A 57,671-nucleotide genomic window follows, 5' to 3' on the forward strand; every position below is an offset into this window, starting at 1 on the left:
ATGCCATACAATTCAAACACGCGGATAGAAATTGATGCTCTCGTAAATGTGGCATCAGAGGCATTGGCTGAGAAAAAAGATTTCGGTGCCAATCTTTCTGATGACAAGAAAGCGGCGATAGCTGAGATTGTGCGTCTCGGAACGTCAGCCGGAGGTCAGCGGGCAAAAGCAATCATTGCTTATAATAAAAACACGGGAGAAGTTCGGTCCGGCCAGGTTGACGCTCCCGCAGGATTTGATTATTACCTGATAAAACTTGATGGAGTGACGGCGGAAGCCGGTTTCCGTGAAACTCAGAATTTCGGACGACTCGAATACTCATTTTACAAATTGGTAAAAGAGTGTGGCATAGAGATGTCGGAATGCTCATTGATTGAAGAGAACGGTCGTGCCCATTTCCTTACCAAGCGCTTTGATCGCGTCAATGGGGAAAAAGTACACATGCAGACCCTATGTGCTGTGGCTCATTATGACTATCGTTTGCTCAGGGCATATTCCTACGAGCAGGCACTCAATGTGATGCGCACACTCAGGTTGCCATACTCCCAAGCACAAGAGATGTTCCGAAGGATTGTGTTCAATGTGGTGGTCCGCAATCAGGATGACCATACCAAGAACATATCATTCCTGATGGATAAGAATGGAAAATGGAGATTGTCGCCGGCATACGATATGGGATTTTCATATAATCCGGATGGTGGGTGGACATCGCAACATCAAATGTCAATAAACGGCAAGTTCGACGGTATCACCCGTAGTGACCTATTGGAGATTGCCAAAAGAAACAACATCAAGGAAGCCGCAGAAATAATCGACCAAGTCAGCACAGTTGCCTCCGGCTGGGGAAGCATAGCCAGTGAGTGTGGGGTACCGGACAAAATGCTTGACGCAATAATGGCGCAATTCCAGTTCATGCACTGACTTTGAGTAAATATTGCAAAATACCTTCCTTTCGGGATGCGATCAGTGAGGGTAGAATGTGAATCAGGCACTCTTGTCGCAGGGAATGCCGACAGGAGTGCCTGATTCTGTACTTTTTTCAATATTTAATGGTTGTGATTATTCGTCATTTAATGGTTGTGGTTATTCGTCGAATGTCATTTCGTCGAAACCGGCGGCGTCAAATTCGTCCTCGTTGAATTCGGTTGTACCATAGAAGTCGTCGTCGAGGTCGGTTGAGGCTGCGGTCTGGGCTGCTTTAGCGTCGATTTTCGCATCGAAATCGTCGAGATCCACGAATTGTGCTGGAGCTTCGCCCATAGAGATGGTACACAGCGGGTCGCGGAGGCTCTTTCCGGGGATTGATTTTTTCATCTCAAGGAAGAATGAGCGGTCGGTCATGTAGTCAAAGACCCATACGAGGCGCTGTCCGTCATCTTCAATGAAATCGCTAAGGGGGGTGTCGTCCATCAGGTAGACATCTTCGGAGGAGTCGGAGCCCATGTCTTCGAGACAGATTTCCTGATTGCGTTCCCATCCGTCGTCGCAGAGGAAGAATGAACTGAATTGGCTTTTGTCGTAACCTACTGAATCACAGATTGCATTGCGCAGGTCGAGGAAAGTTGCGTCAGCATCTATCTGGATTTCACGCTTGAAGTTGTCAACTTCGTCAGAAACAATGCGAAAATTAAATATCATATCGGAAGAATATTGTTTTTCAATTAGAATTTCATTTGTCGAGGGGCCGTTCTCTGTACGGCCGTGAATCTATACTGCGAAAGTAATAACTTTTTTTTAAATCGGAAAAAGTTTGATGGAAAAATATGCGTTGACTTAACGGATAGCCGGTCGCGGAGGGATATTTTTTGACCCGGTTTGCATTATCGCACCATTTCGGGCCGTGGCGGGTATAACTTTGCAGTAAAAAAAGCTATGGAAAACAATCCGACACCAAAAGAATGCAGGACAGGGACAGCCAAGTCGCCTTCGTCAAAAATAAAGTGGGACAAACCGGTCTCACGGGCCTTTTATGAAAAATTGAGACTGAAGATTGATAAAATCTATAAAGATTTGAAATATAGTCCGAGTTGGGTAGCAGAGATTATGGAATATGTGGACCTCTATTTGCGCACCGGGGAATACCCGAACCGCACATGGAGGTGTGAGGAGCCTGTTTTGGCAATATTTTTCTGCCTGAAGTTTGATATTGACGTGGCCATCAAGCGTTCGGCTGATTGCCGGCGCCGTGCGGCTGAACGCCGTGCGCGCAAGGAGGCGGAGCGTATTGCGGCAGCCGGGGAACAGTCTGGGGAAGCGGCAGGAAATGAAAATGTCCCCCGCCGTGAGGAAAATTCCTGGGCGGAGGACAGAGATGGTGATGTTTCAATCGGGGTTACGTCCGCTGAACCTTTAGATTGTCAATCCCATTTGACGTTGAGATCGCGGATGAGGGTCGCGGAGGCGCCGACTGACCCGGTGTGCTGTATGGCAAAGGAGGGGAAGTAGAGCGGGCTTACCTTGGCGGTCAGGAATACTTCTGACTTTACAGCAGGGTCAGCCGATGTCGCAGCCGGAGCTTCGGAGCGTGCGCTTGCCGTCAATTGTCCGTTGCTTATCTCGACAGAGATGTGACATGGATTGCGGAAGCAGTTTGTGGCCACAGGTTCGCTGACGGGTGTGACTTCGCCGTCGATGTAGCGGATGAGTCGGAAGGTGACAGCCTTGTCGTAGTCGGGAGTGCGTTCGATGCGCAGACCGTAGCCTGTCCGGGTTGCCGCGTTGAAGCTGATGCAGATGTCCATGTATTGTCCGGTTGCGCTACCGAATCCCTGACCGGGGCCCTTGCTCGGTTCGGCCACAAGGGAGAGGTGCATTCCCTTGCATCCGGGACGCATCGGGGTGTAGGAGAGGCGCGCTCCACGGGTTGCCTGGACAAGTCCGAGTCCGGTTGCAGCATCGACACCGCGTCCGTAATACCAGCTCAGGTTCTCGTCGGGAGTCCAGTCGTGGAGGTTGGTGTCGGCGGGCTTGTATGAATCGAAATGCCAGAAACCGGGACGGCCTGGCTTTCCTTTGCGGATGGGGATTTCTGCGAAGGAGGTGTAGAGTGTCCGTTCCTTGTTCGGATTGCTCTTTGACATTTTGGGTAGTATCTCGCTGTTGAAGGCCACGGTCTTACCTTCGCCCGCACGGCTGTCGGAATGTTTGGGTGTGATTGTCGCTGAGATGAAACAACCGTGGTCGGCACTTGTCAGGGGATAGCTTGCGGCGGAGAGTCCGTGTCCGTGGCGGACGGCAACGGAGTCGGCAAGGTCTGGGCGCGAGGAGCGATACCAGACGATGTAACTGTCATCCGTGCCATCGCCGGTGAGGGTATAGCCCGCTTTAAGTGAGGTTTTGTCAAGAACAATGCCGGGTGTCGAAGCGAATCCGGGTGCATCTTTAAGGAAGGGGCTGATTTTAACGGCAGTCGCGCCTACCAGACCGTTGGCAGTCGAGGCGGTCACGATGCTTTCGACTGCACGGGGAAATTTGTTGGCGCTCGTGGCGGTCGCACGTCCGGCCACTGATTGGAGTTTCAGTGTTGTGGGCCCGGCCCATTTGATGCTAAGGATGGGATTGGGGACATCATAGTCGCCCCAAAGGCGGAGCGAGGGGGTGAGGTTGATGGTATCGCCCTGCGCTTCGAGTTCCTTTCCGGAAGATAGGAGACGGAGTGCGACGGGAAGGGATGTGAGGGAGGTCGACATCGCCTCTTCCGCTTTGTGGATTTCGGGAAGAACGCCGAGCGGATCCCAACCATCATTGCCACCGAAGAGATTGGGGGTGTTGTAGATGGTTTTTCCATCAACAGTCACCTTGTAGGCTTTGAGCAGCGGCGAGGATGTCAGGTCGGCGCTGAGTTCGGGGCGGTTGGCGTCGATGGTGACGGGTGTTCCGTTAAGTGTGACGTTGCTCTGGTAGCAGCGTATCGGCGAGGCATCGCGGGTCCATTGGAGAGTGACGGGATTGTCGGACGTGAAGCGGGTGTCAATCATGCTCACCATGCCGGGGGCTTTCGTCAGATACTGGGTGCCGTTGACCAGAGAGTGGATGTCGCAGTTGAGGAAGACGGCTCCGGTCGAGGCTGTGGAGTAGAAGGGCTTTCCGCTGAAAAAGGTGAAACGGCAATCGAGATAGACAGCAGAACCGGCCAAGGCATCGTCGGTGCATTCGAAATAGCAATCCTTGAAGAGCGAACGGTGTGCACCGACGAAGGGACAGAGGTTCAGACGGCTCAGAAAACGGCAGTTGCGGGCAAAGAGTCGGTCAGTCCCTTCGCAGATGCCAAGTTGGGCCTGCACGATGGCTTCGCGGCGTTTGGGGCGGTTGAGTTTGGGATCGCGGGGATAGACGAGGTCAAGGTTGCAGTAATTGCCGAAAGTGATGTTCTCGGTGCGCAAACTTTTGCCGAAGAAATGAAACATGGTGAAGTTACCGAGCGCGCCCTGTGTCTGCCCTCTGTTCACGGCAAAGACCACATCCTCGGGATTTTCCGCAAGTCCGAGAATCGACAGATTGTCACACCGGATTTCTGCGGCGTAGGGGATGCTTCCCGAATTCTTGGGATTGCGGCGGATGGCGGGGTCGTCAGGGTCATCGAGCCAGTAGACACCGGGAGCCACGAGGAGGGTGACGTTTGATTCCTTTGCATTGTTGACGGCCTCGATGGCTTTCAGCGCATCCTTGAAGGCGTAGGGCGAATCGGGAGCGTCGGGCGCAAGCAGAAAAGTCCCTGCCCCGAGCTTATAATTGCAGTCCGCTGCGGTGACGGTGCCGGTGGTCTTGTTGAAGGTATAATCCGCGGCTGAGGCGACCGGGGAAAGAAAGAGCAGCGCGGAGAATATGATTGGTTTAAACATGCTGTGACGATTGTGCGAAAATCAAAAGCGAATGATAAAACAGGCACAAAAGGACAAAAGATCAGAAGAAACAAAAGATAGAATTACTATATTTCATAGTAAAAATTTTTGTTTCTTCTGACCTTTTGTCCTTTTGTGTCTGTTTACGATATTTTAAACAGCAACTGTAGAATTACACTTCGAGGTTGAGGTTGAATTCCTCATTCCAGGGAAGACCGTCCTTGGCGAGTTCGGCGAGGAAGGGATCGGGATCGAATTCCTCAACGTTGTTCACGCCCGGTTTAACCCACTTGCCGGTGAGGAACATCATTGCGCCGACCATCGCGGGCACACCGGTTGTGTAGCTGACAGCCTGCATACCTGTCTCGCGGTAGGCAGCCTCGTGTGAGCAGTTGTTCCAGATGTAGTAGGTGAGATGCTTGCCTTCCTTGTCGAGACCCTCGATGCGGCAGCCGATTGAAGTCTCGCCGTGGTAGTTCTCGCCGAGGTCCTGGGGGTTGGGGAGAACTGCCTTGAGGAACTGGAGGGGAACGATTTTCTGACCGTTGAACTCGACTTCGTCGATGCGGGCCATACCGATGTTCTGGATTACACGGAGGTGTGTGAGGTATTCCTGACCGAATGTCATCCAGAAGCGGGCGCGCTTGATAGAGGGATAGTTCTTCACGAGTGATTCGAGCTCTTCGTGATAGAGGAGATAGCTCTCGCGCTCACCGATGTTGGGATAAGTGAGGGTCTTGTGGATTTCAAGAGGGCCGGTAGTCACCCATTTGCCATCCTCATAGAAGCGGCCGTTCTGAGTGATTTCGCGGATGTTGATTTCGGGGTTGAAGTTGGTGGCGAAAGCCTTGCCGTGGTCACCGCCGTTGCAGTCGACGATGTCGAGATACTGCATGTCGGAGAAATAGTGTTTTGCAGCGTAAGCTGTGAACACGCCGGATACACCCGGGTCGAAGCCGCAACCGAGGATGGCTGTCAGACCAGCGTCCTCGAAACGCTGCTTGTAGGCCCACTGCCATGAGTATTCGAAGTGAGCAACGTCCTTCGGCTCATAGTTTGCGGTGTCGAGGTAGTTGACTCCGCAGATGAGGCAGGCATCCATGATGGTGAGGTCCTGATAAGGGAGCGCCACGTTGATGACGAGTTCGGGTTTGTGGCGGTTGAAGAGCTCGACAAGCTGGGGAACGCTGTCGGCATCAACCACATCAGAACTTACATTGGGCTTGCCGATGGCTTCAACGATGGCATCGCATTTGCTGCGTGTACGCGAGGCAATGACGATTTCGGTGAATACTTCGGGGTGCTGGGCACACTTGTGAGCCACAACGGTACCAACGCCGCCGGCTCCGATAATTACGACTTTTGCCATTTCCTTATTATTGGTATTAAGGTTTTATTAGATGATTATTTTTGCGAAATTATATTGTAGGGTACCACGGGGGAGAATACGCATGTCGGCCATTCTCTCCCGTGGTTGTCAGTCCTTATCAGTCACGCTGATTTCCGAAGAAGCGGAGGAGATAGAGGAAGAGGTTGATGAAGTCAAGATAGAGGGTGAGCGCACCGATTGTGGCGAGGTGGCCAGCGTATGATGCGGGTGTCACGAGCGCCATCTGCTTGATTTTCTGGGTGTCCCATGCGGTGAGGCCGATAAAGATGAGGACACCGGCAATCGAGATGATCCAGTCGAGGGTCGAGCTCTTGGTGAACATGTTGACCAGCGAGGCGATGATGAGGCCGAAGAGGGCATAGAGGAGGAAGGTGCCCCACTTGGTGAGGTCCTGGGTGGTGAAATAGCCGTAGACACTCATCGCACCGAAGGTTCCGGCACAGATGAAGAAGGTCTTGGCGATTGAAGTGGCAGTGTAGATGAGGAAGATAGGCGCGAGGGCGAGACCATTGATTCCCGCGAACGCGAAGAACATCAGTGTGGCTGACATCGACGACATTCTGGTGAGACGTGCGGAGAGCATTATCACGATGGCGATTTCAGCGATGAGGAGTCCCCAGTAGAACCAACTGTTGGTCAGCATGAAGGTCATGTAGGACGCGGAGTTGGCGCAGAAGAGTGAGACGAAAGCGGTGACGAGAAGTCCGAGGAACATCTTGAAGTAGACGCGCTTCATCACAGCAGTTGTGGTCTGCTCCACCTGTGAGGATGAAGCACGATATCCGTTGTAGGGGTCTCCGCCACCGTAGTAGGGGGGAGGGGTTTGATTGTTGTAGTTCATTTCTGTGTTAGTGATGTGTTTTTGTTTGTCCTGTTATTATATTACTCATTGTTTATTTGACGTTTGAAAAGCCAAATAGTTTAAGCGGGGACAGGAGGATTACATGCGCTCGGGGACTTCGATGCCGAGGAGTGCCATTCCGGTCTTGACGACGCGGGCTGTCTGGCGGCTGAGTTCAAGACGGAATGAGCGCACAGCCTCGTCGCTTTCCTTGAGGATTGAGCAGTCGTGATAGAACTGGTTGTAGGTCTTCACGAGGTCATAGATATAGTTTGCGATGAGTGCGGGGCTGTAGCTCTGACCTGCGGCCTGGACGGTTGCAGGGAAGTCGGCGAGTGACTGGATGAGGGTAATTTCACGCTCTCCGGGTGTCACGTCGGCATAGTTGCCAATCTTCATGCCTTCCTCCTCGGCCTTGCGGAGAACCGAGCAGATGCGGGCGTAAGTGTATTGGATGAAGGGGCCTGTGTTGCCGTTGAAGTCGATTGATTCCTTGGGGTTGAAGGTGATGTTCTTGCGGGGATCGACTTTGAGGAGGAAATATTTGAGAGCGCCGAGTCCGACCATTTCGGAAATGCGTGCCACTTCCTCGTCGGTGAGGCCGTCGAGTTTGCCAAGTTCGGCTGAGACGCTGCGTGCTGTCGAAACCATGTCGTCCATGAGGTCATCGGCATCAACGACTGTTCCTTCGCGTGACTTCATCTTGCCTTCGGGAAGCTCGACCATGCCGTAGGAGAAGTGGACAAGGTCCTTGCCCCACTTGAATCCGAGACGGTCGAGGAGGATTGAAAGCACCTGGAAATGATAGTTCTGCTCGTTGCCGACGACATAAATCATCTTGTCGATGGGGAAGTCCTGGAAACGGAGCTTTGCGGTGCCGATGTCCTGAGTCATGTAGACCGAAGTGCCGTCGCTGCGGAGAAGGAGCTTGTGGTCAAGGCCTTCGCCTGTGAGGTCGGCCCATACTGAGCCATCCTCCTTACGATACATCTTGCCTGCTTCAAGGCCCTCAAGCACTTTGTCCTTGCCTTCGAGGTAGGTTTCGCTCTCGTAGTAAATCTTGTCGAAATCGACACCCATGCGCTTGTAGGTCTCGTCGAAACCGGCATATACCCAAGAGTTCATCATCTCCCAGAGCGAACGGATCTCGGGGTCCTTCTGTTCCCATTTCACAAGCATGGTGCGGGCTTCCTTCATGAGAGGTGAAGCTGCCTCGGCTTCTTCCTTGGTCATGCCCTGTTCTTCGAGAGCCTTGACCTCGGCCTTGTAATGCTTGTCAAAGAGTACATAGAAGTCGCCGATGAGGTGGTCGCCCTTCTTGCCGGATGATTCGGGAGTCACGCCCTCACCCCACTTCTGCCATGCAAGCATCGACTTGCAGATGTGGATGCCACGGTCGTTGACGATGTTGGTCTTCACGACGCGGTTACCGCAGGCCTTGAGGATTTCAGAAAGGCTGAAACCGAGAAGGTTGTTGCGGATGTGACCGAGGTGGAGGGGTTTGTTGGTGTTGGGCGAGGAATATTCCACCATCACGAGCGGTGAGTTTCCGTCGGCTTCTTTCAGACCGTAGTTATCGGTGTCTGCTATATGGCTGAGGACTGAGTTCCAGAATTTCGGGGCAACGGTGATGTTGAGGAAGCCTTTGACTACGTTGAATTTTTCCACAGCTTCTTCATTTGCTTCGAGCCAAGCGCCGATTTCCTGAGCAACTGCGTCGGGAGCTTTGCGGGCTGCCTTGACCCAGGGGAACACTACGACTGTGAGGTTGCCCTCGAATTCCTTGCGGGTTGCCTGAGGAACGATGTTTTCTGCGGGAGTGTCGATACCATAGAGGTCCTTGACGGCCTTCGAGACGGCTTGGGCGATGATGCTATCAATAGACATTTTTACTGTTGCGAATTGGTTTTTTGATTAAAAAATAATTCTGATGTTTACAAACTGAAGATAAAGAGGCTTGCAGCGTGGACAGATTGCCGGAGGTTCCCGGCAGCCGAAGTGCCTATGCTTCAAAAGCGAACCGCTTCATCTTCAATTTACAAAATTACAATAAAAATGTGAATTTCCGAAATATTTGCTAACCTTTGTCCCACATAGAGCCGCGCCGTGGGTATTTGGCTCCGAAAAGGAGCAGACGCAGGGCGGTGTTGTAGCTGAAATAGGCCCATATCCAGTTGATGAGCACACTCAGTTTGCTGCGCATACCAAGCAATGAAATCAGATGGATGAACATCCATGCCATCCATGCGAGAAATCCGTTGAGGTGGATTTTGTTGATGTCGGCGACCGCACGGTTTCGGCCGATTGTGGCCATAGAGCCTTTGTCCTTATATCTGAAGGGTTTGTCCCAACGGTTGTGGTTGAAATTTTCGGCGAGGAACTTTCCCTGCTGGATGGCCACTTGGGCAAGTTGCGGCAGTCCGCGAGGAAACTTCTCGCTTTCGAGGAAATTGATGTCGCCGATGGCATAGATGTTGTCAAGTCCTTTGACCCGGCAGTAATCGTCGGTCGGGTAGCGTGCTCCACGCCCCGGTTTATAGTCTGAGCCGATGAATTCTATCGGGGTTCCAGTTACGCCTGCGGTCCAGATGACCATTTCGCTGTAGAGGGTCGAGCCATCATCGAGGGTGACGATGTTGTCCTTGTATGTTTTCATCAGCCGTCCGAGTTTGACGTTGACCATCAGTTGTCTGAGGTCGCGGAGGGCTGTGGCTGATGCTTCGGTGCTCATTGCGCCGAGCAGACGGTCGGTTCCCTCAATGATGGTGATGCTCAGGTCGTCGATGGGGATTTCGGGATAGTCGCGTTTGAGGATATAGCGTTTCAGCTCACCGATTGCGCCCGCGATCTCGACACCGGCAGGACCGCCGCCGATGACAATGAAACTCAACATGCGGCGGCGTTTCTCTTGGTCCGGTTCGACGGCGGCGCGTTCGCAGCGGAAAAGGATTTCGTTGCGGATGCGGATAGCCTCATCGGTCGATTTGAGGGTGTAGACTTCGTTGATGAGGTCGGGATTGCCGAAGAAGTTGTTTGTCGTGCCGAGTGCGATGACCAGTTTGTCGTAGGGGATGCTCTCGTAGTTCGTGATGACTTGTTTGTTGGCAACGTCAATAGCTTTTACATCTCCGATGTGGAAACGGACACCTTTTCCCCGGCGTTTTCCGAACTCGCGGCGGAGGGGGAAGCAGATGCTTGTCGGGTCGAGTTCGGAGGATGCCACCTGATAGAAGAGGGGTGGAAATGCGTGATAGTTGTGTCTGTCGACGAGTGCGACATCATATTTCTCCTTGTCAAGTTTCTTGACAAGATTAAGCCCGGCGAAACCTCCGCCGAGCACTAATATTTTTTCTTTAGTTGTCATAAGCAGAAGGGACGAACAGCGTTTGAGGTTCTGTAAAGACAACGCTTCGTCCCTTCGGATAGTTCTTGCCGGTCTCTCCCGGAATCTGTATGTCAGATGGGTTTCTAAGCAATCGTGCGGTTCTCGCATGTCAGCACCCTGGCAGGGAACTGCTCGACGAGCGCGAGGTTGTGGGTGGCCATTATGACTGCAGTGCCTTGGCTCGCGATATTGTGAAGGCGGCTCACGATGGCTTCGCCGGTCGCCGGATCGAGATTTCCGGTAGGCTCGTCAGCGAGGATGATGCGCGGGCTGTTGAGGAGCGCGCGGGCAATCACGATGCGTTGCTGCTCACCTCCGGACAGTTCGTGGGGGTTCTTGTAGCTTTTGTTGACCATCCCGACCTCCTTGAGCACTTCCTCGATGCGCTTGTCGATTTCGGCCTTGTCGCGCCATCCGGTGGCTTCGAGGACGAAGCGGAGGTTGGCGTAGGCGCTGCGGTCGGTCAGGAGCTGGAAGTCCTGAAACACGATGCCGATCTCACGTCGCAGATAGGGAATCTGCTTGTTGCGGATGGTGGTTAGGTCGTAGTCAAGCACCCGCGCGTCGCCCGAGGCTATGGGGATGTCGGCATAGATGGATTTGAGCAGACTTGACTTGCCGCTGCCGACCTTGCCGATGAGGTAGACGAATTCGCCCTCCTCAACGGAGAGGTTGACGTGTTTGAGCGCAATCAGGTCCTGACGGTGCAGCTCAACGTCCTTGTATTCAATGACCTTTCCCATAACTTCGAGTCGCGGTGGAGTGTTGTTGGTATGATAGTGTGACTTACTGCATCAATTGCCCATCTCGGAGAGGAACTTGATGCGCATGAGGCGGATTTCGTCCTCGGTGAAGTCCTCGCCAAGTTCGCGGTAGGCTTCGTTGAGGTCGTCGGTCTGACATTCACGGAAGAAGTCAAAGATTTCCTCCTGTGAGTCCTCGTCGATGATTTCGTCGATATAGTAATTGATGTTGATTTTTGTGCCGGAATAGACAATGGCTTCGATGTCATCGATGAGTTCGCTGAATTCGAGGCCTTTTGCCTTTGCAATCTCGGGCAGAGGAATCTTGCGGTCGACAGCCTGGATGATGAAATATTTGGTGGAATTACGGCTGGGAACGCTGCGCACGCGGAAGTTCTCGGGACGTTCGATTTCGTTGTCCTCGACGTGGCGCTTGATGACTTTCACGAAATCCTCACCATAGCGTTTTGCCTTGCCTGCGCCCACACCGGGGATGTTCTGGAGCTCCTCAAGCGAGATGGGATAGGTTGTGGCCATCGCTTCGAGGGAGGGGTCCTGGAATATGACGTAGGGGGGAAGGCCGAGTTTCTTGGCTATTTTCTTGCGAAGGTCCTTGAGGATGCTGAACAGTTCGTCGTCAGCGGCACACGAACCGGTGCTCTTCATCATTTCCGGTTCCGGCTCCTCGCTGAAATCGGAGTCGGCCATGACTTTGAAGGATTCGGGCTTCGAAAGGAACTTCTTTCCCTTTGATGTGATTTTGAGGAGACCGTAGTTTTCGATGTCTTTTTCAAGATAGCCTGCGAGGATGGCCTGACGGATCACAGCGCTGATGACGCGTTCGTCGGCACCCTGCTCGCATCCGAACACTTCGAGCTGGTCATGTTCGTAGGATCTGACATCGGAGGTAGCCCGGCCGAGCAATACGTCAGTGACATGATCGGCCTTGAATTTCTCTTTCAGGGCGATGACTGTTTCCAGCACCGCACATAAATCATCTTTAGCTTCCACTTTTTTCTTAGGGTTATTACAATTGTCACAGTTCTGACAGTTGCCGAGCGTGTATTCCTCTCCGAAATAGAAGAGCAATGAGCGTCGGCGGCAACTGCTTGCCTCTGCGTAGCTCTGTGTCTCCATGAGGAGCTGACGGCCTATTTCCTGCTCGGCAAGAGGCTTGCCTTGCATGAATTTCTCCATTTTCTGGAGGTCCTTGGCGGAATAGAAGGTGATGCACTGTCCTTCACCTCCGTCACGTCCGGCACGTCCTGTCTCCTGATAGTAGCCCTCGAGCGACTTGGGCATATCATAATGTATAACAAATCTGACATCCGGTTTGTCAATTCCCATTCCAAAAGCTATCGTAGCGACTATGACATCGACTTTTTCCATAAGGAAAGCATCCTGGTTGGCGCTGCGGGTCGCACCGTCCATTCCGGCGTGGTAAGGGAGAGCCTTGATGTCGTTGACAACGAGCATTTCAGCCAATTCCTCGACCTTCTTACGGCTCAGGCAGTAGATGATGCCTGATTTGCCGGGATTGCTTTTGATATATTTGATGATTTCCTTGTCGATATTGAGTGTCTTGGGACGCACCTCGTAGTAAAGGTTCTCGCGGTTGAACGAGGACTTGAAAACCTTGGCACTTGTCATGCCGAGATTCTTCTGTATGTCATGCTGCACCTTGGGAGTGGCCGTGGCGGTCAGCGCAATCATCGGGCGGACATTTATCTCGTTGATGATCGGACGGATGCGACGGTATTCAGGGCGGAAGTCATGGCCCCACTCGGAGATGCAGTGGGCCTCGTCGACAGCATAGAATGAAATCGAGATGGTCTTCAGAAACTCGATGTTCTCCTCCTTGGTCAGCGACTCCGGGGCCACATAGAGCAGTTTGGTGCGCCCTGCCGAGATGTCGGCTTTCACCTGGTCTATGGCGGCGCGGTTGAGCGATGAGTTCAGAAAATGGGCCACATGGTCGGCCTCGCTGAAGTGGCGCATCGCGTCGACCTGATTTTTCATCAGGGCTATCAGCGGGGAGATGACAATGGCCGTCCCTTCCATCATGAGGGCGGGGAGTTGGTAGCAGAGAGATTTTCCTCCGCCCGTTGGCATTAGGACGAAAACGTCGTTACCTTCGAGGAGGCTACTCATGATGGCTTCCTGATTACCTTTGAAGGTCTCAAAGCCAAAATGCTCTTTAAGTGCGGCGTGAAGTCGTTGATTCATGGGATATGCTTCAGGTTGGTGGAGGAGATTGAAATGTGAGATTGGCAGCCGGGATTATCGGAGGAATCTACGCTCAGCCTATGTAGGCTTTGCGTATCTTCTCCTCGGCAAAGGCGCGGTCGATGACCAGCTCCTTGATGTCGGTCGACGGGGTCTCGTACATCGGCTCTATCATGATTGTTTCGACGATGGTGCGCAGACCTCGTGCGCCGAGCTTATATTCGATTGCTTTGTCGACTATGAATTCGAGAGTGTCCTGAGTGAACACAAGTTTCACGCCGTCCATTGCGAAGAGTTTCTCATACTGCTTCGTGATTGCGTTCTTGGGTTCGGTCAGTACTCTCAGCAGGGCTTCGCGGTCAAGCGGGTCGAGGTGGACAAGCACCGGCAGACGGCCGATGATTTCCGGGATGAGTCCGAACGACTTGAGGTCCTGCGGGGCTATGTATTTCAGATAATTGTCGGAATCGACCTTCGAGCGGACGGCAGAGCCTGTGAAGCCAACGACGTGGGTGTTGAGGCGATGGGCAATCTTACGCTCGATACCGTCAAAGGCTCCTCCGCAGATGAAGAGGATGTTTTTGGTGTCGACGGCAATCATTTTCTGCTCCGGGTGCTTGCGGCCACCGTTCGGCGGAACGTTGACAACCGAGCCTTCGAGAAGTTTCAGGAGGCCCTGCTGCACACCCTCGCCCGAAACGTCGCGGGTGATGGAGGGGTTGTCGCCTTTGCGCGCGATTTTGTCAATCTCGTCGATGAAGACGATGCCACGCTCGGCTTTCGCCACATCGTAGTCAGCGGCCTGGAGCAGACGGACGAGGAGGCTTTCGATGTCTTCGCCGACATATCCGGCTTCGGTCAGCACCGTTGCGTCGACTATGGCGAAGGGCACGTCGAGCTGACGGGCTATTGTCTTCGCAAGAAGGGTCTTGCCTGTGCCTGTCGGTCCGACCATGATGATGTTGCTCTTCTCGATGTCGACATCATCCTTGTCCTGTGCGAGTCGCTTGTAGTGGTTGTAGACGGCTACCGAGAGATATTTCTTGGCATCCTCCTGGCCAATCACATATTGGTCGAGAAATTCGCGGATCTGGACCGGAGTCGGGAGCGACTTAGGCTCTTCGGCTGTGGCGGGGGCGCTCTTCTTGCCCTTTGCGGCAGGGCGGAGCGAAGGATTCTCCTGATAGTAGTCTTTCAGGAGTCCTTCAATCTGGTCGACACACTCGCTGCAGATATAGGTGTCGCCGAGGGGACTCGGGACGAGTATGTCGGTGTAGGATGGTTCCTTGCCGCAAAATGAGCATTTGATTCCTTGATTCGAATTGGATTTTTTTGCCATTTCGTGTCTTGATGGTTCTATATATCAGAACGTGTCAGCAATCAATCGGACACGCGGTTCTTTCGTTGTTCTTCTTATTTCTTTTCGGGAAGGAGCACCTTGTCGATCATGCCGTATTCCTTGGCTTCGTCGGCAGTCATCCAGTAGTCGCGGTCTGCGTCAGCTTCGATGCGTTCGAGCGACATTCCGGAGTGGTCGGCGATAATCTTATAGAGCTCGGCCTTGTATTTGAGGATTTCACGGGCTGTAATCTCGATGTCGGAAGCCTGACCCTGCACACCGCCGAGTGGCTGGTGTATCATCACTCGCGAGTGGGGTAGAGCCATGCGCTTGCCCTGAGCACCTGCGACGAGGAGGACTGCTGCCATAGAGGCTGCCATACCGATACAGATGGTGGATACGTCGCTCTTGATATGCTGCATGGTGTCGTAAAGACCGAGACCTGCGATGACAGAGCCGCCGGGGGAGTTGAGATAGATGGAGATGTCCTTTCCGGGGTCTACTGAGTCAAGGTAGAGGAGCTGGCCTTGAACGACAGTGGCGGTGTAGTCATTGACGTCGGTGCTGAGGAAGATGATGCGGTCCATCATGAGGCGTGAGAACACGTCCATCTGGGCTACATTGAGCTGGCGCTCCTCGATGATGGTGGGGGAGATATAGGAAGAGGTGATTTGCTGTGCCGATGCGGCGGTGTATTGGTCGAGTGCGAGGCCATTCATGCCGAGATGGTGCACTGCAAAATTTCTAAAATCTTTATTCATATATGTGTGTATACTTGTTTCGCTAATTTCGTAATGTAAAGTTACAAAAAAATCTTGTTCGGGCAAAAAATAATTTGCAAAATAGGATGCCAGTCGGAGCCTTATCTGTCATTGCTGACGAGAGGCACCACTACAGACAACATCATTCCGGCATCAGATGTTCGAAGAAGTGCCAGATGGCTATTCCTCCGGAAACCGAGACGTTGAGGGAGTGCTTCGTACCGCGTTGGGGGATTTCGAGGCAGACGTCGCACTGGTTGACCACTTCCTGTGCCACTCCTTCGACTTCATGGCCGAGTATGAGTGCGTAGCGGCGTCCTGCCTGCGGGGCGAATTCCTGAAGCTCGATGCTTCCCTTGACCTGCTCCAGGCAGCAGAGGGTGTAGCCTTGGCGCTGAAGGTCGGAAATGCATTCATCGGTTGTCGGGAAATACTGCCAATTGACCGAGTCCTCGGCTCCAAGTGCTGTCTTGTGGATTTCGGGGGATGGCGGACAAGCGCTGATTCCGCAGAGTATCAGCCGCTCCACTGCAAAAGCGTCGCATGTGCGGAAAATCGCACCTATGTTATTGAGGCTGCGCACGTTGTCGAGGACTACGGTGAGCGACATTTTCGGTTGACGCTTGAAGTGCTCGATGTCCGTGCGGTGGAGGTCGCGGATTGTTTTCTTTTCCATGAGTCGGTTCTGTAAGCTTCGTGTATGATGGTGAATGGACGCGGAGTCCGCGGTTGAACAAAGTTAACTATAAATTTTCATTCATCATGCACGTTGGACTTATAAATTTGACCGGCTCGCACCGTAATTAGGGGCATTAAATTCGCAAATGTCTGAGAAGGGCACAGAAAGACAGAGGGCCAGAAGATACAAAAAGATTGGTTTCAAGTAGATTGGCACAAACTGTAATTATGGTGCATTAGATTCGTCAATGTTGAATAGGGCACAAAAAGACAGAGGGGCAGAAGATACAAAAGGATTAAATTCAGTAATTTTTTTTGACAATTCCACAGAAAAACGGATTGTCCCTGAATTGCACTTTTGTCGCTTTTGTTTATTGTGTTCTTTTGTGTCTCTTTTCGTCTTAGATGGATATGATTTTTTTTTGGATTGGAGCGTCTGGCCTCTTGTGCGGGTTGCCGATTGCATGAAACAAGCGCAGGGGAGCAAGCTGTTTTGCTTGCTCCCCTGCGGGATTAGTGTCTTTTCTTGTCTGGTCCGCAAGGGCGGACGAGGAGGCTTTGATTATGCCTCGGCAGGCTGAACGTTGATGAACTTGCGGCCTTCTTTGCCTTCAGTGAAGACAACAACACCGTCGATGAGGGCGAAGAGAGTGTGGTCCTTGCCCATGCCAACGTTGAGACCGGGATGGTGAACGGTGCCACGCTGACGCTTGATGATGTTACCGGCTTTGCAGTACTGACCACCGAAAATCTTCACACCGAGTCGTTTGCTTTCTGACTCACGGCCGTTCTTAGAACTACCAACACCTTTTTTATGTGCCATTTCTTTTAACGATTTTAGGGGGTTAAGCTACAACTTCTTTGATTAACACTTTGGTGAAGAACTGACGGTGACCGTTCTTGCGACGATAGCCTTTGCGGCGTTTCTTCTTGAAGACGATAACCTTCTCGCCCTTTACAAGGGGAGTGAGGACTTCACATACAACCTTTGCGCCTTCCACTGTGGGAGCGCCAACTTTAACTGTTTCGTCGGCTTCAGCGAGGAGAACACGGTCGAATTCGATCTTGTCGCCTTCTTTGACAGCATCGCCGAGATAGTGAACATACAGGAACTTTTCAGGCTCTGCCTTGAACTGCTGTCCCTGGATTTCTACGATAGCGTACATTTGTTATTAATTGGTTTTCAGGTTATTCCGTCGGGCGAGCGCTTCGGGTTGTGACCTCTGCGACTGCTTTTCGAAGCCCGGTGCGGCTAAATCGGATGCAAAGTTAGTGATTTATCGCTGATTTACACAATAAAAATGCGATAAATTTTAATTAAAAATCAATAAAATTTTGAAGCGAGATTCCGGTGAAAGAATCTCGCTTCAAAAAGCTTAACTAAGTCGGGGTGACTAGACTCGAACTAGCGACCTCACGCCCCCCAGACGCGTACTCTAACCAACTGAGCTACACCCCGATTAGGATTTTAAGCATTGCTTTGTTTTTCAAAAGCGATGCAAAGGTAGGCACTTATTTTGAAACCGCCAAATTTTTCGGCGAAAATTTTTGGAGAAAAATTAAGGCCATGTCGCGGTTGAAGAGTCCGGATGGTGGTTAATGGATTGTGAAGCAGTGAGTTTTTTTTATATTATCGGTGGTGTTGCAGAACCTCGATTTTACCAATAGTCACTAAAAGATAGCGCTTGCGAATCAATGTATTGCAAAAGTAAATTTCTCGAATTTGTGAGTTCTGCAACACCCTCGTCATTAAAGAGTCCACGTTGACCCCATGCCTCGCGACAACGGAAAAATTCCGGCCTTCGGCCTTCATTTTCCATTGTCGCTCGTGATGGCGCTACCACCATACCGCTGCTCCGCGGCTTCTTGGTTGCCATCCGGGAGGGGGTAAACGAACAAAAGCGACAAAAGCAGCCGAGATACTGGCCGTCTTCCGGTTTTTGACAATCCCACGGAAAAACAGACAGCCTCCTTCTTCGTTGGTCGCTCAACAAACGCCTTCGCGGAGTCTTTCAACGCAAAAGTCAAGGCTTGCCGATCGTAGTTTCATGGCGTGACAGACATCCCATTCTTCCTGTATCGTCTGTCTAAACTTTGCGCCTGATTTTTAACAATTCCACGGAAAAACAGGCTGCCCCGAGATGCTGGCTGTCTTCTGGATTTTGACAATTCTACGGAAAAATAGACGGCCCCGAATTTTTTTACCATGCGCCTGAAATTGATCTTTTGTGTCTTCTGAACTTCTGTCTTTATGTGCCCTTTCAGATATTTTCAAGGTTCGTGCGTGGATCGGCTATGGTGGTGGCGGTGTGGTGTGGGGGTAAAAGAAGAAGCGAGATTCCGGTGAAAGAATCTCGCTTCGAAAGCTTAACTAAGTCGGGGTGACTAGACTCGAACTAGCGACCTCACGCCCCCCAGACGCGTACTCTAACCAACTGAGCTACACCCCGATTAGAATTTTAAGCGTTGCCTTGTTTTTCAAAAGCGATGCAAAGGTAGAGAGTTTTTTGATATATACCAAATGTCGGGGCTTAATTTAACTTGCATTAACGCAAAATTTGTAAAAACACGTTGAATTGTTAACAAATTTCACTATTCTATGGCTCCTGCGCGGTTTCGCGCACGTTTGCGTTTCTCGTTAGGGAGGATGAAATATTCATCGTAATATGCCAGCAGGAGGGTTGTGAGGGGGATTGCGATGATGAGTCCGATGAATCCAAGGAGAGTACCCCAGATTGAAAGAGAGAGGAAAATCAATGCCGGATTGAGGCTCATGGCTTTTCCGATGATTTTGGGCGTGAGTACAAAATCCTGAATGAGCTGAACGATACAGTAGACGGCTATCATTTCCCAGAAGAGTGTCCAGAAACTTGCCTGACCGCCCACCGACACCACTATACATATAAGGGTGGCCGGTATGAGGGAAATCAACTGGAGATAGGGGACCATGTTGAGCAGGCCGATAAACATGCCGAGCACAATGGCCATGGGGAGGCCTATGATGAGGAAACCGATGCTGAAAAGAATGCCGACGCAGAGCGCCACGAGGGCTTGTCCGCGGAAATATTGGTTCATCGAGTGCTTCACGTCGCGTCCAATCTTGAAGACAATACGGCGGTATTTCGGCATGACCATGCGGCGGAATCCGCGCGAGATCTTATCGTAGTCAATCATGATGAACACCACATAGAGGAAGACAATCACCCAACTGAAAAGGCTCATTATCAGTCCAATCGAACTGCTGATGACTTGCCATGAGGCACTTACGCCCTCTTCAAGCATCTTCATCCATTCCTCGTGGGACAACTTGCGTGCAATCAATTCAAAGTCGACGTTGTTGCGGAGGAATTCATGCAGCTCGTTGGGAAGGAAGGGGATGGAGAAGTCTGTCCGCGTATAGTTCTTCAGAAGAGTCGCCATTTGGGTGGACTCATGTATTATCATCGGGACGATGAAATAACAGGCGGCAACGAAGAAGAATGTCATTTCAAAAAGTGTCACGAACGTGGCGATCACGCGGCCTTTGAGGTTGAGCAGTTGGCGGTTGAAGCGGACAAACGGCTCGAAGAGATAGGCTATGAGACAGCCTACGCAAAACGGAAGGAGCACACCTTTGAGTATGTTTACGAGCCAGATGACACCGACGAAAATCACACAGTTGATGACCAGGCGAACGGTGCGGTCAAGATCGTAGCGTTGACGGACAAGCATGGGTTCTATTATTATATTAATGTATAGAGTCGAAATATTGACCACGAAATTACACATTATATTCCAATATCTCCATTATTTCAGGCGTTTTTGAACATCTCTGTATCATAAAAAAGTTTTGCCGCCGTTTTTAACCGGTCTACAGAATGAAAAATGACGGCTTGACTTAACTTTAAAGTTAATATATTTGTTTTTAATAAAAGGAAAATCTATCTTTGCCATAGATTAACCGGAAAGTTAAGAGTATGTTTACTTTTAACTTTATGAAGTCTTTATAAACCCTTCCGGTCTGTTTTTAGATTTAATTCAGTTATTATGAAACCCTATAACTCCATAATTAAATCAAAAAACATACTCGAAAGGTCAATATAAATCTTAACATAAGTCAAAAGTAAACATACTCTAAGAATGACGAAACATTACACCATAGATCTTGTTGAGGAGCATGAGGCAGTCAATTTCTATAACATCCATCTTGATGCAGAAGAACTGTCGGAATTGGAACGTTTTTTCGAAAAATTTCCGGCAGGGTCGCCATACGATGAGGATATTGACACCATCATTGCATGGCTTGACAGGATTGGTGAAAAGGGCGCGCTCGAACGGTATTTCCGTTATGAGGGCCGGTATGGTGATGGCGTCAGTGCCATCCCGATTGAGACAAGCAGGCTGAGATTGTATTGTCTTAGGTTGTCGGAGAAGATACTTATTTTCGGAAACGGCGATGTGAAGACCACGGATTCGTGGCAGAACAGCTCGACTTTATCGGAATATGTTGAAATGCTGATAACAACAAGCAAATACATCGCATCGCGTGTGAATAGAGGAACAATAATTGTTTGTGATAAAGAGATTATAGGAAATCTTAAATTTACGACAGATGAAAAGAAGTAGTATAATAGAGAATCGTAGAAAAAGTGTTGCACCGGAGGTCAGACGTCGAGTTGATTTGTCGTTCATGATTGTGGACAGGATTTCTGAGGTGTTGCATGACCGCGGCCTTAGGCAGAAGGACTTTGCATCCATGCTCGGGAAGAAAGAATCGGAAATCAGCAAATGGATGAGAGGTACGCATAACTTCACCCTTGATACAATCACTCATATCGAGAATGTACTGGGGGTGGAAATCCTTCAGGTTGCCGGTTCCGGTAAGGAAGCATAGAGCACTCCCCTTCATAAAGGTGCTAATCGTACTCAAAAAACGGATATGGGACTTTAAAATCCATAAATAGCTTTAGTGTGGAGTGTAATTACGGATATTTTGAGTAATTTTGTCAAGATTAAGGCAAGATGTGCCAAAAAACAGGAAAATCAATTAAAATCAATAACAGATAAATGGAAAAAGTAAGTCAAAGTTTCGTCGAGTCGGGACGGCAGTTGCTGTCCGATAAGGCTTGGGCGAGGTGGACGGCTCTGGCGCTTGTCGCGTCGATGATGCTGTTTGCCTACATGTTTGTGGACGTGATGTCGCCACTTCAGTCGTTGATTCAGACACAGCGCGGATGGTCGCCCGACGCGTTCGGTTATTACGCCGGTGCCGAATATATCCTGAATGTGTTCGGTTTCCTCATACTCGCAGGTATCATCCTCGACAAGATGGGTGTGCGTTTCACCGGTACTCTTTCGGCATCGCTTATGGTGCTTGGCGCGGTGATTAAACTCTATGCTATCAGTGATGCTTTTCAGGGCACAGGTCTCAATGAGTGGCTCAGCTCATGGTGGACAGTCATGCCCGGCAGTGCGAAGCTCGCCGCTCTCGGCTTCATGATTTTCGGATGCGGCTGCGAAATGGCCGGTATCACAGTCTCGAAGACACTTGCGAAGTGGTTTGAAGGCAAGGAAATGGCTCTCGCGATGGGGCTTGAAATGGCTATCGCCCGTATCGGTGTGTTCTTCATCTTCACGATTTCGCCCCGTCTGGCCGACAGTGTTGTTCCTGCATCTGTAGTGGTCCCTGTGGCATTCTGCACCGCACTGCTTTGCATCGGCCTTCTCGCGTTTATTGTATTCACCTTCATGGATGCCAAACTCGACCGCGAGATGGGTGCAACCAAGGTGGCTGAGGCTGAATCGGACGAAGAGTTCAAACTATCGGACGTTGGTGCTATCTTCGGCAGCAAGCTTTTCTGGATCATCGCTCTTCTCTGCGTGCTCTACTATTCAGCTATCTTCCCCTTCCAGCGCTATGCAGCCAACATGCTCCAGTGTAACCTCGGTATTTCGGAGACTCAGGCTTCCGACATCTTCCGTTGGTTCCCTGTTGGTGCTGCTATCCTCACTCCCTTCCTTGGCTATTTCCTTGACCGCAAGGGTAAAGGCGCAAGTATGCTAATTCTCGGTGCGATATTGATGATCGTGTGTCACCTCACATTCGCATTCGTTGTTCCCGCCACACAGAGCGAGCTTATCACCTATTCGGCAATTGTCGTTCTTGGCGTTTCGTTCTCGCTGGTTCCGGCCGCTCTCTGGCCTTCTGTCCCCAAGATTATGGACAAGCGCTTCCTCGGCAGTGCATATTCACTGATTTTCTGGGTTCAGAATATTGGTCTTGCTTTTGTGCCCATCATTATCGGTAAGGTCATCACCTGGTCGAATCCCGGTGTCACTGACCCCTTGCAGTATGACTACACAATGCCTATGTGCTGCTTCGCAGCCCTCGGAGTTCTCGCACTGATTTTCGGTATCATCCTGAAGTCGATGAATGCCGTTTATCATTATGGACTTGAAGAGCCGAATATCAAGGCAGATTTTGAAGATGTCCGCATTGATGGTGAGGCATAATTGAAAAAAATTACAGGATAATAAATTTGAATCCCTGCTTCAGAGTGAACTGAGGCAGGGATTTTTGATTTGGGCGGAGGATGATGGGGATTAGGGGCTAATAGCCAAATAGGGCTAATAAGGCTAATAGGTCAAATAGGGCTAATACGAGAGAGGGATAGGCGGTGGTCAGAATGATCTTTCTCTTCTTGATGCGTCGATGCGGAGGAGGATGAAGAGGAGGAAGGTGAAGCCCCAGAGGGAGGAGCCGCCGTAGCTGAAGAAGGGGAGTGGGATGCCTATGACGGGGCATAGGCCTATGACCATGCCGATATTAATGCAGATATGGAATATCAGGTAGCTTGCGACACAGTAGGCATAGACGCGTCCGAATACGGTCGGCTGGCGTTCGGCAATGGCGATAATGCGGAGTATGAGTATGAGGAACAGCAGGATTACGCTCATTGAGCCGATGAGGCCCTCCTCCTCGCCGACGGTACAGAAGATGAAGTCGGTGTGCTGTTCGGGGACATATTTGAGTTTTGTCTGTGTGCCGTTCAGGAAGCCTTTACCGAAAACACCACCTGAGCCGATGGCAATTTTTGACTGGTTGACGTTGTAGCCCGCACCACGAAGGTCTTCTTCCATGCCGAGTGCAACCTTGATACGCATCTGCTGGTGGGGTTGGAGGATTGAGGTGAAGGCATAGTTTACGGAGAAGAGGAATACAATTGAGGCCAAGGCGGCTGCTACGGTGATGACGAGTTTGCGGGCCGTGGTCTTGAACATCAGGAGGACACAGTAGGCAAGAGCTGCCATGATAGCGGTAAGGAAGAAGATTGTGCCGGGCACGGCGATTCCACATATCTCGAGAACCGTCACGATAGCCCCTGTGCCTACAAACCAGAGGAAAACGTTGCGCGCAGCTAAAATCTCCTTGCAATAGATGGCAAGCATGGCAACAATCATGACCATTATCATGATGAACACGGCAGCTTGTCCGACCGGGATTCCGAGTAGAAGAGTGCCGGTGAATTTCACTGCCACTACAAAAAATGTGACCGCGCAGACGGCTGCGAGGAGTACAAGTCCGCTCATGCCCTCACGGTAGAGGACAAAGAAGAGCGAAAGGTAGACGAGTGCAGAACCTGTTTCGTTCTGAGCAAGAATAAGAATGACCGGGAGGAAGATAATCATCAGCGCAAGCATGTAGTTCTTGCGTGATGCGTTCAGTACGAAATTATAGCTTGAAAACAGTTTCGCAAGACACAGCGCCGTGGCGAATTTGCCGAACTCGGCAGGCTGGAGGCTCATCGGTCCTATTATGAGCCAAGAATGGGAGCCTTTGGTATCGGGGGCTATGAATATCGTAATCAGCAACAGAAGAAGAACGCCGCCATAAATGACGTAGGCATAATTCTCGTAGACTCTGACATCAATCAGCAGGAGCACGAGGCCGAGGACAAGCGAAAGACCTATCCAACGGAATTGCTTGCCTGAGAATTCGGTGAAACTTAGCATGTTGGCATGGTCAAAATCATAGCTTGCCGCGTAGATGCTCACCATTCCCGCCATGACGAGAATGATGTAGAGGACGACTGTGAACCAATCGACATATTTGAAGACCGAACCGCTGTTTTCCTGTTGCACTTTCTATCGGGAGTTTATAGTGAGTGATGTTTTGAATGTTGGGGGGGGAGGAGACTAATGCTTCTTTGTTCCGGCAAACTGGATGGTGTTGGACTGGAGCATACGTTCCTCAAGATATTTTCTCTCCGGCGGGATGTAGCCACGGAGATAGCGCTCCATGACGAGAGATCCGATAGGCACACCGAAGGTGGCACCGAAACCGGCGTTCTCGACATAGACGGCGATTGCAATCTTGGGGTCGTGGTAGGGGGCGAAGCCCATGAAGGCAGAGTGGTCGCGTCCGTGGGGGTTCTGAGCAGTACCGGTTTTGCCACAGACTTCAATGTCGGTGAGATTGGCCAGACGGCATGTACCGCCGGTGACAGCCATGCGCATACCCTCGGCAATGTCATTGTACCAATGGGAGGCGATGGTGGGGACATGTTTTTCAAGATATTCAGCAGGAACAACGGTGTCCTGAATCTCTTTAACAACATGAGGTGTGATGTAGTGGCCGCGGTTGGCAATCGTGGCACACAGATTTGCAATCTGAAGAGGGGTCGCGAGGATTTCTCCCTGACCGATAGATACTGAAATAATGGTGTTGGCGCTCCAGTGGCCTGCACCGTACCATTTATTATAGAAATCGACGTTGGGGATGAAGCCGCGGTATTCACCCGGAAGGTCGACACCGAGCTTATAGCCGTAGCCCATCGAGACCATGTGTTTTTTCCAGATGTCGAAAGCGTTGGCTGATGAGCCGTATTTACCGCGCTTGTCAATCATAGCCTTGAAGCCCCAGCAGAAATATGCGTTGCATGAAGTTTGCAACGCCGGTTTCAGCGGAAGCGGAGAGCCGTGGCCGTGGCAACCTACACGCAGACCTCCGGAAATGAAGCCGTGTGCGCAGGGAAACATTGTTCCGGTCGTGATGATGCCCTCTTCAAGAAGGATTAGGCCCTGAGTAGGTTTGAATGTCGAGCCGGGAGGGTAGGTTGCCTGAATGGCGCGGTTGAAGAGCGGTTTGTCGGGGTCGGCCATCATCTTGTTGTAGTTGCCGCCACGTTCGCGACCGACGAGAAGGCTCGGGTCGTAGGAAGGAGCAGAGACGAGACAGAGGATCTCACCGGTCGAGGGTTCGATTGCCACGACTGCACCTTTCTTGTTCATCATGAGGGATTCGGCATATTGCTGAAGCTCGATGTTGAGGGAGAGTTTTATGTTTTTTCCTGCCACGGCATCGCGGTCAAGCGCGCCGTCCTCATAGCGCCCCTGGATGCGGCCGAGTGCGTCGCGCATGAGGACTTCCGCACCCTTGGTGCCTCGCAGATGCTCCTCGTAGGTGTGTTCGATACCGATGTCACCGATATAGTCACCTGCCATGTAATATGGATCCTTGTCAATATCTTTCTGCGACACTTCACGGACGTTGCCAAGGACATTGGCAGCGCTTTTGTAGTTATATTCGCGCAGGATACGTTTCTGTATGTAGAAGCCGGGGAAGCGGTAGAGCTTCTCCTGCAGACGTCCATACTCCTCGGCTGTGAGGTGTGTGATGAGCTTTTGGGGTGAATAGGACGAATAGCCGGGATTGCGGCGCTTGTCCTTCATATCGACAAATCGCTTGCGGAGATCGTCGGGAGTGATGTTGAGCGCACGGCAGAAATCAAGGGTGTCGAACTCCTTGACGTCGCGCGGAATCATCATCACATCGTAGGCTGGTTGATTGTAGACCACAAGACGACCGTCGCGGTCATAGATAATGCCGCGGGAAGGATAGACAGCCTTGCGTAGAAAGGCATTCGAGTCGGCGAATTCTTTGTATTTAGAGTCGAAAACCTGAAGACTGACAAGACGGAATGAATATATCAGCGCAATGATAATGATAAAACCGCTGATGACATAGCGTCGTTTCTCGAGATTATAATCTTTTCTCACTTCGTGGTGTCATGAAACTGTCAATACCCACCATCAGGGCCATCGAGAGGATGGTGCTGAAAACTATGCGTAACAATAGACGGACGGGATTGAAAAATGTGAATGCTTCGATTAAGAATATAAGGGTGCAGTAGAGCAACGTCATCGTGAGAAGATATTTCAGATACGTTGCTGTTCCGAGAGAGTACATTGAGGGTTCGGGACGTGTGAGATCCTCCTCGCGCGGGACATAGAGCCGGAGGATGGGACGGCGGCACATGGCGAGCACGGTACAGGCAAGGGTGTTCATGCCGTAGGTGTCGGAGAAAATATCCACCGTCAGTCCGAGGAAAAAGCTGATGGTCAGCAGCCAGTTGAGCGAGAGCGTGATGGGCAGACGCAGAATGAGATAGATGAACACCAGCGGAACGGCGACATTGAAGAGGCAGATGTGGTTGAAAACAACTACCTGCGCCAGCACGAGGATGACACCCAGAAGTATGAATTTAAGTGCTGTCTTGCTCATCGTATCAATTTATGTTTTTTACTTCAAGCTCTTTCTCGACTTCGGTCAGCTCACCTTTCATATTGTCGCGGATGACGCGTACGGTCGAGAGGGTTGAGAAGTCGGTGAAGAGTTTGATGCGCAAAGTGTAGAAATTGTCCTCGCGGTCACGACTGCCGGAAAGGATGGTGCCGACAGGCACACCTTCGGGGAAGACAGACGAGAAGCCGCTTGTCACAACAGTGTCACCTTTGACGAACTTCGCGTGTTTAGGCAGCTCTTCGAGGATCGCTTCTCCGGGATCACGGCCATCCCATACGAGTGAACCGACCTGATCCTCTCCCTTGACTTTGCAGGAGAGACGCAGATAGGGGTTCAGTACTGAAATCAAGCGGGCCGTGTGGTCGCCGACAACGTTGACAATACCGACAATACCGTTCTGGTCCATTACGCCCATCTCAGGTTCGATGCCGTCGAGGCGGCCTTTCTCTATTGTGATGTAGTTGTGGGAACGGTTGATGGAATTGTTGATGACGTGGGCGATAAGGAAGTGATAGCGGGTCAGGGCAGAGTCGACTGTCATGGTGTCGGCGTAGAGCTGCTGCTGATAGTCGCGCACCACGCTTTTAAGCCTGTAAATTTCCAGTTCGAGGTCGGAGTTGCGGCGTTGCAGGTCCTCGTTGATATCACGCAGTGAAAAGTATGAGGTCACGTTGTTCGTGGTCTTGTAGACTCCGGAGGCGACCACGTTTGCCGATGAGAGGAAGACATGGTGCTGGAAAGGATTGCGCGAGAAAAGGAGCGCAAACCCTGCTACAAGATACAACGCGAACAGGAACCAAGAACTGTATTTTACGAAAAACTTTAAAAGCTCGCTCAATTTGAAGATGATTTTTAGCAGGATGACAGAAACGGACACAGCAATGGAACTACCATATCCGCATCGTCAAAATCCGGCTGAGTTGGAATGACCGTTGACGACAACGCATAAGGGGACGCTTTGAAAAAGCGTCCGTGACTTACGCGATACCGATTTTTTCGAAATTTATTGTCCGGCTTCGGCCTTCGTTCCGTATGCCCGCAGGCTTAACGGATGAGGAAGGAGAAGGTCTCAATGTTTTTGAGCGCGACACCCGTACCCTTTGCCACTGCGAGAAGGGGATCCTCTGCGATGTGGAACTGGATGCCGATTTTGTCGGTCAGACGTTTGTCGAGACCGCGGAGCATGGCACCGCCACCTGCGAGGAAGATGCCGTTCATCACGATGTCGGAATAGAGTTCCGGAGGGGTCTCGTCGAGTGCCTGAAGCACGGCTGCCTCAATGCGCGAGATGGATTTCTCGATGCAGTGGGAGATTTCCTGATAGCTGACAGGTACTTCCATGGGGAGGGCTGTCATCTTGTTGGGACCGTGGACGATGAAGTCTTCCGGGGGATTCTCCAATTCGGTGAGGGCAGAACCGACATGAATCTTGATCTGCTCGGCTGTGCGCTCACCGACCTTGACGTTGTGGACGCGGCTCATGTGTTCCATGATGTCGTCGGTGAGGTCGTCACCGGCAACCTGGATGCTCTTGTTGGACACGATGCCTCCGAGGGAGATGACGGCAATCTCAGTGGTACCGCCACCTATGTCGACAATCATGTTGCCCTGAGGAGCAAGCACGTCGATACCGATACCGAGGGCAGCAGCCATAGGCTCGTAAATCATATAGACGTCGCGGCCACCGGCGTGTTCCGAAGAGTCGCGGACCGCACGGATCTCAACTTCAGTAGAGCCGGAAGGGATGCCTACTACCATCTTCATGGAGGGAGAGAACCAGTTACTCTTTGAGCTGGCCTTCTTGATGAGGCCACGTATCATCATCTCAGCTGCGTTGAAGTTGGCGATGACACCTTTGCGGAGGGGACGGATGGTCTCGATACCATCGTTCTCCTTGCCCTGCATGAGTTTTGCCTCGCGGCCGACAGCGATGAGTTTGCCGGTGCGCTTTTCAAGAGCTACAATAGAGGGCTCGTCAATGACGATTTTGTCATTGTGTATGATAATCGTGTTGGCCGTACCGAGGTCAATCGCGATTTCCTTGGTGAATGAAAATAATCCCATTTGTAGATATAGAGGTTTGTATTTGGTATCCCCGACGGAACCGTGGCGGCATTGAAGCCGCTTTCAGTTCCCGTCGGGGAAAAATCGGGAGATTAGTGCTTGAAGTGACGGAATCCGGTTGTCACCATCGCCATGTCGTGAGCATTGCAGAAGTCAACGCTTTCGTTGTCACGGATGGAACCTCCGGGGTGGATTACAGCAGTCACGCCTGCCTCGTGGGCAATTTCCACACAGTCGGGGAAGGGGAAGAATGCATCGGAAGCCATCACCGCGCCGTGGAGGTCGAAACCGAATGAATGAGCTTTCTCGATTGCCTGTTTGAGAGCGTCGACGCGTGAAGTCTGGCCGACACCGCTTGCGAGGAGCATACCCCCCTTGGCAAGAACAATCGCATTGCTCTTTGAGTTCTTGACAATCTTGTTGGCGAAGAGAAGGTCGGCAGCCTGTTCGGGAGTTACGGCCTTTTCAGTCACTTGCTTGAGGTCGTCGACAGTCTCGATCTTGAGGTCGCGGTCCTGAACGAGCGCACCGTTGAGGATGGAGCGGAACTGACGCTTGGTGTCGAGGGCTTTCTTGATGACGAGGATGATGCGGTTTTTCTTCTGTTTGAGGATTTCAAGAGCACCGTCGGTGTAGGAGGGAGCGATGATGACCTCGAAGAAAATCTTGTTGATTTCCTCTGCTGCGGCTTCGTCGACTGTGCCGTTGGTGATGAGAACGCCACCGAAAGCGCTGACGGGGTCACCTGCGAGCGCATCCTTCCAGGCTTCAGCGATAGTAGGACGAGTGGCGAGGCCACATGCGTTGTTGTGTTTGAGCACTGCAAATGTCGGATCCTTGAACTCGGAGATGAGGCAGACAGCAGCGTCAATATCGAGCAGGTTGTTGTAGCTGATTTCCTTTCCGTGGAGCTGGCTGAACATTTCATCGAAGTCACCGAAGAAGGTGCCGTTCTGATGGGGATTCTCGCCGTAGCGCATTTTCTTGGAGTCGTCGAATGCAATGCGGAGAGCATCGCGCTCCTCGATGGGGCAGGGAACGGCTGTCGATGCAAAGTAGTTGAAGATGTCAGTGTCGTAGCCCGATGATACGGCGAATGCCTGAGAAGCGAACCAGCGGCGCTCCTCGATGGAGGTCTCCGCACCATTGCGCTTGAGGGTTTCGGCGAGGGGCTTGTATTGGGCTTTTGATGCCACGATGACGACATCTTTATAGTTTTTGGCGGCTGCGCGGATGAGCGAGATGCCACCTATATCTATCTTTTCGATAATATCGGCTTCGGGTGCGCCTGATGCGACTGTCGCGCTGAAGGGATAGAGGTCAACAATCACCAGGTCGATTTCGGGAATTTCATATTGAGCGATCTGAGCGCGGTCGCCTTCGTTCTCGCGACGGTTGAGGATTCCTCCGAACACTTTAGGGTGGAGGGTCTTCACGCGGCCTCCGAGGATGGAGGGATAGCCGGTGAGATCTTCGACGGCATCACATTCGTAGCCTAAACTTTCAATGAAGGAACGGGTGCCCCCGGTTGAGAGAAATTTAACACCGTCGGCATTGAGCAACGACAAAATTTCTTCCAGTCCGTCTTTGTAAAAGACTGAAATAAGCGCGGTCTTGATTCGTTTGTTGTCAGACATCGTTTATAAAATTCTGAACTTAGTTTGGAAACTGTGATTTTTGAAAGTGCAAAGTTAGTGAAAAATACTCAAAAATCTAAGATTATTTTCAATGTATTAAATTTAAATTTTGATAAAAATTTCCCGTAGCGTTGTCTTGGATGATTTTTCCGGACTTAGGCAGTGATTAGGTGCGTTAAATTCGTCAACTTCTGAAAAGGGCACAGAAAGACAGAAGGTCAGAAGATACAAAAGGATTAATTTCAGCGAATTATACTTCTGTTTCTTTTGTTTGTTCTGTTCTTTTGTATCTCCTTTCATCACGCATGAGCCGGATTTTAGGGCGATTTTTCCGCCGGGTTGGGATGCTGCAAAAAAAAAGAATCAGGCCCGACTCCGGGAGTCAGGCCTGATTTTGTAATCTTCAAGTAAGATTTCCGTTGAAATGCGGAAATGATTACTTTCTGATACCGAGTTCCTTCTGGGCGATGATGGCACGGTAGCGGTTGATGTCCTTGCGGATGAGGTAATCCAGAAGGCGACGACGCTTACCTACCAAGGCCTTAAGAGCTCGAGCTGTCGTATAATCTTTGTGATTTGACTTGAGGTGTTCAGTCAAATGAGCGATACGGACTGAGAATAATGCAATCTGTGCTTCAGGTGAGCCAGTGTCAGTCTTGCCCTTACCGTACTTCTCAAAGATTTCTACTTTTTCATCAGAGTTCAAGTGCATTGATACAGATGTTTAAAAAGTGATTAATGATGATATAATTATAGTGTTTGCTCTAAAGAGCGCACAAAGGTAGGAATTATATTTAACAATTCCAAATCCTGCGGCGCACTTTGTGCAAAATTTAGTCCATGTTGAGGTGATCCTTTGAAGGATTGCGGAAGTGGATCTTGTGGTCGAGGTATTCCTGTGTAGCGATGAGGGTGGGTTTGGGGAGGCGTTCGTAGAAACGTGAGATTTCAATCTGCTCACGGTTCTCCGAGATTTCCTCAAGGTTGTCGCTAAGCGACGCGAATTCCTGAAGTTTCTTTTCGAGGTCGTGTTTCATCTCGCCGGCGATCTGGTTTGAACGCTTCGCGATGATGCATACGGTTTCATAAACGTTGCCTGTGTCCTCGCTCATCTTGATGAGGTCGCGGGTCTGGGTGTTGAGAGGTGCGTTGGTCTTCTTGTAGTCCATTATATCTCTGTGGTTAACGTAGTTTTTTATCGTTGTGTGCGATTTGAGCGCCAATCAGTCCTTCACATATCGCTGGGCGATCTTGAAGATGTTGTCGGCTTCCTCGCGGTTGGGGGTGTCAGGGTAGTTGTTGATATACGAATAATATTCGTCAATCACTTCTCGGAAACGGTCGGCCTTCTTCTCGTCGATACTCTCGCGGGCTTCCTGATAGCGGGCTTTGAGGACGAGGAGCTCAAGGTCTTCCTTATATTTTGAATAGGGGTAGTCCTTGATGGCGTTCTTGGCGACAATGACGGCGCTCTCATAGTTGTTACCCATGTAGGTGCCGAGGTTGTAATAGAGCTGGGCGTTCTCAAGCTGTTTGAGGGTCAGTTTGTCCTGAAGCTCGAAAATTGCATTCTGGGCAATCGAGACCTTGTCGCTCTTGGGGTAGTAGTCGAGGAATGACTGGAGTTCCTCTATAGCCTTTATTGTGCCTGACTGGTCAAGCTGAGGCTCGGGCGAATCAAGATAGTAGCCGTAGCCTGTATAGAATCGGGCGAGTTCGGTGTACTTGCCTTTCGGGAATCGGGCATAGTATGTCTTGAAATATTCGCCTGAAGTCTGGTAATCCTTGTTTTCGTAGTTGGAGAGAGCGAGGAGATAGAGGGCGTCCTCGGCCTTTTCAGAGCCTTTGAACTGAGTCACTATATCCTCAAGGACCGTAGAGGCCTGGGTGTATTTTTTTTCCTCGAAAGCGCGCTTTGCGTAGTCGAGGCGATAGTTGGCGTCAGTGCTCTTCAGCGCACGTTGGTACTCTCCACATGAAGTGAGGAGTGCGGCAGTGGCGAGCATGACTAAGTACTTTCGCATGTTATTGATCACTGTTTGTTGAGGTGGTCTACTTGAGAGAATTGGTTTTTCAACTTGCAAATTTAAGTCTTTTTTGGGGATTAAGCGCAAAGGCACCCTAATATTTTTGCGAAAAATAACATAAATCGGGTCATACGGAGGATTTTTACAATTTATTCAGCTAAATTTGTAGCCCAAACAGCAAATATACTCATGAATTCATTGCTAAGATTCATTTTTTATATCCTTGCAGGAGTCGTGGCCTCCGCGAACGTGGCCCAGGCTTCCTCACCCAAGAGGGAAATGCGCGGAGTGTGGCTTGCAACCGTATGGGGCATAGACTGGCCCTCAGTGACCGGTACGAGCGAGGCGGTGAGCCGAAAGCAGAAGGCGGAAATGACCGCCATTCTCGACCGCTGCGCAGCCATGAATCTGACCTCTGTGTTTTTTCAGGTTAGAGGCATGGGAGATGTCATGTATGAATCCTCGTCGGAGCCTTGGTCATCGTTTGTTTCGGGTTCGCGCGGGGTGTCGCCCGGCTGGGATCCTCTGAAATTTGTCGTGGAAGAATGTCACCGCAGGGGGCTTGAATGTTATGCATGGGTCAATCCTTTCAGGTGGAGCTCAGGCACTGACTATAACAGCGCCCCGGACCGCGAATGGAAAAAGAAGGGTTGGCTGCTCAGTTACGGAAAATATACGGTGTTCAATCCCGGTATTGAAGAGGTGCGTGACCATATAGTCGGCATCTGTCGCGAGATTGTGACAGGCTATGCAGTCGACGGTCTGGTGTTTGATGACTATTTCTATCCCAACCGTATTCCGGAAGACTCTTCCGCTCAGGATTATAAATTGTGGCAACAGCAGTGCCCGTGGATGAGTTTCGGCGACTGGCGGCGTGCGAATGTTCACAAGACCATTGCCGATGTCCATTGCATGATTGCGGATGAATGTCCGGATGTGCGTTTCGGTATCTCTCCCGCAGGCGTAGCGGGCAAAGCCCATACATCTGCAGTGAAATGGGGCATGGAATCGTGTGGGGTGAAGGCTGACGACTGGCAGTATAAGGAGATTTATTCCGACCCGTTAGGATGGCTGTATCAGAACACGGTTGATTTCATATCACCACAGATATATTGGCCTACGACACACGCGACTGCGCCATACGAGTCGATAGCGCGATGGTGGAGCGAGGCTGCGAGTCTCTACGGTTGCCATTTCTATTCAAGCATGACGCTTGCGCCTCTTGAAAAATCTGACACGCGCGAGCAGAGGCGGGAGCTTCTGAAACAGGTAGCTGCCAACCGTTCGCTCAGTCTTACCGGTGAATTCGGTTCGGTCCTGTATAGCGCCAAGTTTCTTCCTAAGCTTGCGTCGGAGCTGAAGGGGAGCCATTTTGCCGTAAAGGCGTTGAGCCCTGCGATTAACTACGGTTTGGCGGAGCGGCCTGAGGCACCGGAAAAAGTTGCAGTGAAAAGCGGCGTGCTTTCGTGGAAGGAACCGTCCAAGAAGTCCGGAAGGACACGCTATGCCGTATATGCATTTCCTAAGCATCTTTCAGAGGATGATGTGATGGATGAACTCGGCGACGGGATAAGCAGTGCATATATCGTGGGCGTAAGTTACGGCACGTCGGCGGTTGTTCCTGCCGGAATGGCATACGCTGTGACGACGCTTACCGGAAATTCCATAGAATCCGAGCCTGCATATAGCAGATAACAGCTATATTAAAAAAGATAAAGGGATGTGGACACTCTTTCGCAGAGGGTCCACATCTGCGTTTTAGCGTTGAACGAATCAAGAAGTTGTCGCTTAATTGAAAAATCATCCCGGTACCAGGGCAGGAGCCGGACGTGTGGATTGGATAGTATCAGTGATGAGTAACTGAAAGTCAGTTGTAGTTGCCGCCTTTGCCTGTCATGACATCGAAGAAATAGCAAATGGCCCAGAGGGCGAGAGCAATAATAAACATGGTGGGGTTTCGTCTTTTTTGAGAATTAATAATTCAGCTTGCAGCCGTATTGAGGTGGCGATGGGTGTCTTGGGTGACGTAAAAGCGGATAACGGCGTAGATGATGGATTGCATCGGTGTGAGGGTGTCTTCGGGGTTTTGTCCGAGGATGAACTCCATGCTTAAGGCATTGGTTATCGGTGTGCGGTCGAGTGGCTGGAGCGAGTTGATTGTGTCGATGACACGCGGGCTGATGATTAGAGGAGTTTTCATGATGAGTGGAGTTGATTGAAAGTGAGGATGGATGAGGGGGAATGAGTTGGAGGAGAGGGGATGTGGAGGTTTATGATGCAAAGGTAATAGCAGGCATGGGCAATATTACGGCACAGGTTATTTAAAATTTATTAATACTGTCGGCTTCGTTATTCGGAGATTGGCTGGTTATTATCGGACATCTTCGATGCCCGTTCCGTGTATATACAGATAACCCCACACCTTCGCGGAACGCAATTTCGCCCTACGGGCTTCATTGCGTTGCCGCTCGATGCGGGGCTATGATTGTATTGCCGCTTCGCGGCTTATAGGTTGCCATCCGGCAAAGGGGCTTTGCTGTTTCGCAGCTTATCCTGAATTTCTTAGAGCATCTTGACCGAGCGTTTGATGAATTCGCTGAGGTCACGGCCACGGAGAAGTCCGTTGGCGAGAAGGGCGAGGTCGATGGCTTGTTTTACAACCGGTTTCTCAGCTGCGTATTTGGCAATGATCTCTTCCTTTTCCTTGCGGTTCTTCTCGACGCTTTCTGTCAACTTCTTCTCTTCGGCCTGCTGTTCGTCGGTAGGCTTGTTGTCCTTGATTTCCGAGCGGAGGACAGTGATTTTCTCGTTGTCGGCATCAATGGCTGAGTTGAGGGGTTGGAGTTGGTCGGCAAGAGCCTTTTCGGCTTCGTCAAGAATCTTGACAACGACAGGCTGAGAGGTGTTGACGATAAGGTTGTAGCTGTCAGGAAGTTCTGCGTAGAAGCTCATTCCGGGTTGAGTTGCCGCCATGTCCTTCATGCGTCGCATGTACTCATTCTGAGTGATGAGGATAGGGTTGGCAGCAGGGTCGAGTGATTCGAACGACACGAGGAAGTCGGCTTTCTCAACCTCCGGCAACTGGCTGCGGAAAAGGGGAGTGAGAAGTGAAATCTGTTCGGGTTTGAGGCCACTGTCCTTCTCTTCTTCCTTGGGAATGAGTTTTTCGGCGACATCGCTGTCGACGCGCACGAAACGAGTCTTCTCGAGTTTGCTTTCGAGCATTGAGATGAAGTGGCCGTCGAGCTGTCCGTCCATGAGAAGGACATTGTAGCCTTTCTCGTTGGCTGCATGGATATAGTTGTACTGCGCGGTCACATCGGTAGCGTAGATATAGACAACATTGCCATCCTTGTCGGTCTGCGAAGCCTCGACGAGAGTGCGGTATTCATCAAGAGTGAAATATTTGCCCTCGGTGTCGCGGAGAAGCACGAACTTCATGGCTGAATCGCAGAACTTCTCATCGGTGAGCATACCATATTCAATGAAAATCTTGATGTCGTCCCATTTGGACTCGAAATCCGAACGGTTTTCCTTGAAAAGCTCATCGAGACGCGATGCTACCTTCTTGGTGATGTAGCCTGAAATCTTCTTTACGGCTGTGTCGCTCTGGAGGTAGGAACGCGATACGTTCAAGGGGATGTCGGGAGAATCAATGACACCCTGAAGGAGCATCATGAATTCAGGGACAACTCCCTCGACCGAATCAGTTACATAGACCTGATTACAATAGAGCTGGATGCGGTCCTTGCGGATGTCGAGATTGCTCTTGATTTTGGGGAAGAAGAGGATGCCTGTGAGAGTGAAGGGGTAGTCGACATTGAGGTGAATCCAGAAAAGGGGATCTTCCTGCCCGGGATAGAGCTCACGGTAGAATTTCTTGTAATCCTCATCGGTAAGCTCCGAAGGCTTCTTGGTCCATGTAGGTTCGGTGTCGTTGATGACCTTATCCTTGTCGGTGTCGACATATTTGCCGTCTTTCCATTCCTGTTCCTTTCCGGATACGACGGGGACGGGGAGGAAACGGCAATATTTTTTCAGAAGGGTGTCAATGCGGGCCTGTTCAAGGAATTCCTTGTTGTCATCGTCGATGTAGAGGATGATGTCGGTACCGCGTTCCGCCTTTTCGGTCGGTTCCATAGTGTATTCGGGGCTACCGTCGCAGACCCAGCTTACAGCTTCCGCGCCATCCTTGTAGCTAAGCGAACGAATTTCCACTTTCTTGGCAACCATGAAGGCCGAATAGAATCCGAGACCGAAGTGACCGATGATGGCATTGGCAGTATCCTTGTACTTATTGAGGAACTCTTCAGCTCCCGAGAAGGCAATCTGATTGATATATTTATTGATGTCGTCAGCCGTCATGCCGATACCGTGGTCGCTGACAGTGAGCGTTCCGGCCTCTTTGTCGACAGTCACACGCACCTTCATCTCGCCAAGTTCACCCTTGAATTCGCCGAAAGAGGCAAGGGTCTTGAGCTTCTGGGTGGCATCGATGGCATTGGATACGAGTTCGCGGAGGAAAATCTCGTGGTCGGAATAAAGGAATTTTTTGATTACCGGGAAAATGTTCTCGGTGGTTACTCCAATTTGTCCTTTTTGCATAATATATCGTTTTAATAAGTTTATATCTATTACTTATTAACAATATTGCAAATAAAATGCCATAGGCAAAAACTGACAAATTCTGTTAAAAGCACTGACAATTTTGCAGTGGGAGGTGATGGCTTGTGACGTCAGAGTGCGGTCGTGTCGCGGGGAACGTTGATGTTGTGGCGGTCAAATATGTTTGTCGCGTTGCGTACAAATCCCCGGCGGTGATGCTCCATCGAAGGATGAAGATCTGTGCTTTCAGCAGGTATGAGACGGAAATTGTCGCCACGACCGGTGGACGGTTCCGTGAATACAAGACGATAGCTGGCATTGCAGACGTAGGCGCGACCGAAAATGTCGCGTGCGAGCTTCACACGGGCCATAGCTCCTCCGCGAGTGTCGGTGGTGCGCATGGCAGAAATGAAGTTTCCGAGGGAGTAGACCGTGAAACAGGGACGGCCTGTCGAGTCGTTCATCTGCAATTCCATGGGCTGAATGACGTGGGGATGACCGCCTATAATTAATTCAACTCCATTTTCAGCGAGAAATTTTGCGAGTTTTTTCTGCGATGCATTGGGGAGAAGTTTGTATTCATCTCCCCAATGTATGCACGCAGCTATTATTTCCGCCCCTTTCTCGCGGGCTTTGCGTATGTCGGAGACCATCAACTGACGGTCGATATAGTCAATCTCGATGTCCGTTTTCTTTGTGATGCCGTTGGTTCCGTAGGTGTAGTTCAAAAAAGCGACTTTGAACCCATTGATGTCGTGAATCATGGGAAGAATCGAATCGCGGTGAGCACGGTTGCGGTAAACTCCAAGATACGGAACACCTTTTGACTCGAAGGTATCGATTGTACGGCGGACACCCCTGTCACGGCGGTCAAGGATATGGTTGTTGGCCGCAAGCATGAGGTCGAAACCTGCATCAGTCAATGCGTCGACATAATTGTCGTGTGCACAGAACATCGGATAGCCCGAATAGGGCGCGCCACCAAGCGGTGTCTCAAGGTTCACGACTGCAAAATCGGCCGATGAGATGTAGGGGCGCAGAGATGTGAAGTAGGGCGAATAGTCAAGTGAACCGTCAGGCTGCAAGGCGGCATCGATCTGGCGCTGATGCTGCATGGCATCTCCTGCGAAGACAATTTCAGCACTGTCCTGCGGGACAAGCAGCGAGAGAAGCGAGAGGAAAACGGCAATCATGCTCACAGCCTGCGGTGGTTTTGACGGGGTTTAAGAATATATTTCCTTCTTTGCGGCGAGGAGGGTGTTGCGCATGAGGGAACAGATGGTCATGGGACCTACACCACCGGGAACCGGAGTGATGAAGGCGCACTTCTCAGCCACATTCTCAAAGTCGACATCTCCGCGCAGACGGAAACCGCTCTTGCGCGAAGCATCGGGGACACGGGTGGTGCCGACATCGATGATTGTCGCACCGGGTTTGACCATGTCGGCGGTAACAAAGCCGGGGCTGCCGAGGGCAGCGATGATGATATCGGCTTCGGCGCAGGCTTCCTTGATGTTTGTGGATGAGCTGTGGAGCACGGTCACTGTCGCATTGCCGGGGTTGGATTTCTGCATCATGAGCGAGGCCACGGGTTTACCAACGATGTTGCTGCGTCCGAGGACCACACACTTCGCACCCTTGGTGTTTACGCCGTAGCGTTTGAGAAGTTCCATGATGCCCGAAGGGGTGGCAGATACGAAGCAGGGGAGACCGATGGACATACGGCCTACGTTGACGGGATGGAAACCGTCGACATCCTTACGATAGTCGATAGCCTCGATGATTTTCTGCTCGGAGATATGTTTGGGGAGGGGGAGCTGGACGATGAATCCGTCAACACCGGGGTCGTTATTGAGTTCTGCGATGGTTTCAAGAAGTTTCTCTTCGGTCACATCGTCTTCGTAGCGGATGAGTGTGGATTGGAAACCGCAAGCCTCGCAGGCCTTTACTTTGTTTGCAACGTAGGTCTCGCTGCCACCGTCGTGACCGACGAGGATGGCTGCGAGGTGGGGGCGACGCTTGCCCTGCGCCACCATCTCTTCAACTTCAGCCGCGATTTCGCGCTTGATGTCGTCTGCTGTCTTTTTTCCGTCTATCAGTGTCATAATCTTATCTTCTCATTCCTTTCATGTTGCGCATCATGGCCATCGGGTTCTTGATTCCCGAAACGGCCTTCATCATCTTGCGGGCATCGTCGAACTGCTTGATGAGGCGGTTGACCTCCTGAATGTCGGTGCCTGAACCCTTGGCAATACGCTTGCGGCGGCTACCGTTGAGGATTTCGGGATGCTCACGCTCCTGTGCGGTCATCGACTGGATGATGGCTTCAATGCCCTTGAAGGCATTGTCGTCAATGTCAATATCCTTGATTGCCTTGCCGACACCGGGAATCATAGAGGCGAGTTCCTTGAGATTGCCCATCTTCTGGATTTGCTGAATCTGCTGAAGGAAGTCGTTGAAATTGAACTGGTTTTTTGCAATCTTGCGCTGAAGTTCGCGGGCCTGTTTCTCGTCGTAGGCATTCTGAGCCTTTTCAACGAGCGACACGATGTCGCCCATGCCGAGGATACGGTCGGCCATACGCGAGGGGTGGAAGAGGTCGAGCGCATCGAGTTTCTCACCGGTACCCACAAATTTGATGGGCTTGGTGACTACCGTGCGGATTGAGAGGGCTGCACCGCCACGGGTGTCACCGTCGAGCTTGGTGAGGACAACGCCGTCGAAATCAAGACGGTCGTTGAATTCCTTAGCAGTGTTGACCGCATCCTGACCGGTCATCGAGTCAACAACGAAGAGAGTCTCCTGAGGCTTGACGGCCTTCTTGATGGCTGCGATTTCCTGCATCATCTGCTCGTCGACCGCAAGACGGCCGGCGGTGTCGATGATGACGAGGTCGTGGTGGTTGGTCTTGGCGTAGCGGATTGCGTTCTCAGCGATTTCAACGGGATTCTTGTTGCCATCCTCGGTGTAGACCGGAACGTTAATCTGCTCGGCGAGAACTTTCAACTGGTCGATTGCCGCAGGACGATAGACGTCGCAGGCAACGAGAAGCGGACGTTTCCCCTGCTCGGATTTGAGTTTGCGGGCGAGTTTGCCGGAGAAGGTTGTCTTACCTGAACCTTGCAGACCCGACATGAGGATGACGGCAGGATTGCCTGACAGATTGACCTGGGCAGTCTCGCCACCCATGAGGCGGGCGAGTTCGTCATGGACAATCTTGACCATGAGTTCGCCGGGCTTGATGGCGTTGATTACGTTCATACCCAGTGCCTTTGCCTTTACCTCGTCGGTAAATTGCTTGGCAACCTTGAAGTTTACGTCGGCCTCGAGGAGCGCGCGGCGCACGTCCTTAAGGGTCTCTGCTACGTTGATTTCGGTGATTTTACCTTCACCTTTCAGTATCTTGAAACTTCTTTCAAGTCTCTCGCTTAGATTCTCAAACACTTGGAATGGCGGGGGGATAGAGGGTTAAAAAAACTTTACTGATAATATATAATAGGTGGCGTTCTGCCTGTTGCCGGTGGTCTGTCGTGTGGATTACTCCGGGAGCAGACGGTTGGTGCGGGTGTCGGGGAAGAGGACCACGGGTTTGTGGTTGCGGGCCTCTTCGGGTGTCATCTGTGCATAGCACATGAGGATGACGATGTCGCCTACCTGCACTTTGCGGGCAGCAGCTCCGTTGAGACAGATAACGCCTGAGCCGGGTTCGCCGGGGATGGCGTAGGTGTCGAAACGTTCGCCGTTGTTGTTGTCAACGATGTAGATACGCTCGCCGGGGAAGATACCGGCTGCGTCCATGAGTTCACTGTCGATTGTGATGCTGCCGATGTAGTCCAGACGGGCTTCGGTGACAGTCACACGGTGGATTTTGCACTTGAGAAGTTCGAGTGTCATTTCCTTTTGGGGTATTTGATGTTGTCAATCAGGCGGACATCACCGCAGAAGACGGTGACACAGCCGACAGCGCTCTCAGTCTCTGCCCAGTCAGAGATGGGCTGCATGGTGAGTGCGTCGACAATTTCGTAGTATTCCACCTGCATGTGTGGGAAGGAATTGATTTCGTCAATCACATAGCGTTTGGTTTCCTCAACGCTATGGTCAGCGGCCCATGAAAGGCTGCTTTCAAGGGTGCGATGGATGGCAGGGGCGATTGCACGCTGTTCGGGTGTCAGGCGTACGTTGCGCGAGCTCATGGCCAGTCCGTCGTCCTCACGTTTGATGGGGCAGTCGACGATTTCAAGGTCAAATCCTTCAAGCTGGGCCATCTTGCGGATGACTGCAATCTGCTGGAAGTCTTTCTCTCCGAAATATGCGCGCGTCGGGCGAGTGAAGTCGAAAAGCTTGCTGACGATTTGGGCTACACCGTTGAAATGGCCGGGGCGCATTGCACCTTCCATGACTTCTGCCACAGGACCGAGGTCAAACTGGCGGGTATCCGGTTCGGGGTATATTTCCTCGACCGACGGTATAAACGCGAAATCGACACCGGCCTCGCGGAGCATGGCGGTGTCGGCCTCCTCCGTGCGGGGATAGGTGGCGAGGTCAGTCGGATTGTTGAACTGCGTGGGGTTAACGAATACGCTCACCACCACTGTATCGTTCTCGCGACGAGCGCGCTGGATGAGCGAGAGGTGTCCGGCGTGGAGCGCCCCCATAGTGGGGACGAGACCGATGCTGCCTTTCTCGCGGGCTTCGTCGAGCTTGGCTTTTAATTCAGCTACAGTGCGAATTATTTCCATTTCTTTAACTATATGTCTGAAATTTCAGAGTGCAAAATTAAACATTATTTATGCAACAAGCAAATAAAAAAGATTATCAATGATTATCGGGGGCTGACAGCGGGCGAAGCGGCGAAAGCTTGCCGACAATTTTCGGGAACGGACACAAAACCGGGTCAGCCTTTTTGTGGAACTGACACTAATCATTAAAAATTTCAAAGAATGGAGGCCGCCGTGCCTCAGATTGGGCTAAATTTAGTAATTTTGAAGTAAAATTGACTACATATAAATAAAATGCAACAGGAATTTGCCTCAAAATTGCTTGAAGGGGCCGTGACAGAGTTGTCGCGTCTGCCCGGAGTGGGCCGGAAGACGGCTCTGAGGCTTGCTTTACATATACTACGAATGGACGAGGGCGTAGGAGTCGCTCTCGGACAATCCATAATCAATATGCGCCGTGGCATTCGCTACTGCACTGTATGTCGTAATATTTCTGAAACGGAAATCTGTCCGATTTGCGCCGATACCAGGCGAGACCGCTCGACGGTCTGTGTGGTGGAGAGCGTGAAGGATGTCATGAGTTTTGAGAATACCGGCCAGTTCGGAGGCGTGTATCATGTGCTTGGAGGTGTGATTTCTCCTATGGACGGAGTCGGACCTGACCAGTTGGCTATAGATTCATTGGTTGAGCGTGTGGCAGCCGGTGGTATCAAGGAGGTCATTCTTGCTCTCAGCGCCACGATGGAGGGGGAGACCACCAATTTCTATCTTTTCCGCCGTCTGGCTGAGTATTCAGATGTGCGCATCACGCAGCTTGCCCGCGGAGTGTCGGTGGGCAATGAGATTGAGTATACTGATGAAGTGACTCTCGGCCGTTCGCTCATCAACCGTACACTGTTCACAGATTCAATACGGAGATAGCTAAAACCGCTTTTCAGAGTAATTTCTGATAGATATAGGCATCAGAATATTTGTTTGCCGTCCGCAGCCATGAGCGCAGACAGCCGGATGCCTTGTAGCCTGCTTTTTCGAACAGTGAGCGTGACGGACGGTTTTCGGCTCCGATTGTGCAGTAGAGCTGATGCAGCGAATATGTCTTACGGCAATATTCGGCTGCAAGGTCAAGTGTGCGCAGTCCGTAGCCTGATTTCTGATATTCCGTAGCTATCAATATTCCTATTCCGCAACGGGAGTTGGCCGCATCGAAATCAAAGAGGTCGAGGGTGCCAATCGTCTCGCCTGTGGCATTGAGGGTGATCATCAGCCTCAGTTGTCGTGCGGCATAGATGTCGCTGTCATAATTGTTGACATAGTCCCACAGTTGTTTCCGGGAGTAGGGGGCAAGAGTAATGCCGACACTCCATAGCGCCGGGTCGTTTTCCCAGCGATACAGAGTGTCGACATCAATTATTTCAAGTGCCCTGAGGGAAATAGTTCCGTCGGTGAGCATTATGAATGCTTATAATCCTTCTTCGTTGAGGAAGCGTTCGACATCAAGGGCAGCCTTACATCCCATTCCGGCGGCGGTAATGGCCTGACGGTAGGTGGGGTCAGCGACATCACCTGCGGCAAAGACACCGGGCACGTTGGTTTGGGTGCCTGCTCCTTTCACCTTCACATAACCGGAAGCGTCGCAGTCGATGTACTGGCGGAACACCTCTGTGTTGGGGTTGTGGCCGATGGCAAGGAAGAAGCCGTCGATAGCAAGGTCGTAGTGCTGTTCGTTTGAAGTACCGACATTCTCAACGAGGTGTGCGCCTTCAAGATACTCTTCGCCGTAAAGACCGGTTGTGTTGGTGTTGAAGAGAACCTTGATGTTGCTCTTGTTGAGTACACGTTCCTGCATCACCTTCGATGCACGGAGGTGTGGCTTGCGGACAATGAGGAAGACGTCTGATGCGAGATTGCTGAGATAGAGGGCTTCCTCGCAAGCGGTGTCACCGCCACCGACAACTGCCACACGCTTTTTACGGTAGAAGAAACCGTCGCAGGTAGCACAGGCCGATACACCGAGGCCTGAGTATTTCTGTTCGTCGGGGAGTCCGAGGTAACGGGCTGATGCTCCGGTTGAGATGATGACGGTGTTGGCGGTGATGTCAAGGCCTGTGTTGGTCTTTGCCTTGAAAGGACGGGTTGAGAAGTCTACCTCAGTGATGAGGCCTGTACGGATGTCGGCACCGAATTTAACGGCCTGGGCGCGCATATCCTCCATGAGTTGCGGACCGGTGATGCCGTTGGGCTGACCGGGGAAGTTTTCAACTTCAGTGGTGATGGTGAGCTGTCCGCCGGGCTGCTGCCCTTCGATTACAAGCGGTGAGATATTGGCGCGTGATGTATAGATTGCTGCAGTGTAGCCTGCGGGGCCTGAGCCTATGATAAGGCAACGGGTTTTGATTTCAGCCATAATTATTTTATGATTATTTTGGTTTGGAATTGATGATTCGTATGGTATAGATTTAATAAAAACGCCGGAGTGGCAGGGATTGATTTCTCCATTTAGATAGATTAACATCTATGGTCGGTGGTATCATCGTAAATCAACGACCGGCACTCCGGGATACTTCTTGGAATTGAATCGGAAGTCTGACACCGGAAGCGTCCCTCCGCTTTTGGTTGAAGTGACATGGATGGTCACCGTCCTGCGGTTGCTCATTGTCAGTTCGATGGCGGTGGGATATAGGGTCGATGCATTCAACGTGAGAACTACGCTTTTGATGTCGCTTTTAGGATTCGATGCCGTAAGTTTGATTTTCTTTTCCGTTGCGGGCGATTTCAGAAGTGAAGCCTTGTAGAGTTTGCGGAAAGAGTTGATGATCGCAAATGGGTTTACTTGCTGAAGCTCCTCAGGAGTAGGCTCGGTGATGTTTACCTCACCGGTCTGAGTGGAGTAGGTCCACTGTGTCTTGCCGTCATACCACGAGGAAATCTGCGGAGACGTCAGGATAAAGCGGTCTCCGGCGATAGTCAGGGTGCCGCTCTGCAGATGCCCGTCGGCGCTGATGGTGTAGGTTGCAGCGATTGATTTGTCGTTGCGAATTTTTGCCGATGCGCGGTCGAGAATCGAGGTCGCGGTCTCTGCACCTTGCATGACGGCCGTAGAACCGGCAAGCAGGGCGATCAGAAAAAGTATGCGGTTGAGAAAAGTTCGGGTCATTTCAAACGAGGTTCCTAAGTTTGATTATTTGGTTAGTTGTTTTCAAGAATCCGTTCGAGGGTCAGTGAATCGACGAGCACCTGACGGGGTTTGCCACCCTGCGAAGGCCCTACAATGCCTGCAGCCTCCATCTGATCCATGATTTTTCCGGCGCGGTTGTAGCCAATGGAATAACGTCGCTGGAGCGAAGATGTTGATGCGGTGTCGGTGGTGACCACAAGTCGGGCACATTCGTCAAAGAGTGGATCGCGGTCACCGACGGTTGCCAATTTGCCTCCGTCGCCACCTTCAGCAATGTATTCTGGCAGCTCGTAGGCCGACGGGAAACCGACCTGTTCGCTGATGCTGTCGCAGATAGCGCTGACCTCGGGAGTGTCGATGAACGCACACTGCACACGGTCAAGTTTGCCATTATTGCTGAAAAGCATATCGCCTCGGCCGATGAGCTGATTTGCTCCTGGACGGTCGATGATGGTGCGGGAGTCGACCATCTGGAAGACGCGGAAGGCGATTCGTCCCGGGAAGTTGGCTTTGATGACACCTGTGATGACATTGGTCGACGGGCGCTGGGTAGCGAGAATCATGTGGATACCGACCGCACGGGCTTTCTGGGCGATACGGGCGATGGGTGTTTCCACTTCTTTGCCGGCTGTCATGATAAGGTCGGCAAACTCATCGACGATGACGACGATATAGGGAAGGAAGCGATGGCCTTTCTCCGGATTGAGGTGGCGGTGGATAAACTTGTCGTTATACTCCTTTATATTGCGCATCGAGGCGTCTTTGAGGAGCGCATAGCGGTTGTCCATCTCGACGCAGAGGGAGTTGAGCGTGGCCACAACCTTCAGCGGGTCTGTGATGATTGCATCCTCTTCCTCGGGAAGTTTAGCGAGGTAGTGGCGCTCGAGACGGGCATAAAGGCTGAATTCAACCATCTTCGGGTCGATCAACACAAATTTCAGCTCTGACGGGTGCTTTTTGTAAAGCAGAGAGGCGATAATGGTGTTAAGGCCGACTGATTTACCCATACCTGTCGCACCGGCCACAAGAAGGTGGGGCATTTTGCAGAGGTCAGCCATAAAGACATCGTTGCTGATAGTGCGCCCCATAGCCATCGGAAGTTCCATGTGGCTGTTGGTATAGGTGGGCGACTCGATGATTGAGCGCATTGACACCACCTGCGGGTCCTTGTTAGGCACCTCGATGCCGATTGTGCCCTTGCCGGGGATAGGAGCTATGATACGGATGCCGAGGGCGGCGAGGCTAAGGGCGATGTCGTCCTCCAAGCGTTTGATTTTTGCAATTCTCACACCTTCTGCAGGTATGATTTCATAGAGGGTCACGGTCGGGCCTACAGTTGCCTCGATTTTGGAGATAGGAATTCCGTAGTGGTTGAGTGTGTCGGTGATACGCTGCTTGTTCTCCTCCATTTCCTGTGCGTCGACGCTGACACCGGAATTGCTTGAAGGGCGGAGAAATTCAACAGAGGGGAATTTGTAGTGTGAAAGTTCAGCCCGTGGGTCAAACGGAGCCATTTCCAGCACTTCTGAAGCGGATGAGGGACGGCTCCGCTGCATTTCGCGTGGAGTCTCTCCTGCAAAAAGCGGAGCCTCTTCAAAGGTGTCCTCCTCGTCTTCCAACTCGTCATCGGCGAAAAGAGGGGCAATCTCACTCTCATTGGATTTGGTAGAGATGGTAGAATCCTTCTCCTCCTCACTCTCATTGATGTCCGATTCTTCATTGAAGTCAGAAGTGTCGGCCATTTCGCCCATTACCACTGTTTCTTCAAATTCGCCAACGACAGCGGGCGCTTCATAATCGGAAATATTGTCGTTTTGATTCGTGTCAGTAGACTCCGGATTGATGAAAAGGCTGTCGGTTGACGGTGCAGTTGCATTTAGCGGTGCAGTTGCATTTGCAGGATTCGGGACTGATGGCATTCGGTCCATCGCTGCTTGTGCGGGGGCAATAGGCTGCATTGCCATCTGTGCCAGACGGATTCTCTCGGCCTCGGCTTGCTGCTCGGCTGCTATACGCTGCTGTTCGGCCATGCGAGTGGCTTCCTCGGCAGCCCTGATGGCTTCTTCGCGAGCCTCGCGTTCGCGACGTTCGGCTTCCTCGGCCTCACGGATGCGTTCGCGTTCGGCGCGGCGCTCAGCCATGCGCGCACGATAGGCATTGATTCCCTCAGCCGCATATCCAATTACACGCTTCAATTCAGTGAGATAGAGGATTACGACGAGTCCGCCCATGATTACGCTGACTGCAAGCGCTCCCCAGAAGCCGGTGAATATCATAAGTTTCTCGTTCAGGAGATAACCGTGACGGCCACCCCAGTAGATTGGCGAGGCCATCTCGTAGGTGACAAATCCGCAGATTATTGACAGCGAGACGGCTGTCAGAAGGCAGCGTAGGGTCAATGACCAGAAATGCGGACGGTAGACTTTCAGCATACCTATACCGCAGACGGCTATGTAGTAGATTAGCACTAAAGAGCCAATTCCGAGCCAATTGTAGATTAATGTGTGGGCAAGCCATGCTCCGAACGGCCCTCCTGCATTCTTTATCATCTCAGGGTCGAAGTCGTTGTTGAGGAGCGCGCTTTGGTCGTTGCCGATGTGAGCGAAATATGACATTGCCACTATCAGCGAATAGCCTGCGGCGATTACGAAGATAATGCCGATGAACATGACCGTGCGCGAATCGCCTATCAGACGCAATGCGCGGGCCAGAGCCGAAGGTGCTTTCCCTTGCTTCGTTGCTTTGGGCTGAGTGGCTGCAGTGGAGTTGCTTTGACGGGCAGTCTCGCCTCCGGAGTTTCGTCCGAAGAAGCCGTTGGTGCGGTCTGCCGCTCCGTCATTGACAGGCGAATTTGTTCCGGGCATGTTTGATGGCTCGGAGTTGCCATGGGTATCTGCTCCGTTGAGTATGGCTTCCGGATCGAAAGCCGTATCAGTGTATGATGGTTCGTCGATGGGGGAATAGGATGATGACATAGCTAATCAGAGTGTGCTTTCTCAAAATTGAGTTTATGAGAAACAAAATTACAATTTTTATTTCACAAATTCAACCTCAGATTGATAAAAAAGCAAAAACCGGCCGCAATCCGAAATTTATGGATTGCGGCCGGTGGAAGGGTTGATGGATTACCGGACGTTTGAAGCGTCGACAATCAGTCTTTAATTCTTGATGAACTTGTAGTTCTCGACACCGTTGCTGTTTTCAACCACGAGGATGTAGACACCCTGCTGGAGATTGTCGATGATGTCAGTGCGGTCAGCACCTACGGCAGTGCGGATGATGCGTCCGCTGAATGCGTCGACAACTGTGTAACGGGCGTTGGCTGAAGAAGCGATGATGTCCTTGATTTCCGAAAGACGGAGGAGATTGTAGTGCTCTTCCACTTCGTCGGCAGAAAGTGCTTTCGGGAGGATGGTGAATTCGTCGATAGCACCTGCAAATGTGCGGTTGCCGCTTTCGTCGTCACCGCCGATGAAGAAGAGTTCGGTGGCTGAGAAGTTGAGTGCACCTGTTGCCACACCGTTTACGCTTGCAGTTTCCTTGCCGTCGATATAGAGCGTCATGGTCTTGTCGGCATAGTTGCGCACACATGCAATGTGGTGCCACTCTCCGTCAAACACGCTGTTGGCATCTTCCATCTTGCAATCCGTCTTCTTGACATCGTCGTCAATCGAGAAGCTGAGGTAGCCGTTCTTGCGTTCGAGGCCGATCCAGTTGCCTGTTCCACCCTCGACATTGGTCTTGTTGTGGGTACCGATGCAGAGGAGATAACCGTCTTCGTCGGTGGAACGTGCCCACATTTCGATGGTGAAGTCCTTATCGCCCATGTTGATTGCATCGTAGATTGGCTGGGTGAGATAGTAGGAATCGTCAAATTGGATAGCTCCACCCTTCAGGCCATCAACCGATACGGCCATGCCGTTCTGTGCGGTGGCTTCTCCGAAGACAATGTTGGGAGTTGTTTCGCCCATATCATCCATCGGGAAGTAGGCAATGTATTCCGAGCCTTGCGATTCGAAATGTTCCTTGACCTTGCTTGCGCTCATCACACCGCGGTAGATGGAGAATTCGTCAAGCTTTCCGGTGTAGAAGTTGTCGTAGCCCCAACCGTCGCCGCCGTTAACGTTGCCGATCACGAGCGGTTCGTCAGAAAGAATCTCGATAGTGCCGTCTTCTGCAGTGTTCATGAGTTCGCCGTCGACATAAAGTCTCAGTTGTTTCTCGACCGCGTCGCGGACTGCCACAATCTGATGCCATGCACCGTCGAAATATTTGTCGGCACCGGTCACCACTACCTGATTTTTGGTCACATTGTCATCGACAGCAAAGCGGAGCTCTTTTGTTCCCTTGTTGTCCTTGTACTCTATGCCATACCAGTTTCCTGAGCCGTTGGCAGGAGCGATGACACCTTTGTTGAAGATATAGCAGTTCTTATCGGCGGCTGTTGAGTTCATCCAAAGTTCAACGGTGAATGACTGATCGCCGAAATCGATAAGGTCATAGCCTTCCTGGATGTAGCAGTTGGTTCCGTCAAGAGCAAGTGAGTTGCCTTGCTTGCCTTCTGCGACAGCGCCGGGAATATCCTTGTAGGCTACGGCTTCGCCGCCTGTAAGGTTCGGTGTGGTTGCGCCGATCTTTTCAAACGGGAAGTAGGCCACGAGCTGGATTGAAGTATTCCTGCGTACCTTGATGGTACCGCTGATAGCGGCGTTTGCATCATCGGCAGCTCCGGTGGTTGTCACGGTGAATGAGTATTCGCCTTCAGTCGCCGGTGTGCCGGAGATTGTGCCTTTGAGAGTGGCGGGATCGAAGTTGAAGCTCATGCCGGAAGGAAGACCTTCGCAGACCGCTCCGGTGGCGCGTTGCACTGTGAATGTGATAGGCTGAACTTCATCGCCAAGGTAGATTACCTGATTGAGCGCTCCGCTGTTGATGGTGATTGCACCCTGAGTGTTGAAGAGCTCCTCAAGGTTGTAGCTGAGGTGGGGAGGCTGGTTGTAGCCTACGTTCTGCCATGCGATAGCCACACGATACTGACGGTCCTGCATGAGAGTGGGGACCTTATAGTCAGAAGGAGTGGTCGTTGTGAATATTAGGAGGTCGGACTGTGTGTTGCCGTCATGAAGTATCACTTCCTCACGCCAGTCACCAAAGAGGTCGGCCTGGAGGTTGGGAGTTGCTTTTGTCGTGTTGCACGAGGCGGCATTGGAGTGCTTGGAGAAATTGACCAGAGTGCTGATTGATGTCATGCCGCTGTTCGGCTTGGTGATTGATGTCCCGTCAAGGAGCTCATCAAGCAAATCACCATCCCAGTAGACGCGGAAGTTTACTGACGGGCGCTTTGCGCTTGTCAGATGTTCTCCGTTGTTGAATACCTTTCCAGTTGATGACCAGTATTCATAGCCGGGATACATTGATGTGACGTTTGCTGCAAGTCCACGGCCGATGTCTTTTGCGGATTGCGGTTCGAAGAAGAGAATCTCGCCGGTCTTCGCATCGCGCAGTTCGGTGTCATATTTGTAGGAAGACGAAGTCTCTTCATGAGGCATGAACACCTGAAGACCCTCACGGTCGGGAAGCATGGCTGCAAGGTGGAGAGCGTCGCCGTGGCCTGCACCGGTGCGGTAAAGGACTGTTTTGCCATCCTGGTCAAGACAGGCCGCACCATAGACGATTTCGTCGCAGCCGTCGCCGTCAACGTCGCCGATAGTCAGTGAGTGGGCTCCTTCGCCCCAAAGTCCCTGCATCTTTTTGTCGGATGCGTGGAACCATTTTTCTTTCAGTTCCTTGCCGTCGAAGTCCACAGCCCAAAGGTAGGCCTGATGATACATGCCACGGCAGAAGATTGCAGAGGGGTGCTGTCCGTCGAGATAGGCCACGCCTGCGAGATAGCGCTCCATTCGGTTGCCGTTTCCGTCACCCCAGTTGCCTTCGGTGTTTTTGCTGCCGCCATCCTTGAGGATGCTGCGGGGAGGATTATAGGCGATGGTGTGGATTTCAGCACCGGTCTCGCCATTGAAAACGGTCAGGTATTCAGGTCCGCTCTTGATGATGCCTGCAAGGGATCCGGAAGTTATGCGATAGTCGTCGGTGACCTTGTCGTCGCCCATAAGGACGGCGTTGCCTTTGCCGTCGATTGTGCCGGGAGCTGTCTTGCAGATGAGTTCGGCTTTACCGTCGCCGTCAAAGTCATAGACCATGAACTGGGTGTAGTGGTTGCCGGAACGGATATTCTGTCCGAGGTCGATGCGCCAGAGCTGAGTGCCGTCGAGCTTGTAGCAATCGATGATGGTATGTCCGGTGTAGCGGAATTGAGAACCATTGTCGGCCTGGTTGGTGGGGAACCATTTCACGATGAGTTCCCATTGACCGTCGCCGTCAACATCGGCGGCGGAAATGTCATCGGGGGTGTAGGTGTAGTCCCGTTGTTCCTCGGCTCCTCCGGCAGGACAGGTGCCCCCTTCCGGACGGTTCAGATGGATTTTGAGATAGGGCGTTTCCCAGACGGATGTCTCAGCCGAAGTCTCGGTGACCTGATCGTTGAGAATTGCTTTGACTGTGTACTTTGAAGCGGCTGTGCCTGCAGCGTCAGTGAAGTTGGTCTTTGTCTTGAGCGGAGTTTCATTGACCTTGACACCGTCGCGGTAGAGGTCAAAGGTCAAACCTTTGTCATCGCTGACAAGTGAACGCCATGAAACAAAAACTCCACTGTTGGTCTTCACTGCCACTACTCCACGGTCAAGCTTCTCGGCCTGAATCGTGTGGGAGTACTGGGCCGACAATGTCAGCGAAGCCAGTAAAGCCATGCAGGAAATGAAAGTTTTTTTCATGTTGAATTTAAAGTAAATATTATAAATAGTAGATATGACGATTTAATCGCTATTTCGTATTGTGCGTGAGTTGATTCCCTTGCAAAAAATGTGAAATTCCGTATGCAAAAGTAATTATTTTTAATTAAAGCCACAAATCGCGCGGTGGAAACGAACCTAATTTCCCGACGAATGTTAACATTATAAAAACATAATCATAGACAATCCGTCAAAATCAAACACACAGATTCAATCACAAAAAAAGACTAAACATATATTAACAGATACAATGAAAAAAATAGGTATATTCTACGGTTCCACCACCGGCACTACGCTTGAAGTGGCTCAGGAAATAGCCCGTCAGCTTGATGTAAAAGCTGAGGATGTCCATGATGTGGCTTTGGCTGCTCCGTCGGCAGTAGCCGATTACGATGTGCTTGTAATCGGAGCAAGCACATGGGGTGCAGGAGATCTGCAGGACGATATGGCGACATTCCTCGACGGTCTCCAGTCACTCGACCTCGAAGGCAAGGAGGTCGCTATCTTCGGTTGTGGCGACGATTCGATGTCGGACACCTTCTGCAACTCGGTAGGGGAGATCTATCATCGTCTCCATGACACCAAGGCCATGTTTATCGCGCCTTTCAATAATGATGGCTACAATTATCAACATTCCGACAGTGATGTCCACGGCATGATTGTCGGGCTCTGTATCGACAATGTTAACCATGCCGACGAGACTGAAGCGCGCGTAAAAGCATGGTGTGATGCCATAAAAGAGGAAATTGTTTAAGATTTTATGTTATAAAATGTGAAAAATATTTGTCCGTATGAGTTTTTATTCATAAATTTGCACCTCGAAATATAGAATAACAGAAAATAAACATATACGGCAATGAAAAGAACATTTCAACCTTCTAACAGAAAGAGAGTTAACAAGCACGGCTTCCGTGCCCGCATGTCTACACCCGATGGTCGTAAGGTCCTCGCTCGTCGTCGCGCTAAAGGCCGCGCACGTCTGACCGTTTCCGATTCTATCGCCGGTAAGTAAGAATCTCTCTTACAGACAAAGATAATCAGCCCGATGGGAGAAATCCCGTCGGGCTTGGTTGTTTATAGCTGTTGCTATAGTGGACTTCGTTCCTGTATAGCAGTTAATGAGCTGCGGAGCAGCGATGTGGTGGTAGCATATCATCCACTAAGCCATAAATCAGACAATCCCTTCGAAGTTTAATAAAACTCAGCGAAGTGCTGAAACTATTAAACTTCGAAGGGATTGTCCGGCTTATGACTAATTGTCAAAACGGGCTCAATGGCCCGCTTTTGTTCGTTCTTTAGAAAAGATATGCGAGAGAAATTGTCCAATAACGGTTCTTACCCTCAATTCCGGCATTGTCTGCACCCGAAACGGCGGTGACAGCTTTAGTAAGGCCGAGGCCATAGCGGGCATTGAGGTCGATATGGCTGAGAAGCTGAACGCCGAAGCCGAAGTTGAGCGCCCAGTCGACAGATTTGTTCTTGTATGCGTCGGAGATGTGACGACGGCTTGTGAGGAACGACACGCTCGGACCTACACCAACGTAGGGGACGAGGAACTTGCTCACAACGGGCAGACCGAATTTGTATTTGATGTTGAGAGGAATCTCAATGTAGTCGCGGTTGTCTTTCGACATTTCGTTTTCTTCAAGGAACTTGGTGTTACGGCGAACATACATTGCGGAAAGGTCTGCGGAGATACCGATGACCGGAACGGTGAATTCAGCCATCAGACCTGCTGTCCAGCCAGTCTGGTTTTCTGCATCGACAACGCTCTTGTTGAAATGGAAGTCATTTACTGTTAGACCGACTTTCGGACCGAATTTGAACTGTGCTTGCGCGGGAATGGCAGATGCTCCGATTACCATAACGAACAGGAGCAGGAGTGCTTTGATTGATTTCATAAAAATAAAATGAATAGGTTAAAGTTATAAATGTGACATTTGCTATTTTACCCGGTACTGTGTCAAAACTGACACAGTACCGGGTGAATTTGCTTTATTCTTTAATCTGAAGAAGATTGTAGAAGCGTTTTTTCAGATTGCCATCTTCATTCGAATTCGATGAGGGGAGCATCGTTGCTCACCTGGTCATCGAGGTTGACAAGTACTCGCTTGACGATGCCATCCTGCTCGGCTTCAACATCGTTTTCCATCTTCATGGCTTCATAGACGAGCACGGTGTCGCCCTTCTTGACGCTTTGGCCGGGTTTCACCTTGATTTCAACAATGCGTCCGCACATCGGAGCTGAGATGACAGGACCGGTGATAGGCTCGACTGCGGCTACTTCTTCCTTCACTTCTTCAACAGCGGGAGCCTTGGCTGCTTCCTCGGCTTTGAATTCCTCGTCGCGACGACGGCGGAGGAAGCCTTTGGCTACAGCGGGAAGGAGTTCGAGAAGGAGGTATTCCTCATTGTTCGACGCAAGCTTCTTGCCACCCATCTCCGCGATTTCGGGATTTTCGGGTTTGACGTACTTGCTGACATCATAGGGTTTCTCCTCGGGACTGCCGGTGATTTTCTCGCGGAAAGCGGGGTCGATGGCCACGGGGGTACGTCCGTATTCACCCTTCACGAGTGAGATGAACTGATTTGACTTGTTTGTATAGTCGGGCTTGCCGTTCTTGCGGTCGAGAGCAACGAGCACTGCCTGGTTGCCTACAATCTGGCTCGTCGGAGTCACGAGGGGAATCAGGCCGGCATCGCGGCGCACCATCGGGATGAGGCGCATGGCATCTTCAAGAAGATCCTCGCTCTTGAGTTCACGGAGCTGTGCGACCATGTTGGAGTACATACCGCCGGGAACCTCTGCAGTCTTGACGAGTTCGTTGGGCTTGGGGAAACCGAAATATGCCTCAATCTTGTGGCAGGCATCGAGGAGGGCAGGTTCGTCGCCGGCCTTTGCAAATTCGATGGCGCTGTCGAAGAGGGCGAGCACTTCGGGAGGAAGTTGGTCCTTGAGGGGATCGAATGGACGCTGCATGTCGTCGCGGTGAAGGTCGAACTGTGCGAGTGCCTTGCGCGCGTCGAGGAGTTCGGCGCGGATGCGGCCGACAGCCTCCATATTGACTTCGACTTCTACGCCCATGCGCTGGCAGAAGAGCCAGATGAGCTCGATGGCAGGAGCAGCCGAACCGCCTCCGAACCACCAGATGTTGGTGTCGAGGATGTCGACGCCGTTGATGATGGCCATGAGTGAGGATGCAAGACCATAGCCGGGTGTACAGTGGGTGTGGAAGTCAACCGGGACTTTGACGGAGCGTTTAAGGGCTGAAATGATAGAGGCCGCACGGCTGGGGTTGACCAGGCCGGCCATGTCCTTGAGCGTGATGATTTTTGCGCCGAGGGCTTCCATCTGACGGGCCTTGTCGACGAAATATTCATCAGTGAAGATTTTTTCAGGCTCGGCCGGTTTGCTGCCGCCGAACATTGATTTGAGTTTGCCGAAGATGCCACCGCCGTTGTTTTCGACAGGTGCTTCGGGTTTGGGATCGACTGTGTAGCAGACAGCACCGTCGGCAATGCCTCCGAGCTGGTTGATGAGACGAATTGATTCCTTAACGTTGTCAATGTCGTTGAGTGCGTCAAAGATACGCATCACGTTGAGGCCGTTCTGGATGGCTTCCTTGTAAAATCCTTCAAGCACGGAGTCGGGATAGGGTACATAACCGAAAAGGTTACGTCCGCGTGAAAGGGCCGAAAGCAGGGCCTTCGGGTGTTCGCTCTTTGAATCCATGGCCTTTGAGAAGATGCGCAGGCGTTCCCACGGAGATTCATCGAGGTAACGCATCACTGAGTCAGGCACTGCACCGCCCCAGACTTCCATGATGTAGAAGTTTGCGTCTTCGTAGAAGGGGAGAAGCTTGTTGATTGTCTCCTGATTCATTCGGGTGGCAAAGAGGGACTGCTGTCCGTCGCGCAACGTCAGGTCGCGGATTTTAAGTTTTGGTCGTGTCATAATAAATGTGACTGTTAACGTGATTGTGTGGTTTGGCAGACGGGACGGTCGGTGAATGGCCTTCGGGCTGTCATTTCGTTCGCAAATTTAAAGTTTCTTTTTTAATTAAAGAAAAAATTCTTTAATTATTTTGGACGAAAATAAAAATTATTTTAAGAATGGATTGGATTTCTTTTCATTGCCGATAGTGGTCTCACCTCCGTGGCCGGACAGGACCACCGTAGAGTCGGGGAGGGTGAGAAGCTTGCGGCGGATGGCATCGACGAGGGTGGCGTAGTCGCCCATCGGAAGGTCGGTGCGTCCCATTGACCCGGGGAAGAGGGTGTCGCCGGTGATGACGAAGTTGGATTCCGGACAGTAGAGCGCTATTCCGCCGGGAGAGTGGCCGGGGACGCCCAGCACCTCCATGCGTTCTTTGCCGAGGAAGATAGTGTCGCCGTCGTGGAGCTCCACATCGAGCTGCTGGGGTTGGAGAGGCATACGCAGACCGAAACGGGCGGCCTGCTCGGGCAGGGTGCGAGCCAGGAAATCGTCGGCAGGATTGGCTTTGATTTCGAGGCCGTATTTTTCTTTTATATATGTGTTGCCGAAAATGTGGTCAAGGTGGGAATGTGTGTTGATGAGCTGTGTCACTTTGAGGTTGCGGCTCTCGATGAAGCTGTCGAGTGCGCGACGCTCGTCATCGTCGATCATTCCGGGGTCGATGATGGCCGCTTCGAGCGATTCGGGGTCCCAGACAACGTAGGTGTTGACTCCGAACATGTTGAAAACGAATCTGCTTACTTTCATAGCTTTACATAAATTAAGTCCTTGGTCTTGAAATATTCTTCAGAGAAGTAGTCGCTGAGCGGCACATCAATGAGCGGACGTTTGACTCGGCCAAGCTCGCTTGCAAGCTCACCGCCTTTAAGGCATATCAGTCCGTTGGGGAGCTTGTTGCGGTTTTGGGTCGAGACGTTGCGCATGGCAATCTTGACAAGTTCGTCAAGCTGCATCACGGCGCGCGAGATGACATAGTCAGCTTTCAGTTTGCATTCACCCATGTCGCCGTGCTGGAATGTGACATTGTCGAGGCCGAGTTCTTCGGCAATCGATGATGCAACCTTTATCTTTTTCCCGATACGGTCAATGAGGTGGAACTTGCATCCGGGCCAGAATATGGCCAGGGGGATTCCGGGGAAACCTCCGCCTGTGCCGAGGTCGATCATCTGCGTCCCATCGACAGGGGTGATGAACTTCGCGATGGCAAGGGAATGGAGGATGTGGTGGATATAGAGATTGTCGATGTCTTTGCGGGAAATGACATTGATTTTCTCGTTCCACTCAGGGTAAAGCCGTCCGAGGACGGCGAAACGTTCCTTTTGCTCTTGCGTGAGGTCGGGGAAATATTTGAGTATCTCTTCCATGATTATGCAGATGATATGAAAACTGTCTTTGTGATTTAATTTAACAAATGAGTGCCGTCAGACGTTTATTAAACAATAGATCTTTCAGGCAGGTTTGGGATGCCCGTTTTATGACGGCGCTCTTACTCGTCTGCAAAATTATAGGTAATTTATGAGATTTTGGTTAAATTTGCCAAAAAATTAGAACAATCCCATGCTAAAGATTGGAAAATACAATTCACTGCAAGTGTCCCGCAACGTAGATTTCGGGGCGTATCTTGCTGACCGCGACGGAAACGAAGTCCTTCTGCCTGCCCGTTATATCACTGTGCCCCTTCAGCCGGGCAACGAACTTGAAGTGTTCGTCTACAAAGATTCGGAGGACCGTCCCGTCGCCACTACCGAACACCCCTTTGCTGAAGTCGGCGAGTTTGCCTATCTTCAGGTGACGCAGGTCAACAACACCGGCGCATTCCTTGACTGGGGTCT

General features: G+C 51.3%; 49 protein-coding genes, 2 tRNA genes and 1 pseudogene (1 of these 52 running past the window's edge). 11 read left to right on the forward strand and 41 right to left on the reverse strand.

Going from position 1 to position 57,671, the window contains the following annotated elements; all coding sequences use genetic code 11:
* On the forward strand, positions 1-921 hold a 921-nt coding region (locus tag QZ310_RS00005), incomplete at its 5' end, for a type II toxin-antitoxin system HipA family toxin (RefSeq protein ID WP_297069038.1).
* A 162-nt stretch (positions 922-1,083) separates the two neighbouring features.
* Here the strand turns inward: QZ310_RS00005 and QZ310_RS00010 are convergent.
* The gene (locus QZ310_RS00010) at positions 1,084-1,638 is read right to left on the reverse strand and encodes a hypothetical protein (RefSeq protein ID WP_297069040.1); all 555 of its coding nucleotides are present in this window, start codon (positions 1,636-1,638) and stop codon (positions 1,084-1,086) included.
* A 234-nt stretch (positions 1,639-1,872) separates the two neighbouring features.
* On the opposite strand from QZ310_RS00010, the gene QZ310_RS00015 reads away from it, so the two are divergent.
* Positions 1,873-2,445, forward strand: coding sequence for a hypothetical protein (locus tag QZ310_RS00015; RefSeq protein ID WP_297069043.1), 573 nt, complete (start codon positions 1,873-1,875; stop codon positions 2,443-2,445).
* On the opposite strand, the gene QZ310_RS00020 is transcribed toward QZ310_RS00015, so the two are convergent.
* The 13 genes from QZ310_RS00020 to QZ310_RS00080 form a co-directional block, all read right to left on the reverse strand.
* Positions 2,358-4,841 carry a hypothetical protein gene (locus tag QZ310_RS00020; RefSeq protein ID WP_297069044.1) on the reverse strand — a complete coding sequence of 828 codons (2,484 nt, stop codon included), beginning with the start codon at positions 4,839-4,841 and terminating at the stop codon, positions 2,358-2,360. The two genes, QZ310_RS00015 and QZ310_RS00020, sit on opposite strands and share 88 nt — an antisense overlap.
* Before the next feature lie 172 nt (positions 4,842-5,013).
* Positions 5,014-6,210, reverse strand: a complete 1,197-nt coding sequence (locus QZ310_RS00025) for a saccharopine dehydrogenase family protein (protein WP_297069046.1) — start codon at positions 6,208-6,210, stop codon at positions 5,014-5,016.
* Positions 6,211-6,328: 118 nt separating this feature from the next.
* On the reverse strand, positions 6,329-7,072 hold the full coding sequence (locus QZ310_RS00030) for a Bax inhibitor-1/YccA family protein (protein WP_297069048.1): 744 nt from the start codon (positions 7,070-7,072) through the stop codon (positions 6,329-6,331).
* A 99-nt stretch (positions 7,073-7,171) separates the two neighbouring features.
* Positions 7,172-8,959 carry an arginine--tRNA ligase gene (gene argS / locus QZ310_RS00035; protein ID WP_297069050.1) on the reverse strand — a complete coding sequence of 596 codons (1,788 nt, stop codon included), beginning with the start codon at positions 8,957-8,959 and terminating at the stop codon, positions 7,172-7,174.
* 190 nt (positions 8,960-9,149) lie between these two features.
* Complete coding sequence (locus tag QZ310_RS00040; RefSeq protein ID WP_297069052.1) at positions 9,150-10,436, reverse strand: NAD(P)/FAD-dependent oxidoreductase; 1,287 nt, start codon at positions 10,434-10,436, stop codon at positions 9,150-9,152.
* 104 nt (positions 10,437-10,540) lie between these two features.
* Entirely contained in the window at positions 10,541-11,200 is a 660-nt protein-coding gene (locus QZ310_RS00045; protein WP_297069054.1) for an ATP-binding cassette domain-containing protein, read from the reverse strand.
* A gap of 51 nt (positions 11,201-11,251) precedes the next feature.
* Positions 11,252-13,426, reverse strand: a complete 2,175-nt coding sequence (gene recQ / locus QZ310_RS00050; protein ID WP_297069056.1) for a DNA helicase RecQ — start codon at positions 13,424-13,426, stop codon at positions 11,252-11,254.
* A gap of 73 nt (positions 13,427-13,499) precedes the next feature.
* The gene (gene clpX / locus QZ310_RS00055) at positions 13,500-14,765 is read right to left on the reverse strand and encodes an ATP-dependent Clp protease ATP-binding subunit ClpX (protein ID WP_297069058.1); all 1,266 of its coding nucleotides are present in this window, start codon (positions 14,763-14,765) and stop codon (positions 13,500-13,502) included.
* 74 nt (positions 14,766-14,839) lie between these two features.
* Positions 14,840-15,526: an ATP-dependent Clp endopeptidase proteolytic subunit ClpP gene (gene clpP, locus QZ310_RS00060; protein ID WP_297069060.1), complete on the reverse strand. Its 687-nt coding sequence runs from the start codon at positions 15,524-15,526 to the stop codon at positions 14,840-14,842.
* A gap of 142 nt (positions 15,527-15,668) precedes the next feature.
* Positions 15,669-16,202 carry an RNA methyltransferase gene (locus QZ310_RS00065; protein WP_297069062.1) on the reverse strand — a complete coding sequence of 178 codons (534 nt, stop codon included), beginning with the start codon at positions 16,200-16,202 and terminating at the stop codon, positions 15,669-15,671.
* Positions 16,203-16,766: 564 nt separating this feature from the next.
* On the reverse strand, positions 16,767-17,027 hold the full coding sequence (gene rpmA / locus QZ310_RS00070) for a 50S ribosomal protein L27 (RefSeq protein ID WP_297069065.1): 261 nt from the start codon (positions 17,025-17,027) through the stop codon (positions 16,767-16,769).
* Between the two features lie 22 nt (positions 17,028-17,049).
* Positions 17,050-17,370, reverse strand: a complete 321-nt coding sequence (gene rplU / locus QZ310_RS00075) for a 50S ribosomal protein L21 (RefSeq protein ID WP_297069068.1) — start codon at positions 17,368-17,370, stop codon at positions 17,050-17,052.
* Between the two features lie 219 nt (positions 17,371-17,589).
* A tRNA-Pro gene (locus tag QZ310_RS00080) sits at positions 17,590-17,663 on the reverse strand.
* Between the two features lie 510 nt (positions 17,664-18,173).
* Here QZ310_RS00080 and QZ310_RS00085 point away from each other — a divergent pair.
* Positions 18,174-18,248, forward strand: a pseudogene (locus QZ310_RS00085) (transposase); the annotation flags it as partial.
* Between the two features lie 332 nt (positions 18,249-18,580).
* Here QZ310_RS00085 and QZ310_RS00090 read toward each other — a convergent pair.
* Both QZ310_RS00090 and QZ310_RS00095 read right to left on the reverse strand, forming a co-directional pair.
* Positions 18,581-18,654, reverse strand: a tRNA-Pro gene (locus QZ310_RS00090).
* 142 nt (positions 18,655-18,796) lie between these two features.
* Positions 18,797-19,915, reverse strand: a complete 1,119-nt coding sequence (locus QZ310_RS00095; RefSeq protein ID WP_297069070.1) for an AI-2E family transporter — start codon at positions 19,913-19,915, stop codon at positions 18,797-18,799.
* A 408-nt stretch (positions 19,916-20,323) separates the two neighbouring features.
* Here QZ310_RS00095 and QZ310_RS00100 point away from each other — a divergent pair, with 408 nt between their 5' ends.
* From QZ310_RS00100 to QZ310_RS00110, 3 genes are all read left to right on the forward strand, one after another.
* Positions 20,324-20,809, forward strand: coding sequence for a hypothetical protein (locus QZ310_RS00100; RefSeq protein ID WP_297069072.1), 486 nt, complete (start codon positions 20,324-20,326; stop codon positions 20,807-20,809).
* A 70-nt stretch (positions 20,810-20,879) separates the two neighbouring features.
* The gene (locus QZ310_RS00105; protein WP_297069074.1) at positions 20,880-21,077 is read left to right on the forward strand and encodes a helix-turn-helix transcriptional regulator; all 198 of its coding nucleotides are present in this window, start codon (positions 20,880-20,882) and stop codon (positions 21,075-21,077) included.
* Positions 21,078-21,346: 269 nt separating this feature from the next.
* Positions 21,347-22,696 (forward strand): MFS transporter, encoded by a 1,350-nt coding sequence (locus QZ310_RS00110; RefSeq protein WP_297069492.1) that lies wholly within the window; start codon positions 21,347-21,349, stop codon positions 22,694-22,696.
* Positions 22,697-22,864: 168 nt separating this feature from the next.
* On the opposite strand, the gene rodA is transcribed toward QZ310_RS00110, so the two are convergent.
* The 9 genes from rodA to bamD form a co-directional block, all read right to left on the reverse strand.
* Entirely contained in the window at positions 22,865-24,325 is a 1,461-nt protein-coding gene (gene rodA / locus QZ310_RS00115) for a rod shape-determining protein RodA (protein WP_297069076.1), read from the reverse strand.
* Between the two features lie 54 nt (positions 24,326-24,379).
* Entirely contained in the window at positions 24,380-26,242 is a 1,863-nt protein-coding gene (gene mrdA / locus QZ310_RS00120) for a penicillin-binding protein 2 (protein ID WP_297069078.1), read from the reverse strand.
* Entirely contained in the window at positions 26,226-26,747 is a 522-nt protein-coding gene (locus tag QZ310_RS00125; protein ID WP_297069080.1) for a rod shape-determining protein MreD, read from the reverse strand. The genes mrdA and QZ310_RS00125 overlap by 17 nt, the downstream gene beginning before the upstream one ends.
* A gap of 4 nt (positions 26,748-26,751) precedes the next feature.
* A complete protein-coding gene (gene mreC, locus QZ310_RS00130; protein WP_297069082.1) occupies positions 26,752-27,606 on the reverse strand; it encodes a rod shape-determining protein MreC in 855 nt (284 codons plus the stop codon).
* Between the two features lie 206 nt (positions 27,607-27,812).
* Positions 27,813-28,832: a rod shape-determining protein gene (locus tag QZ310_RS00135; RefSeq protein WP_107030999.1), complete on the reverse strand. Its 1,020-nt coding sequence runs from the start codon at positions 28,830-28,832 to the stop codon at positions 27,813-27,815.
* A gap of 92 nt (positions 28,833-28,924) precedes the next feature.
* Positions 28,925-30,469 carry a bifunctional phosphoribosylaminoimidazolecarboxamide formyltransferase/IMP cyclohydrolase gene (purH, locus tag QZ310_RS00140; protein WP_297069084.1) on the reverse strand — a complete coding sequence of 515 codons (1,545 nt, stop codon included), beginning with the start codon at positions 30,467-30,469 and terminating at the stop codon, positions 28,925-28,927.
* Between the two features lie 436 nt (positions 30,470-30,905).
* The gene (gene rpsO, locus QZ310_RS00145; protein ID WP_123614454.1) at positions 30,906-31,181 is read right to left on the reverse strand and encodes a 30S ribosomal protein S15; all 276 of its coding nucleotides are present in this window, start codon (positions 31,179-31,181) and stop codon (positions 30,906-30,908) included.
* A gap of 121 nt (positions 31,182-31,302) precedes the next feature.
* On the reverse strand, positions 31,303-31,638 hold the full coding sequence (locus QZ310_RS00150) for a DNA-directed RNA polymerase subunit omega (RefSeq protein WP_297069086.1): 336 nt from the start codon (positions 31,636-31,638) through the stop codon (positions 31,303-31,305).
* 54 nt (positions 31,639-31,692) lie between these two features.
* Positions 31,693-32,493: an outer membrane protein assembly factor BamD gene (bamD, locus tag QZ310_RS00155; RefSeq protein WP_297069088.1), complete on the reverse strand. Its 801-nt coding sequence runs from the start codon at positions 32,491-32,493 to the stop codon at positions 31,693-31,695.
* Between the two features lie 192 nt (positions 32,494-32,685).
* Between bamD and QZ310_RS00160 the strand changes: the two genes are divergently transcribed.
* Positions 32,686-34,191 carry a family 10 glycosylhydrolase gene (locus QZ310_RS00160; protein WP_297069090.1) on the forward strand — a complete coding sequence of 502 codons (1,506 nt, stop codon included), beginning with the start codon at positions 32,686-32,688 and terminating at the stop codon, positions 34,189-34,191.
* A gap of 286 nt (positions 34,192-34,477) precedes the next feature.
* On the opposite strand, the gene QZ310_RS00165 is transcribed toward QZ310_RS00160, so the two are convergent.
* The 7 genes from QZ310_RS00165 to panC form a co-directional block, all read right to left on the reverse strand.
* Positions 34,478-34,696 carry a hypothetical protein gene (locus QZ310_RS00165; protein WP_297069092.1) on the reverse strand — a complete coding sequence of 73 codons (219 nt, stop codon included), beginning with the start codon at positions 34,694-34,696 and terminating at the stop codon, positions 34,478-34,480.
* Positions 34,697-35,058: 362 nt separating this feature from the next.
* Entirely contained in the window at positions 35,059-37,101 is a 2,043-nt protein-coding gene (htpG, locus tag QZ310_RS00170) for a molecular chaperone HtpG (RefSeq protein WP_297069093.1), read from the reverse strand.
* A gap of 131 nt (positions 37,102-37,232) precedes the next feature.
* On the reverse strand, positions 37,233-38,294 hold the full coding sequence (locus QZ310_RS00175) for a CapA family protein (protein ID WP_297069095.1): 1,062 nt from the start codon (positions 38,292-38,294) through the stop codon (positions 37,233-37,235).
* 30 nt (positions 38,295-38,324) lie between these two features.
* Positions 38,325-39,206 (reverse strand): bifunctional methylenetetrahydrofolate dehydrogenase/methenyltetrahydrofolate cyclohydrolase FolD, encoded by an 882-nt coding sequence (gene folD / locus QZ310_RS00180; RefSeq protein WP_297069097.1) that lies wholly within the window; start codon positions 39,204-39,206, stop codon positions 38,325-38,327.
* 4 nt (positions 39,207-39,210) lie between these two features.
* Positions 39,211-40,545, reverse strand: a complete 1,335-nt coding sequence (ffh, locus tag QZ310_RS00185; RefSeq protein WP_297069099.1) for a signal recognition particle protein — start codon at positions 40,543-40,545, stop codon at positions 39,211-39,213.
* Between the two features lie 93 nt (positions 40,546-40,638).
* The gene (gene panD, locus QZ310_RS00190; protein WP_297069101.1) at positions 40,639-40,995 is read right to left on the reverse strand and encodes an aspartate 1-decarboxylase; all 357 of its coding nucleotides are present in this window, start codon (positions 40,993-40,995) and stop codon (positions 40,639-40,641) included.
* Entirely contained in the window at positions 40,992-41,840 is an 849-nt protein-coding gene (panC, locus tag QZ310_RS00195; RefSeq protein WP_297069103.1) for a pantoate--beta-alanine ligase, read from the reverse strand. Before panC ends, panD begins: the two co-directional genes overlap by 4 nt.
* Positions 41,841-42,113: 273 nt before the next feature.
* On the opposite strand from panC, the gene recR reads away from it, so the two are divergent.
* Positions 42,114-42,740 (forward strand): recombination mediator RecR, encoded by a 627-nt coding sequence (recR, locus tag QZ310_RS00200; RefSeq protein WP_297069105.1) that lies wholly within the window; start codon positions 42,114-42,116, stop codon positions 42,738-42,740.
* 13 nt (positions 42,741-42,753) lie between these two features.
* Here the strand turns inward: recR and QZ310_RS00205 are convergent, their stop codons facing one another.
* From QZ310_RS00205 to QZ310_RS00225, 5 genes are all read right to left on the reverse strand, one after another.
* Positions 42,754-43,269 (reverse strand): GNAT family N-acetyltransferase, encoded by a 516-nt coding sequence (locus tag QZ310_RS00205; RefSeq protein ID WP_297069107.1) that lies wholly within the window; start codon positions 43,267-43,269, stop codon positions 42,754-42,756.
* Between the two features lie 9 nt (positions 43,270-43,278).
* Positions 43,279-44,223: a thioredoxin-disulfide reductase gene (gene trxB / locus QZ310_RS00210; protein WP_297069109.1), complete on the reverse strand. Its 945-nt coding sequence runs from the start codon at positions 44,221-44,223 to the stop codon at positions 43,279-43,281.
* Between the two features lie 123 nt (positions 44,224-44,346).
* Positions 44,347-44,973, reverse strand: coding sequence for a LolA-like putative outer membrane lipoprotein chaperone (locus QZ310_RS00215; protein WP_297069111.1), 627 nt, complete (start codon positions 44,971-44,973; stop codon positions 44,347-44,349).
* 32 nt (positions 44,974-45,005) lie between these two features.
* Positions 45,006-47,969: a DNA translocase FtsK gene (locus tag QZ310_RS00220; protein ID WP_297069113.1), complete on the reverse strand. Its 2,964-nt coding sequence runs from the start codon at positions 47,967-47,969 to the stop codon at positions 45,006-45,008.
* 183 nt (positions 47,970-48,152) lie between these two features.
* A complete protein-coding gene (locus tag QZ310_RS00225; protein ID WP_297069115.1) occupies positions 48,153-51,824 on the reverse strand; it encodes a LamG-like jellyroll fold domain-containing protein in 3,672 nt (1,223 codons plus the stop codon).
* 268 nt (positions 51,825-52,092) lie between these two features.
* Here QZ310_RS00225 and QZ310_RS00230 point away from each other — a divergent pair, with 268 nt between their 5' ends.
* Together QZ310_RS00230 and rpmH are read left to right on the forward strand one after the other, a co-directional pair.
* Positions 52,093-52,596, forward strand: coding sequence for a flavodoxin (locus tag QZ310_RS00230; protein ID WP_297069117.1), 504 nt, complete (start codon positions 52,093-52,095; stop codon positions 52,594-52,596).
* 102 nt (positions 52,597-52,698) lie between these two features.
* Entirely contained in the window at positions 52,699-52,854 is a 156-nt protein-coding gene (gene rpmH, locus QZ310_RS00235; protein ID WP_107031019.1) for a 50S ribosomal protein L34, read from the forward strand.
* Positions 52,855-53,137: 283 nt separating this feature from the next.
* Here the strand turns inward: rpmH and QZ310_RS00240 are convergent, their stop codons facing one another.
* The 4 genes from QZ310_RS00240 to rsmG all read right to left on the reverse strand — a co-directional run bounded on the left by QZ310_RS00240 (position 53,138) and on the right by rsmG (position 57,203).
* A complete protein-coding gene (locus QZ310_RS00240) occupies positions 53,138-53,743 on the reverse strand; it encodes a porin family protein (RefSeq protein ID WP_297069119.1) in 606 nt (201 codons plus the stop codon).
* 146 nt (positions 53,744-53,889) lie between these two features.
* Complete coding sequence (locus QZ310_RS00245; RefSeq protein WP_297069121.1) at positions 53,890-55,797, reverse strand: biotin/lipoyl-containing protein; 1,908 nt, start codon at positions 55,795-55,797, stop codon at positions 53,890-53,892.
* Between the two features lie 147 nt (positions 55,798-55,944).
* Positions 55,945-56,586 carry an MBL fold metallo-hydrolase gene (locus QZ310_RS00250; RefSeq protein WP_297069123.1) on the reverse strand — a complete coding sequence of 214 codons (642 nt, stop codon included), beginning with the start codon at positions 56,584-56,586 and terminating at the stop codon, positions 55,945-55,947.
* Positions 56,583-57,203 (reverse strand): 16S rRNA (guanine(527)-N(7))-methyltransferase RsmG, encoded by a 621-nt coding sequence (rsmG, locus tag QZ310_RS00255; protein WP_297069125.1) that lies wholly within the window; start codon positions 57,201-57,203, stop codon positions 56,583-56,585. The genes QZ310_RS00250 and rsmG overlap by 4 nt, the downstream gene beginning before the upstream one ends.
* 193 nt (positions 57,204-57,396) lie before the next feature.
* On the opposite strand from rsmG, the gene QZ310_RS00260 reads away from it, so the two are divergent.
* A protein-coding gene (locus tag QZ310_RS00260; protein WP_297069127.1) for a S1-like domain-containing RNA-binding protein crosses the window boundary here: on the forward strand, positions 57,397-57,671 show its start. The gene runs 565 nt beyond the window's last position; the window shows 275 of its 840 coding nt (coding positions 1-275); the start codon lies at positions 57,397-57,399; the stop codon falls past the right edge of the window.

It is taken from the genome of uncultured Duncaniella sp. (assembly GCF_910577345.1).
In the GTDB taxonomy this organism is placed as follows: domain Bacteria; phylum Bacteroidota; class Bacteroidia; order Bacteroidales; family Muribaculaceae; genus Duncaniella.

Bases quoted from the DNA above. Each gene is read 5' to 3' on its own strand.
- QZ310_RS00010 (WP_297069040.1), bottom strand. From the start codon at position 1,638: ATGATATTTAATTTTCGCATTGTTTCTGACGAAGTTGACAACTTCAAG.
- QZ310_RS00015 (WP_297069043.1), top strand. From the start codon at position 1,873: ATGGAAAACAATCCGACACCAAAAGAATGCAGGACAGGGACAGCCAAG.
- QZ310_RS00020 (WP_297069044.1), bottom strand. From the start codon at position 4,841: ATGTTTAAACCAATCATATTCTCCGCGCTGCTCTTTCTTTCCCCGGTC.
- QZ310_RS00025 (WP_297069046.1), bottom strand. From the start codon at position 6,210: ATGGCAAAAGTCGTAATTATCGGAGCCGGCGGCGTTGGTACCGTTGTG.
- QZ310_RS00030 (WP_297069048.1), bottom strand. From the start codon at position 7,072: ATGAACTACAACAATCAAACCCCTCCCCCCTACTACGGTGGCGGAGAC.
- argS (WP_297069050.1), bottom strand. From the start codon at position 8,959: ATGTCTATTGATAGCATCATCGCCCAAGCCGTCTCGAAGGCCGTCAAG.
- QZ310_RS00040 (WP_297069052.1), bottom strand. From the start codon at position 10,436: ATGACAACTAAAGAAAAAATATTAGTGCTCGGCGGAGGTTTCGCCGGG.
- QZ310_RS00045 (WP_297069054.1), bottom strand. From the start codon at position 11,200: ATGGGAAAGGTCATTGAATACAAGGACGTTGAGCTGCACCGTCAGGAC.
- recQ (WP_297069056.1), bottom strand. From the start codon at position 13,426: ATGAATCAACGACTTCACGCCGCACTTAAAGAGCATTTTGGCTTTGAG.
- clpX (WP_297069058.1), bottom strand. From the start codon at position 14,765: ATGGCAAAAAAATCCAATTCGAATCAAGGAATCAAATGCTCATTTTGC.
- clpP (WP_297069060.1), bottom strand. From the start codon at position 15,526: ATGAATAAAGATTTTAGAAATTTTGCAGTGCACCATCTCGGCATGAAT.
- QZ310_RS00065 (WP_297069062.1), bottom strand. From the start codon at position 16,202: ATGGAAAAGAAAACAATCCGCGACCTCCACCGCACGGACATCGAGCAC.
- rpmA (WP_297069065.1), bottom strand. From the start codon at position 17,027: ATGGCACATAAAAAAGGTGTTGGTAGTTCTAAGAACGGCCGTGAGTCA.
- rplU (WP_297069068.1), bottom strand. From the start codon at position 17,370: ATGTACGCTATCGTAGAAATCCAGGGACAGCAGTTCAAGGCAGAGCCT.
- QZ310_RS00095 (WP_297069070.1), bottom strand. From the start codon at position 19,915: ATGCTTGTCCGTCAACGCTACGATCTTGACCGCACCGTTCGCCTGGTC.
- QZ310_RS00100 (WP_297069072.1), top strand. From the start codon at position 20,324: ATGACGAAACATTACACCATAGATCTTGTTGAGGAGCATGAGGCAGTC.
- QZ310_RS00110 (WP_297069492.1), top strand. From the start codon at position 21,347: ATGATGCTGTTTGCCTACATGTTTGTGGACGTGATGTCGCCACTTCAG.
- QZ310_RS00125 (WP_297069080.1), bottom strand. From the start codon at position 26,747: ATGAGCAAGACAGCACTTAAATTCATACTTCTGGGTGTCATCCTCGTG.
- QZ310_RS00135 (WP_107030999.1), bottom strand. From the start codon at position 28,832: ATGGGATTATTTTCATTCACCAAGGAAATCGCGATTGACCTCGGTACG.
- purH (WP_297069084.1), bottom strand. From the start codon at position 30,469: ATGTCTGACAACAAACGAATCAAGACCGCGCTTATTTCAGTCTTTTAC.
- rpsO (WP_123614454.1), bottom strand. From the start codon at position 31,181: ATGCACTTGAACTCTGATGAAAAAGTAGAAATCTTTGAGAAGTACGGT.
- QZ310_RS00150 (WP_297069086.1), bottom strand. From the start codon at position 31,638: ATGGACTACAAGAAGACCAACGCACCTCTCAACACCCAGACCCGCGAC.
- bamD (WP_297069088.1), bottom strand. From the start codon at position 32,493: ATGCGAAAGTACTTAGTCATGCTCGCCACTGCCGCACTCCTCACTTCA.
- QZ310_RS00160 (WP_297069090.1), top strand. From the start codon at position 32,686: ATGAATTCATTGCTAAGATTCATTTTTTATATCCTTGCAGGAGTCGTG.
- QZ310_RS00165 (WP_297069092.1), bottom strand. From the start codon at position 34,696: ATGAAAACTCCTCTAATCATCAGCCCGCGTGTCATCGACACAATCAAC.
- htpG (WP_297069093.1), bottom strand. From the start codon at position 37,101: ATGCAAAAAGGACAAATTGGAGTAACCACCGAGAACATTTTCCCGGTA.
- QZ310_RS00175 (WP_297069095.1), bottom strand. From the start codon at position 38,294: ATGATTGCCGTTTTCCTCTCGCTTCTCTCGCTGCTTGTCCCGCAGGAC.
- folD (WP_297069097.1), bottom strand. From the start codon at position 39,206: ATGACACTGATAGACGGAAAAAAGACAGCAGACGACATCAAGCGCGAA.
- panD (WP_297069101.1), bottom strand. From the start codon at position 40,995: ATGACACTCGAACTTCTCAAGTGCAAAATCCACCGTGTGACTGTCACC.
- panC (WP_297069103.1), bottom strand. From the start codon at position 41,840: ATGGAAATAATTCGCACTGTAGCTGAATTAAAAGCCAAGCTCGACGAA.
- recR (WP_297069105.1), top strand. From the start codon at position 42,114: ATGCAACAGGAATTTGCCTCAAAATTGCTTGAAGGGGCCGTGACAGAG.
- QZ310_RS00205 (WP_297069107.1), bottom strand. From the start codon at position 43,269: ATGCTCACCGACGGAACTATTTCCCTCAGGGCACTTGAAATAATTGAT.
- trxB (WP_297069109.1), bottom strand. From the start codon at position 44,223: ATGGCTGAAATCAAAACCCGTTGCCTTATCATAGGCTCAGGCCCCGCA.
- QZ310_RS00215 (WP_297069111.1), bottom strand. From the start codon at position 44,973: ATGACCCGAACTTTTCTCAACCGCATACTTTTTCTGATCGCCCTGCTT.
- QZ310_RS00220 (WP_297069113.1), bottom strand. From the start codon at position 47,969: ATGTCATCATCCTATTCCCCCATCGACGAACCATCATACACTGATACG.
- QZ310_RS00225 (WP_297069115.1), bottom strand. From the start codon at position 51,824: ATGAAAAAAACTTTCATTTCCTGCATGGCTTTACTGGCTTCGCTGACA.
- QZ310_RS00230 (WP_297069117.1), top strand. From the start codon at position 52,093: ATGAAAAAAATAGGTATATTCTACGGTTCCACCACCGGCACTACGCTT.
- rpmH (WP_107031019.1), top strand. From the start codon at position 52,699: ATGAAAAGAACATTTCAACCTTCTAACAGAAAGAGAGTTAACAAGCAC.
- QZ310_RS00240 (WP_297069119.1), bottom strand. From the start codon at position 53,743: ATGAAATCAATCAAAGCACTCCTGCTCCTGTTCGTTATGGTAATCGGA.
- QZ310_RS00245 (WP_297069121.1), bottom strand. From the start codon at position 55,797: ATGACACGACCAAAACTTAAAATCCGCGACCTGACGTTGCGCGACGGA.
- QZ310_RS00250 (WP_297069123.1), bottom strand. From the start codon at position 56,586: ATGAAAGTAAGCAGATTCGTTTTCAACATGTTCGGAGTCAACACCTAC.
- rsmG (WP_297069125.1), bottom strand. From the start codon at position 57,203: ATGGAAGAGATACTCAAATATTTCCCCGACCTCACGCAAGAGCAAAAG.